At 63.9% G+C, this 46666-nt stretch carries 38 protein-coding genes; 18 read left to right on the forward strand and 20 right to left on the reverse strand.

The genetic code is table 11. The annotated features are described in order from the left end of the window. Positions 1–105 precede the first annotated feature (105 nt). On the forward strand, positions 106–2571 hold the full coding sequence (locus tag V6766_RS21845; RefSeq protein ID WP_448470155.1) for a heavy metal translocating P-type ATPase: 2466 nt from the start codon (positions 106–108) through the stop codon (positions 2569–2571). A gap of 256 nt (positions 2572–2827) precedes the next feature. Here the strand turns inward: V6766_RS21845 and V6766_RS21850 are convergent, their stop codons facing one another. Together V6766_RS21850 and V6766_RS21855 are read right to left on the reverse strand one after the other, a co-directional pair. Beyond that, positions 2828–3685, reverse strand: a complete 858-nt coding sequence (locus V6766_RS21850; RefSeq protein WP_448470157.1) for a C40 family peptidase — start codon at positions 3683–3685, stop codon at positions 2828–2830. A gap of 3 nt (positions 3686–3688) precedes the next feature. Continuing rightward, positions 3689–5062 carry a leucyl aminopeptidase family protein gene (locus tag V6766_RS21855; RefSeq protein WP_448470159.1) on the reverse strand — a complete coding sequence of 458 codons (1374 nt, stop codon included), beginning with the start codon at positions 5060–5062 and terminating at the stop codon, positions 3689–3691. Between the two features lie 125 nt (positions 5063–5187). Here V6766_RS21855 and V6766_RS21860 point away from each other — a divergent pair, with 125 nt between their 5' ends. After that, positions 5188–5982, forward strand: a complete 795-nt coding sequence (locus tag V6766_RS21860) for a tetratricopeptide repeat protein (protein ID WP_448470161.1) — start codon at positions 5188–5190, stop codon at positions 5980–5982. Positions 5983–6231: 249 nt separating this feature from the next. Here the strand turns inward: V6766_RS21860 and V6766_RS21865 are convergent, their stop codons facing one another. The 4 genes from V6766_RS21865 to V6766_RS21880 all read right to left on the reverse strand — a co-directional run bounded on the left by V6766_RS21865 (position 6232) and on the right by V6766_RS21880 (position 9940). After that, the gene (locus V6766_RS21865) at positions 6232–7098 is read right to left on the reverse strand and encodes an SDR family oxidoreductase (protein ID WP_448470163.1); all 867 of its coding nucleotides are present in this window, start codon (positions 7096–7098) and stop codon (positions 6232–6234) included. After that, complete coding sequence (queG, locus tag V6766_RS21870) at positions 7089–8228, reverse strand: tRNA epoxyqueuosine(34) reductase QueG (RefSeq protein ID WP_448470165.1); 1140 nt, start codon at positions 8226–8228, stop codon at positions 7089–7091. Before queG ends, V6766_RS21865 begins: the two co-directional genes overlap by 10 nt. A gap of 63 nt (positions 8229–8291) precedes the next feature. Continuing rightward, positions 8292–8984: a glutathione S-transferase family protein gene (locus V6766_RS21875; RefSeq protein ID WP_448427080.1), complete on the reverse strand. Its 693-nt coding sequence runs from the start codon at positions 8982–8984 to the stop codon at positions 8292–8294. 116 nt (positions 8985–9100) lie between these two features. Then, positions 9101–9940, reverse strand: coding sequence for an undecaprenyl-diphosphate phosphatase (locus tag V6766_RS21880; protein ID WP_448470167.1), 840 nt, complete (start codon positions 9938–9940; stop codon positions 9101–9103). A gap of 192 nt (positions 9941–10132) precedes the next feature. On the opposite strand from V6766_RS21880, the gene V6766_RS21885 reads away from it, so the two are divergent. After that, a complete protein-coding gene (locus V6766_RS21885) occupies positions 10133–10540 on the forward strand; it encodes a DUF805 domain-containing protein (RefSeq protein WP_448470169.1) in 408 nt (135 codons plus the stop codon). Positions 10541–10638: 98 nt separating this feature from the next. Beyond that, entirely contained in the window at positions 10639–11925 is a 1287-nt protein-coding gene (locus V6766_RS21890; protein WP_448470171.1) for a lytic murein transglycosylase, read from the forward strand. Between the two features lie 278 nt (positions 11926–12203). Here the strand turns inward: V6766_RS21890 and V6766_RS21895 are convergent, their stop codons facing one another. Further along, complete coding sequence (locus tag V6766_RS21895) at positions 12204–13844, reverse strand: MFS transporter (protein ID WP_448470173.1); 1641 nt, start codon at positions 13842–13844, stop codon at positions 12204–12206. A 302-nt stretch (positions 13845–14146) separates the two neighbouring features. Here V6766_RS21895 and rimP point away from each other — a divergent pair, with 302 nt between their 5' ends. The 6 genes from rimP (at position 14147) to leuA (ending at position 23482) form a co-directional block, all read left to right on the forward strand. Continuing rightward, on the forward strand, positions 14147–14755 hold the full coding sequence (gene rimP / locus V6766_RS21900) for a ribosome maturation factor RimP (protein ID WP_448470175.1): 609 nt from the start codon (positions 14147–14149) through the stop codon (positions 14753–14755). 86 nt (positions 14756–14841) lie between these two features. Then, positions 14842–16488, forward strand: a complete 1647-nt coding sequence (gene nusA, locus V6766_RS21905; RefSeq protein WP_448470177.1) for a transcription termination factor NusA — start codon at positions 14842–14844, stop codon at positions 16486–16488. After that, positions 16485–17147 carry an RNA-binding protein gene (locus V6766_RS21910; protein WP_448470179.1) on the forward strand — a complete coding sequence of 221 codons (663 nt, stop codon included), beginning with the start codon at positions 16485–16487 and terminating at the stop codon, positions 17145–17147. The genes nusA and V6766_RS21910 overlap by 4 nt, the downstream gene beginning before the upstream one ends. Before the next feature lie 100 nt (positions 17148–17247). Then, on the forward strand, positions 17248–19974 hold the full coding sequence (infB, locus tag V6766_RS21915) for a translation initiation factor IF-2 (protein WP_448470181.1): 2727 nt from the start codon (positions 17248–17250) through the stop codon (positions 19972–19974). A gap of 322 nt (positions 19975–20296) precedes the next feature. After that, entirely contained in the window at positions 20297–21490 is a 1194-nt protein-coding gene (locus V6766_RS21920; RefSeq protein ID WP_448470183.1) for a benzoate/H(+) symporter BenE family transporter, read from the forward strand. A 291-nt stretch (positions 21491–21781) separates the two neighbouring features. Next, entirely contained in the window at positions 21782–23482 is a 1701-nt protein-coding gene (leuA, locus tag V6766_RS21925; RefSeq protein ID WP_448470185.1) for a 2-isopropylmalate synthase, read from the forward strand. Between the two features lie 60 nt (positions 23483–23542). On the opposite strand, the gene V6766_RS21930 is transcribed toward leuA, so the two are convergent. Further along, positions 23543–24139, reverse strand: coding sequence for a hypothetical protein (locus V6766_RS21930; protein ID WP_448470187.1), 597 nt, complete (start codon positions 24137–24139; stop codon positions 23543–23545). A gap of 326 nt (positions 24140–24465) precedes the next feature. Between V6766_RS21930 and V6766_RS21935 the strand changes: the two genes are divergently transcribed. Next, entirely contained in the window at positions 24466–25155 is a 690-nt protein-coding gene (locus V6766_RS21935; protein ID WP_448470189.1) for a CerR family C-terminal domain-containing protein, read from the forward strand. 12 nt (positions 25156–25167) lie between these two features. Here V6766_RS21935 and V6766_RS21940 read toward each other — a convergent pair whose 3' ends face one another. Together V6766_RS21940 and V6766_RS21945 are read right to left on the reverse strand one after the other, a co-directional pair. After that, positions 25168–26085, reverse strand: coding sequence for a metallophosphoesterase family protein (locus tag V6766_RS21940; protein WP_448470191.1), 918 nt, complete (start codon positions 26083–26085; stop codon positions 25168–25170). A 46-nt stretch (positions 26086–26131) separates the two neighbouring features. Then, positions 26132–27103, reverse strand: a complete 972-nt coding sequence (locus V6766_RS21945; RefSeq protein ID WP_448470193.1) for a glutathione S-transferase family protein — start codon at positions 27101–27103, stop codon at positions 26132–26134. Between the two features lie 269 nt (positions 27104–27372). Here V6766_RS21945 and V6766_RS21950 point away from each other — a divergent pair, with 269 nt between their 5' ends. Then, complete coding sequence (locus tag V6766_RS21950; RefSeq protein WP_448470195.1) at positions 27373–27870, forward strand: GNAT family N-acetyltransferase; 498 nt, start codon at positions 27373–27375, stop codon at positions 27868–27870. A 360-nt stretch (positions 27871–28230) separates the two neighbouring features. Here V6766_RS21950 and V6766_RS21955 read toward each other — a convergent pair whose 3' ends face one another. From V6766_RS21955 to V6766_RS21970, 4 genes are read right to left on the reverse strand one after another with little or no spacing between them, the layout of a single operon-like run. Then, entirely contained in the window at positions 28231–30297 is a 2067-nt protein-coding gene (locus V6766_RS21955) for a hypothetical protein (protein WP_448470197.1), read from the reverse strand. Further along, positions 30297–33083, reverse strand: a complete 2787-nt coding sequence (locus V6766_RS21960) for a DUF4159 domain-containing protein (RefSeq protein WP_448470199.1) — start codon at positions 33081–33083, stop codon at positions 30297–30299. Before V6766_RS21960 ends, V6766_RS21955 begins: the two co-directional genes overlap by 1 nt. Then, positions 33083–33991 (reverse strand): DUF58 domain-containing protein, encoded by a 909-nt coding sequence (locus tag V6766_RS21965; protein WP_448470201.1) that lies wholly within the window; start codon positions 33989–33991, stop codon positions 33083–33085. Before V6766_RS21965 ends, V6766_RS21960 begins: the two co-directional genes overlap by 1 nt. Positions 33992–34002: 11 nt before the next feature. Beyond that, a complete protein-coding gene (locus V6766_RS21970) occupies positions 34003–35001 on the reverse strand; it encodes an AAA family ATPase (RefSeq protein ID WP_448470203.1) in 999 nt (332 codons plus the stop codon). A 161-nt stretch (positions 35002–35162) separates the two neighbouring features. On the opposite strand from V6766_RS21970, the gene V6766_RS21975 reads away from it, so the two are divergent. From V6766_RS21975 to V6766_RS21985, 3 genes are read left to right on the forward strand one after another with little or no spacing between them, the layout of a single operon-like run. Next, positions 35163–35771, forward strand: coding sequence for a DUF1285 domain-containing protein (locus tag V6766_RS21975; RefSeq protein WP_448470205.1), 609 nt, complete (start codon positions 35163–35165; stop codon positions 35769–35771). Continuing rightward, positions 35768–36412, forward strand: coding sequence for an NUDIX hydrolase (locus V6766_RS21980; protein WP_448427323.1), 645 nt, complete (start codon positions 35768–35770; stop codon positions 36410–36412). The genes V6766_RS21975 and V6766_RS21980 overlap by 4 nt, the downstream gene beginning before the upstream one ends. Beyond that, positions 36409–37674, forward strand: a complete 1266-nt coding sequence (locus V6766_RS21985) for a CCA tRNA nucleotidyltransferase (protein WP_448470207.1) — start codon at positions 36409–36411, stop codon at positions 37672–37674. The genes V6766_RS21980 and V6766_RS21985 overlap by 4 nt, the downstream gene beginning before the upstream one ends. Here V6766_RS21985 and V6766_RS21990 read toward each other — a convergent pair. From V6766_RS21990 to hemF, 3 genes are all read right to left on the reverse strand, one after another. Next, positions 37671–37853 carry a DUF1059 domain-containing protein gene (locus V6766_RS21990; protein ID WP_230722002.1) on the reverse strand — a complete coding sequence of 61 codons (183 nt, stop codon included), beginning with the start codon at positions 37851–37853 and terminating at the stop codon, positions 37671–37673. The genes V6766_RS21985 and V6766_RS21990 overlap by 4 nt on opposite strands. Positions 37854–37963: 110 nt before the next feature. Continuing rightward, the gene (locus V6766_RS21995) at positions 37964–38134 is read right to left on the reverse strand and encodes a hypothetical protein (protein ID WP_448470210.1); all 171 of its coding nucleotides are present in this window, start codon (positions 38132–38134) and stop codon (positions 37964–37966) included. A gap of 121 nt (positions 38135–38255) precedes the next feature. After that, the gene (gene hemF / locus V6766_RS22000) at positions 38256–39167 is read right to left on the reverse strand and encodes an oxygen-dependent coproporphyrinogen oxidase (protein ID WP_448470212.1); all 912 of its coding nucleotides are present in this window, start codon (positions 39165–39167) and stop codon (positions 38256–38258) included. 107 nt (positions 39168–39274) lie between these two features. Between hemF and V6766_RS22005 the strand changes: the two genes are divergently transcribed. Continuing rightward, positions 39275–39526: a hypothetical protein gene (locus tag V6766_RS22005; protein ID WP_230722005.1), complete on the forward strand. Its 252-nt coding sequence runs from the start codon at positions 39275–39277 to the stop codon at positions 39524–39526. A gap of 6 nt (positions 39527–39532) precedes the next feature. Here V6766_RS22005 and V6766_RS22010 read toward each other — a convergent pair whose 3' ends face one another. Continuing rightward, the gene (locus V6766_RS22010; protein WP_448470214.1) at positions 39533–40003 is read right to left on the reverse strand and encodes a tRNA (cytidine(34)-2'-O)-methyltransferase; all 471 of its coding nucleotides are present in this window, start codon (positions 40001–40003) and stop codon (positions 39533–39535) included. Positions 40004–40041: 38 nt separating this feature from the next. Then, positions 40042–41421, reverse strand: coding sequence for an SLC13 family permease (locus V6766_RS22015; protein WP_448470216.1), 1380 nt, complete (start codon positions 41419–41421; stop codon positions 40042–40044). Positions 41422–41486: 65 nt separating this feature from the next. On the opposite strand from V6766_RS22015, the gene V6766_RS22020 reads away from it, so the two are divergent. Further along, entirely contained in the window at positions 41487–42308 is an 822-nt protein-coding gene (locus tag V6766_RS22020) for an AraC family transcriptional regulator (RefSeq protein ID WP_448470218.1), read from the forward strand. Positions 42309–42320: 12 nt separating this feature from the next. On the opposite strand, the gene V6766_RS22025 is transcribed toward V6766_RS22020, so the two are convergent. Continuing rightward, positions 42321–44210, reverse strand: a complete 1890-nt coding sequence (locus V6766_RS22025; RefSeq protein WP_448470220.1) for an FUSC family protein — start codon at positions 44208–44210, stop codon at positions 42321–42323. Positions 44211–44644: 434 nt separating this feature from the next. On the opposite strand from V6766_RS22025, the gene V6766_RS22030 reads away from it, so the two are divergent. After that, on the forward strand, positions 44645–46504 hold the full coding sequence (locus tag V6766_RS22030) for an ABC transporter ATP-binding protein (protein ID WP_448470222.1): 1860 nt from the start codon (positions 44645–44647) through the stop codon (positions 46502–46504). Positions 46505–46666 lie beyond the last annotated feature (162 nt).

Here is a 46666-nt window from a genome sequence, read left to right on the forward strand (position 1 = left end):
CGTCAAATATTCAATAGCTTAAAAGCCATACGCGATTCCCCTGCCCTCAAGGGGGAGATTATAGGGAGCAAGCGGCGCGTCACGCGCCAAGAAGGAAAACCGACTATGGAACAGACGCTTGCGAAAAAGCCCACCCACATCACCCTGCCGGTGACGGGCATGACCTGCGCGTCTTGTGTGCGCAGCGTCGAGCGGGTCGTGGGCCGGGTGGAGGGCGTTTCGGCGGTCTCCGTCAATCTCGCCACCGAGACGGCCGATGTCACGCTTACCGATCCCAAGGCGGCCGGCGACGTGGTTGCGGCGATCGAAAAGGGCGGCTATGGCGTGGCGCTCGAGACCGTCGAACTCGGCATCGAAGGCATGCACTGCGCCTCCTGCGTCGGCAATGTCGAACGCGCGCTGATGGCCGTGCCCGGCGTCGTCTCGGCGCATGTCAATCTCGCCAGCGAGCGGGCGACCATTGAGGCCGCGGCGGACACCTCCGCCCTGATGGCCGCCGTCGAGGCGGCTGGCTATACGCCGCGTCGCATCACGGATTCCACGGCGGAAACCGAGACCCATGCGGATATCAGGGCGAAGGAACAGGCCGCGCTGAAGCGCGATGTCCTGACAGCAGCGATCTTCACCCTGCCGCTGTTCGTGCTGGAAATGGGGTCGCACCTGTTTCCGCCGCTCGGCCATGCCTTGATGAACGCGGTCGGCGTCTTTCCCCTCCATATCCTCTACTTCGTGCTGGCGACCATCGTGGTGTTCGGCCCCGGCCGTCGCTTTATCCGTCATGGTGCGGCGTCGTTCCGGCGGCTGTCGCCGGATATGAACGCGCTGGTCATGCTCGGCTCGCTGGCCGCCTGGGGCTATTCGACGCTGGCGACCTTCGTGCCGCAGCTTTTCCCGCAAGGGGCGGCGCAGGTCTATTTCGAAAGCGCGGCCGTCATCGTCACGCTGATCCTGCTCGGTCGCTATCTGGAGGCCAAGGCCAAGGGCCGCACCTCGGCCGCGATCACCCATCTGATGGGCCTGCAGCCGAAGACGGCGCGGGTGGAGCGCGATGGCGAAACCGTCGATATCCCGATCGCCGATGTGAAGCAGGGCGATATCGTTGTCGTCCGTCCGGGCGAGCGGATCGCGGTCGACGGCGCGGTTGTCTCCGGCGCGTCGCATGTCGATGAATCGATGATCTCCGGCGAACCCGTGCCGGTGAAGAAGGCCGAGGGCGATGCCGTCACCGGCGGCACGATCAACAAGACCGGCTCCTTCACCTTCCGCGCCACCGCCATCGGGGCCGATACCGTGCTGGCGCGCATCGTGAAAATGGTCGAAACCGCGCAGGGCGCGAAGCTCCCGGTTCAGGCCATGGTCGACAGGGTCACCGCCTGGTTCGTGCCGGCGGTGCTGGCGGCTGCCGCGCTGACCTTTGTGATATGGCTGGTTTTCGGGCCGTCGCCGGCGCTCTCCTTCGCGCTGGTCAACGCGGTGGCGGTGCTGATCATCGCCTGCCCCTGCGCCATGGGGCTCGCCACGCCGACCTCAATCATGGTTGGCACCGGCAGGGCGGCCGAAACCGGCGTGCTGTTCCGCAATGGCGAGGCGCTGCAGACCCTGCGCGACACAAAAATCGTCGCCTTCGACAAGACCGGAACCCTGACCGAGGGCCGTCCGCAGGTGACCGATATCTATACCGTCGGCGGCTTCGAGGACGATGCGCTGCTGGCGCTCGCCGCCGCGGTCGAGGCAGGTTCGGAACACCCGCTTGCCGAAGCCGTCGCCGCCGGCGCGCGGGAGCGGAAACTGGCTGTGGAGAAGGCGGAGAATTTCGAGGCCGTGCCGGGCTATGGCGTAAAAGCATTGGTCGGCGGCAGGTCCGTCGCCGTGGGCGCGCGCCGGTTCATGGAAAAGCTTGTCGTCGATACCGCAGGCCTTGATGACGAGGCCGAACGGCTGGCGGCAAAGGCTCGATCTCTGCTTTTCATCGCGGTCGACGGTCGCCCCGCCGGCGTCATCGGCGTTGCCGACCCGGTCAAACCCTCGGCCAAGGCCGCAATCGCGGCGCTGCACGAGGCCGGCGTGAAAACGGCGATGATTACCGGCGACAACGAAAAGACCGGCCGGGCGATCGCCGCCGAGGTCGGGATCGACACCGTGGTTGCCGATGTCCTGCCGGACGGCAAGGTCTCGGCGCTCGAGAAGCTGCGGACCGCCCACGGCGCGATCGCCTTTGCCGGCGACGGCATCAATGACGCGCCGGCGCTCGCCGCCGCCGATACCGGCATTGCCATCGGCACGGGCACCGATATCGCCATTGAAACGGCGGATGTCGTGCTGATGTCGGGCGATCTCGCCGGCGTGGTCAACGCCATCGCGCTGTCGCGGGCGGTGATGCGCAATATCGCAGAAAACCTGTTCTGGGCCTTCGCCTACAATGTTGTCCTGATCCCGGTTGCGGCCGGCGCCCTCTATCCCGCAACCGGCATTCTGCTGTCGCCGATGCTGGCAGCGGCGGCGATGGGGCTGTCAAGCGTGTTTGTGTTGAGCAATGCGCTGCGGCTGAAGCGGTTTCGGAAGGTGGCCTAGCTGCGCGTTTCAGCGCGTGGCGATCATCGTCACAGGGATAGGCGCTTGCAGCTTGCTCCCTATATTCTCTCCCGCTGGCGGGAGAGATGCCCCGAAAGGGGCAGTGAGGGTGGCGCGGCATTTCCAATTGCGAGAGCGTTCGCGTGGATGGTCTCCCCCCCTCACTGTCGCTGTCGCGACATCTCTTCCCTCCGGGGCGAGAAGATTGGGGGGCTATGCGGAGAGATCATAAGCGAAACCTCGCTTATGATCCGTCCTACTTCGCCGGCCTCAAATACGAAGTCGGGTTGCCGTAAAAGGGCGCGATGCGGGTGATGGCGTGGTCGAGGTTTTCGCGGGTCACGCGCATGGTGGCGCCATTGGCGTGGATCAGGGTCTTGGGATCTTCCATCAGCCCGACATGGCCTTTCCAGAATACCAGATCGCCGCGTTTCAGGCCGCGCCGGGTCACCGGGTCGCCATCCATCAGTTCCTGCATGTCGGAATCGCGCGGCACTGTGCGCCCGGCCATCATCATCGCGATCTGCACCAGCGCCGAGCAATCAAGCCCGAAACCGGAGCGCCCGCCCCACAGATAGGGCGTCTCCAGGAAGCGCAGCGCCGTCTTCACCGGGTCGCGCTCGAACGGGCGGCCGATCGGAAAGCAATGGTCGGCGAACACGGCGGTGCCGTCCGCTGACAGGAGATAACGGCTGCCGCGCAGCTCCGCCTCGTCCACGAAACTTATCCGGCTGCCCATGGAAAGCGCGGAGACCGGGCCGGTCTTCAGGTCCGGCTCGGGATAGAGAAAGGTCCGGGGCACGGAGATCACATGGGTCGCCGCCGGATGGGCGCCCTCGGCCACCATATCTTCCGGCAGATAGCCGACATAGCAGTCGAAGCGGGACTGCACCCACAGCCAGCCCTTGGCGCGCTCGAATATGTCGACCGTCTCGCCGAACAGAAGCTGGGTGTCGACCCCGGCCGCATGGTTCGGCTCGCGCCGCACCGAGGCGACCGGGACGATGATCTGAGCCGGGGTCGGATCGGAAAACCGCGCCGCGCGGACGATGCCGGAAAGCCGGACATCGGCGAGATCATCCCTGAAAGCGTGAAGCCGGCGGTCAAGTTGCATGCGTCAGCCCTTGCGGATGGTTTCGAAAATGGCGCGGATCGCCTGGGCCTCGCCACCGGCGGGACAGATATCGCGGTCGGCCTGGGCAAAGGCGTAGATGTCGAAATGCGCCCATGATTTCGCGCGGCCGACGAATTGCTTGAGAAACAGCGCCGCGGTGATCGCGCCTGCCAGCCCGCCAGAGGGCGCGTTGGTGAGGTCGGCGATACCGGTTTTCAGCTTGGCCTCGTAGCCGGCAAAAAGCGGCATCCGCCACACCGGGTCGCGCAGCCGCTCGCCTTCGGATGCAAGCGTTTCGGCGAAGGCGTCGGATGTGGCGAAGAACGGCGCGATATCGGGGCCGAGCGCGACGCGCGCAGCCCCCGTCAGCGTCGCCATATCGATCAGCAGGTCGGGCAGTTCCTCGTCGGCATAGGTCAGCGCGTCGGCGAGGATCAGGCGGCCCTCGGCGTCGGTATTGTCGATCTGCACCGTCAGACCCTTGCGCGAACGATAGATGTCGCCCGGGCGGAAAGCGTTGCCGGCCACGGCGTTTTCGACGCTCGGGATGATCACGCGAAGATCGACGTCGAGCCCGGCATCCATGATCATCAGCGCCAGCGCCATCACATTGGCCGCCCCGCCCATATCCTTCTTCATCAGCAGCATGCCGGCTGCGGTCTTGAGATCGAGCCCGCCCGTGTCGAAGCAGACGCCCTTGCCGACGAGGGTGATGGCCCGCGCGCCCTTGCGGCCCCAGCGCATTTCCATCAGCCGCGGCGCCTTCTCGCCGGCGCGGCCGACGGCGTGGACCAGCGGAAAGCCGGCGGTGAGCAGATCGTCGCCGCGGATCGCGTTGAAGCTGGCGTCATAATGATGAGCAAGCCCGGAGAACACCTCTTCCAGATGGTCGGGCTGCATGTCGTTGGCGGGCGTGTTGACGAGGTCGCGGGCAAGACAGATCGCCGCCCATGCGCGCTCGATTTCCACTGCGTCGACGCCGTCGGGGATCGCCAGCCGCACGACCTTGGCTGCGGGCTTCACATAGCGCTCGAAGCGGTAGGAACCGGCCGCGAAGCCCGTCAGCGCGAGCGTCGCATCGCCGGAATATTGCGCCAGACGCCAGTCTCCCGCCGGCAGCAGTTTCGTCAGTCGGCCGAAGACGAAGGGGTTTGCGCCATTGCCGAGGCCGAACAGCGCCGCGCCGAGGCCGCCATCGCCGCCGGGAACCAGCAGGAACTCTCCCTCGTTTCCCGCAAAGCCGGCGGCGCTCGCAAAGGCGCGGACGCTTTCCGGCAATTTGTCCGTTTCGCCCTGGGCGAGCGCGTAGAGCGGCCGGGCGGGCGCATCGGCGGGACAGAAGGGGAGCGGGCGGGTGATATACTGGAAATGCGACATGTGGCTTTGCTCGGAACTGGTTTTCCCGCGTACTTTCGCGCGAAAAAACTTTCTGTAAAGTAACCAAAGGCGGTGGACGGTGATTCCATACGCCGATCGAGGCGCTGAGAACAGACGGAGATTGCATGAAAACGAACAATCCCACCGGCCATGCATCGCGTGCGGCGATATTGCTCGCCGCCGGCCTTGTTGCCCTGTCGGGTTGTGCCAGCGTGCGCGGCGGCGGCATCAGCACTTCCGGCTACCGCATGGCGGAAGACTTCGCCGGGCTTTCGCTGTCGCAGCAGGCGCAGGTCAGCTATCGGCTTGAAAGCGCCTATCTTGCCCGTCCCGGCCGGCTGAACAGCGGCATCGAATATTCGGAATATCTCAAGGCGACCGGCGACTATAAAAAGGCCAATGAGGTGATGCGCCAGGTGGCCGCTCTCAACCCGGGTTCCGGCGAGGCGCAGCTTTTTTACGCCAGGTCCCAGGCGGCGCTCGGCTATTATCCGGATGCGCTCAGAACCGTGCGGCAGGCCGCAAGCCTCAGCCCCAACGACTGGCGCGTTTACAATGAAGAGGGCACGATCCTCGATCAGATGGGCCAGCCGATGGAAGCGCGGATGCGCTATCGCAAGGCGCTCAGCCTGTCGCCGAACAATCCCGACGTGCTGTCGGCAATGGCGACCTCCTATGTGCTGACGCATGACCTGCCGACGGCGGAGAACTACCTGCGCGACGCGGTGGATCAGCGCGATGCCGGCTCCGATGCCCGGGTCAATCTCGGCCTGGTTCTGGCGCTGCAGGGCAAGCAGGAAGAGGCTCAGCGTGTGGTCACCGCCGGCGTTTCGGCCGACGAGGCGCAGCAGAACCTTGCCGCGCTCGCGGCGGCAACCGCGCCGGGTGGGGCGTGGGAGCAGTATGCTGTCGGGATGTAGGAACCCTCGTCATCTTTGGCGCAAGGCTATTGTTGCCCGGTTGGGCGACGTTGCGTAGCGCGCTCCCGTCCACCTGTGTCATGCTCGTGCTTGACACGAGCATCCAGGCCACACGGAGAGCGCCGCCTGGACCCTCGGATCAAGTCCGAGGGTGACGCAGAATAGGGGGAGAGGGCTTCCCTCAAACTGAGTCGTGGGAGCGGAAAGTTATGCCCTGTATCTGCGGAAAGACATAGGAGCCAGCCATCCTCAATACGCCCGCATATCCCACAATTGCTTCAGCGACTGCCGGTAGTTCGGAAACTCGAACTCGTAGCCGAGCTTGCGCAGCTTGGCGTTGCTCACCCGCTTGTTCTCGCCCCAGAACGACCTTGCCATCGGCGTCATCTCGGCGTCCTCGAAGGGGATTTCCGGCGGCGGCTCGATGCCCATCAGCCGGGCCGCTTCGGTGATCACATCCTGCGGCGGGGCCGGCTCGTCGTCGGTGACGTTGAAGATGCCGCCGATCTCGCGCTCGGCCAGAAAGGCCACCGCATAGGCGATATCCTCCACCCGGATGCGGTTGAAGACCTGCCCCTTCTTGATCACCCGTTGCGCCGTGCCATCCATCAGCTTGCGGAACGGGTTGCGGCCGGGGCCGTAAATGCCGGAAAGCCGGAGAATGGCGACCGGAAGCCCGTGTTTCGCGCCGGTCTCCAGCCATTGCTGCTCGGCGGCCAGACGCTGTTTCGAGCGTTCCGAGGTTGGCCGGCATTCGGAGGTCTCGTCCACCCATGCGCCGTCATGATCGCCGTAGACGCCGACGGTCGAGAGATAGCAGAGCCATTGCAGGTCCGGCAGTTCGTTGTGGGCCGTGCTGCTGGCGATGTTCAGCAGGCTATCGCCCTCGGGGCCCGGCGGGATCGACTGCACCAGATGGGTGACGCAGGAAAGCTTGTGGCCGAGTGCGGGATCGATGGTCTCGCCGTCAAAGACAAAAGCCTCCATGCCGCAATGGCCGAGGTTGGCTGCCTTCTCCGCGCTGCGCGTGGTGCCGGCGACCTGGCTTGCGGAGGGAGCAAGCGCTGTGGCGATCGCCTTGCCGGAATAGCCGGCGCCGAAAATCATCAGATGCATAGCGTTTCCTCCTCGCGTTGCCATTCGTGGCGGACGGATTCATCACTCTCATGTAAGCGCGTTCTTGCCAATGCGGCAAATTCGTTTCCGGGCAGAAGCCGCGCCAGCGCCCAGACAGCCATGGCGCGCACTGCGGCGCTGTCGTCGTCGATCAGGCGGCGGCAGAGCGGAGTAAGCGTGGCGTCGCCGCTATTGCCGGCGGCGATCAGACAGTTTCGGACGAAGCGGTCGCGGCCGATCCGCTTGATCGGCGAGCCCGAGAAAAAGGCGCGGAAGGCGGCATCATCGAAACCGAGAAACTGGGACAGGCGTGGGGCCTTCAGGTCGTCGCGCGCGATCAGCTTCATCTCCGATGATTGTTCGGCAAATTTGTTCCACGGGCAGGCGGCGAGACAGTCGTCGCAGCCATAGATGCGGTTGCCCATCGCCTCGCGGAATTCCAGCGGAATGACGCCGTGATGCTCGATGGTGAGGTAGGAAATGCAGCGCCGCGCATCGAGCCGGTAGGGTGCGGGAAAGGCATTTGTCGGGCAGATATCGAGACAGGCGCGGCAGGAGCCGCAATGGTCGCGCTCGGAGGAATCGGGGGCGAGGTCCTCGGTGGTGAAGATCGAGCCCAGGAACAGCCATGAGCCGAATTGCCGGCTTACCAGATTGGTGTGTTTGCCCTGCCAGCCGATGCCCGCCTTTTCGGCAAGCGGCTTTTCCATCACCGGCGCGGTATCGACGAACACCTTGACATCGGCCCCCGAGCGGGCGGCGAACCGGCCGGCAATCTGCTTCAGCTTTCCCTTGATGACGTCGTGGTAGTCGCGGTTTCTGGCATAGACCGAGATATTGGCACGGTCTTTCTGCTTCAGAAGCGGTCGCGGATCGTCTTCCGGCCCGTAATTCATCGCCAGCATGATGACGGAGCGGGCTTCGGGCCAGAGCTTCAGCGGCGAGGACCGGCGCTCGAAGGTTTCCGCCATCCACGCCATCTCGCCGTAATGGCCCTTGGCGATCCCCTCGGCGAGCGCCTTCGCTGCTTCAGGCATGTCTTCGGCGCGCGCGATCCGGCAGGCGGAAAAGCCTTGCGAGAGGGCCTCCGCGCGCAGGAAGTGTTTCAGCTTTTCGGTACGCTCATCCATGCCACCGCCATTCACGTTGATCGCCCCTTGGACGATGCTTCCCCAAAGGTGGCGTGTTGCGGCCTAAAAATCCAGATCGGCGTAGTGAGAAACCGGCACCACGCCGCGCACCCGGTCGGCGAGCAGCGCCCGGAAGGCGGGGCGGGATTTCAGTCGCTGGTACCATTCCTTGGCGGCCGGCGTCTCGTCCCAGTTGATCTCGCCGAGATAGTCGAGCGCGGAGATCGCGCCGCCGGCGGCAAGATCGGCATAGCTCATCCGCTTGCCCGCCAGCCAGCCGCGGCTGCCGGCCAGCCAGGCGACATATTTCATATGCTGGCGGATATTGGCGCGGGCCGCACGCAGCACGCGCGAATCAGGCGCGCCGCCGCCATATTCGCTGCTCATCTGCAGCTTGTAGACCCGCTCGCGGCACAGCGGATGGGTGACGTCCTGTTCGAGCTTGAGCAAAAACCATTCTGTCAGCCGGCGGATCTCGGCGCGCTGGAACGGCTCTTCCGCCAGAAGCCGGCGCTCGCGCTGGAGCACGCCATGGGTCTCGTCCATGAATTCGGCGATCACGAACGGGCCACAAAGCGCGCGCATATTGTCATCGACATAGACGGGCAGCGTGCCGGCCGGGTTGGCCGTCAGGAAGGCCTTGCGTTTTTCCCACGGCCGTTCCTCGATCATGTCGACCTCGAAGGCATATTCGCCGATCACCAGGCGAATGAAGCGTGAGGCGGCGGACATCGGGTGGTGATAGAGCGTAGACATCTGGCTTCCGTCGCGTAGGTCACGGATCGACGCCCGGCAAGAAGCCGTGAGACGACCCGATCATGTGATTGTTTTGCCGCCCATCTAACCACCGAAGGATTAATGATGGGTGACCGTCAACCGACGGGGCTGATCACGCCGAGCGCAAGCAGGACCAGCAGGACGCCGCCGAGCACGACCCGATAATAGACGAACGGCATGTAGCTGCGGGTCGAGACCAGCCGCAGGAAGAAGACGATCACGGCATAACCGACGAAGAAGGCGATCGCGGTGGCAAGCGCCGTTGCCCCCCAGCCGACGGGGTTGTCCTCGCCGATGCTCTTGAAGAGCTGGTAGAAGCCTGAGCCGAAGACAGCCGGCACGGCGAGCAGAAACGAATAACGCGCGGCCGCCTCGCGGGTGTAGCCGAGCAGCAGTCCGGCGCTGATCGTGCCGCCGGAGCGCGACACGCCCGGTATCAGCGCCATCGCCTGGGCAAAGCCAAAGAGGATGCCGTCGCGCCATGTCAGGTTTTCCAGCCGGATGCGCTTGGCGCCGATCCGGTCGGCAATGCCCATGATGATGCCGAAAATGATCAGCATCGCGGCGGTGATGTAGAGGTTGCGCAGCGAGGTCTCGATCTCGTCCTTGAACAGAAGGCCGAGGATGACGATCGGCAGCGAGCCGATGATGATCAGCCATCCCATCCGCACGTCGGCCCTGTCGTAGCCGCCGCCGAACCGCAGATTGTGGCCGAGCCAGGCCTTTGCGATCCGCATGATATCGGACCAGAAATAGACCAGCACGGCGAGTTCTGTGCCGATCTGGGTGATGGCGGTGAACGCCGCCCCCGGGTCCGCGCCGGAGGGCAGGAACGCGCCGGCGATGCGCAGATGCGCGCTGGAGGAGATCGGAAGAAACTCCGTCAACCCTTGCAACAGGCCCAGAAAGGCGGCCTCGATCCAACCGATAGTCATGAATTTCAGCCGATCTCGAATGAATGAAGGAAACGGGCGGCGATGAAAGAAAGCCCCGGCGTCAGACCGTGGCCAGTCGTCTACTACCGGAAGACAGCGGGCTTGGAAAGAACGTAGGCTGGGAGGACGGTGGGCTTATTGCGCTCGCCGCGCACCGGGCGTAGTCTGACACCGGGACAACAGGGGACAATCATGTCGGAATCATCAAACTCAATTGTCGGCCGCGAACACCGCGAAGTCGGTTTCGTCGAGGCCTTGCAGCTCGCCTTCAAGAATTATGCGCTTTTCAGCGGACGCTCGTCGCGCGGGGCTTTCTGGTTCTGGATCCTGTGGACAATCATCATCAGCGCGGTGCTCGGCGGCGTCGATTCACTCCTGTTCGGAAAGATGGGGTATCTGCAGGGTCTCTGGAACCTGGCGACCCTTATTCCGGGCATCGCCATCGGCGCGCGTCGCCTCCATGACGTCAATCGCAGCGGCTGGTGGCAGCTTATCGGGATTACCGTGATCGGGGTTCTGGTGCTGATCTACTGGTTCATCAAGCCGGGCCAGGAACAGACAAACGATTTCGGCGCCGATGTCGAGGCAGGCCGGGCCTGACGGTACAAACGCCATCGTAATGCCGTGATACGGCCATAATTGATTTATCATTCGGTAACCCTGATGCCCGAGAATCCGCGCGAAAAGGAGAAGCCGGAATGACCAGATCACGCCCGTTTATGGCCGTACGCATCCTCTGCGCCCTGTTTGCGATCGCGCTCGCCTTCCTTGCCGGGGCGGGCTTCTCCACCGTCGCCAACGCCTATGACAGGGGAACCGTCGATCGTCAGTTCAGCCAGTGGCTGGCGACCGACATGCGCCAGGCGGCGCTGCGGTCCGGGGTGTCGGCTTCGGTCTATGACCGGGTGACGCAGGGGCTTTCGATCAACTGGTCGCTGCCGGATTTGGTGCCGCCCGGCACCAAGCCGCCGGCACAGCGGAAACAGACGCAGCCGGAATTCTCTGAGCCCGGCCCCTATTTCAGCGAGAACAATCTCAACTACCTCGCCGTCAAGGGACGCCAGCTCTACAACCAGTACAAGCCGGTGCTGGACCGGATCGAGGCGCGCTACGGCGTGCCGGGGCGGATCGTGCTTGCGATCTGGGGCCGCGAAATGGGCTATGGCGCAGCGGAGGAAAAATACGACATTCTCCAAGTGCTCGGCACCAAGGCGTTCATGACCGGCTCGCGCCAGCAGATGTTCCAGCGCGAATTCATCGCCGCGCTGCAGATCATCCAGAGCGGCGCTGCCCCGCTCGACAAGCGCAAGGCCTCCTGGGCCGGCGCCTTCGGCCAACCGCAGCTTATGCCGTCCAATTTCATGAACTACGCCGTTGATTTCGACGGTGACGGCGTCATCGACGTCTGGGACTCAGTGCCCGATTCGCTCGCCACCATCGCCAAGCATCTGGCAAGCGACGGCTGGGAGCGCGGGCGCGACTGGGGCTATGAGGCGGTGATCCCGGACAATGTCTCCTGCGCCCAGGAAGGGCCCGACAATGCACGGGCGATTTCCCAGTGGACCAAGCAGGGAATCACGCGGGTCAACGGCAAGGCCTTTCCCGCCGACGAGATGCGCAAGCCCGGCATGATGCTGGTGCCGCAGGGCCGCTACGGGCCGGAATTCATCGTCACGCCGAATTTCTACGTGCTCAAGGAATACAACAACTCCGACCTTTACGCCCTGTTCGTCGGCAATCTTGCCGATCGGATCCAGTACGGCATGGGCGCCTTCGTCCAGCCCTGGCAGCGCACCGGCACGCTTCTGCGCTCCGACGTCGCCGCCATGCAGCGCAAGCTCGAGGGCATGGGCTACGACGTCGGCGGCGCGGACGGCCTCGTCGGCTTCAAGACCCGCCGCTCGATCGGCGACTGGCAGATGCGCAACCGTGTAAACCAGACCTGCTGGCCGACGCCTGCGCTGAAGAACGAGTTGCTGCGGTAGGCGTGGGGACCATTGGGCTTCGTCCTGTGCTGCAGACGTTGCCTGACCCTTGCCGCATAGCCCCCAATCAATCTCCCCCCTTGAGGGGGAGATGTCGCGAAAGCGACAGAGAGGGGTACAGGGCATAAGCCGCAAATGCCGAGCTCTCCGACAGGGTTCACCCCTCTCTGCCCCTGTCGGGGCATCTCTCCCTCAAGGGGAGAGATTCTGGGCTGCGAGGTCTTCGGATCAAACCAAAGCTGAACGGCACTGATGGAGAAGGCCGCCCGCAACGCCCTTCAATGATGGTGGTGGGGCACGTCGTGGGGGCGGTTGAAGATCGTGTCGCGCGGCGGGATGGCCTGGCGTTCGATCATCCGCCTCACGCGCGGCATGCCGTCTTCCTGATGCAGTTCGCGCAACCGGTCGAAATTGTCGGCATCGGCCTGGGTGCGGCGCTGGTTGTGGCGCACGTAATCGACCCAGGTTGGTGCGTGATAGGTCTCGAACCAGACATCGGGCTCCTCGATATCGCGCATCAGCGCCCATTTGCGCGCGCCATCGCGCAGCCGGATGCGGCGGCGCTCGACCATCAGCCGCAGGAATTCCTGGGTATCTTCAGCCGCGATCACGAAACGAGTCTCGACCACGATCGGGCCGGAACGCGCGACGAGGCCGAGGGCGGGCTCCGGCGTGCGGAAACGGTTGAGGGGGTCGAGATTCAGGCTTTCGAAGGCCGGCATCTTGAACACGAAGCCGGCTGCCGCGCCGAAGGCCGCAACGCCCGCCGCGGCCAGAAAGGCGTGGGTAATGGTGAGGTTTTCGGCGACAAAGCCCCACAGCCAGCTGCCGCTTGCCATGCCCCCGAAGGCAGCCGTCTGGTAAAGCGACAGCGTCCGGCCGACCACCCAGCGCGGCGTCGTGAGCTGCACCACCGTGTTGAACAGCGAAAGCGCCATCACCCAGCAAGCGCCGGCTGCGAAAAGCGCCAGACAGTCGATGATCAGCGAGGTCGAAAGCGACATGACCACCGCGCTTGCGCCAAACAGCAGGAAGGCGGCGCGGATGATCGCCTCGTTGGACAATGCGGCTCTGATCCTGGCATTGGCGAAGGCCCCGCCGATCGCGCCGATGCCAAACGCGCCGAGCATGATGCCGAAGGTCTGCGGCCCGCCGGCGATCACGTCGCGCGCCACCAGCGGCAGCAGTGCCAGGGCGGCAACCGTGGCCAGGCCGAACAGGAAGGCGCGCAGCAACACCTTGAGGATGTTGGGCGACATCAGGACATAGCGTAGTCCGGCGCCGATTGCGGTGGTCATCTTCTCGCGCGGCAGCGCGGTTTCCGGCGGTGTGAACTTCCAGCGGAAGATCACCGTCAGCAGGCCGAGATAGCTCAGCGCGTTGACGATGAATGCCGCCGCCGCCCCGCCGATGGCGACGATGGTGCCGCCGACGGCCGGACCGACGCTGCGGGTGATGTTGAAACCCACGGAATTGAGCGTGACCGCCCCGGGGACGTCGGCACGCGGCACCATATCGCCAACGGCGGCCTGCCAGGACGGATTGTTGAGCGCATTGCCGCTGCCGATGAGAAAGGTGAAGGCGAGCAGCATCCACGGTGTAATCACGCCGGCAATCGCCGCAAGCGCCAGCGCCAGGGAGACGACGAACATGAAGCCCTGTGCGGCGAGTATAACCCGCCGGCGATTGTAACTGTCGGCAACCGCGCCGGCGACGAGCGCAAACAGCATCACCGGCAGCGTGGTCGAGGCCTGAACCAGCGCCACCATGCTTTCGGAATTCGAAATCGAGGTCATCATCCAGGCGGCGCCGACGCTCTGGATATTGGTGCCGAGATTGGAGGCGATCGAGGCAAACCAGATATTGCGGAAGGTGGTATGCGCAAACGGGGCGAAAAGCGAGGGTGTCGCCTTGTTCATTTGGTATCGTTCCTCCGGCATTTTGTTGTTTGCGCAAGGGCAGGGCGGGGCGGATGCGATATTGGGATCGATCCGGCTTCTCCCGAACCACAAGTATAGGACCGAAATCAGGCGGTTGCCTATATCCCCCGCGCTCGGTTCCATGGCCGCAACGCTATTAAACTTGCAATTTTTCCTTCAAGGGATTATCTAGGGCTCAAATTCTTGATCGTCAGATGAAGAGTGGGGCCGCACGGACCCGCTCTTTTTTGTTTGGCGCGGCCGCCAGGCGCCGGGAGCCTGATGGGGCAGATTTGAGGAACATGGCTGACAAGGTGAGAGAAGAACGGCTAATTATCGAAACCGGCGTCGAGAAGCGGATTGCTGACATGCTCGAACCGGTTCTGGAGGATATCGGTTTCAAGCTGGTGCGGGTCAGTCTCTCCGGCCAGAACGGGCTGACGCTACAGATCATGGCCGAGCGATTCGACGGCACGATGACGGTCGAGGACTGCGAGGAAGTGTCCAAGGCGGTCTCGCCGGTGCTCGACGTCGAAGACCCGATCGACCGCGCCTATCACCTGGAAATCTCCTCGCCGGGCATCGACCGGCCGATGGTGCGCAAATCCGATTTCTACCGCTGGAAGGGCCACCTGCTGAAATGCGAGACCTCGGTGCTCATCGGCGAGCGCAAACGGTTTCGCGGCCGCATCGTCGAGGCCGATAATGACGGCTTCACGCTTTTGCGCGACGGCGTCGCCTATGGCGAGCCGAGCGAGGTGACGATCCCGTTTTCGGCGCTTTCCGATGCCAAGCTGATCCTGACGGACGAATTGATCCGGGAGGCGCTGCGCGCCGACAAGCTGGCCAAGGAAAAGGCCGCCAACGAAAACGACGAGGATGACGGCGTCGACGACACCGAAGAGAATTGAACCGCTTGACCGCTGCTTCTAACGCGCGGGCGTGACGATAATTTCGCGAAGCCTTGAGGCTCGCAGACAAGAATGGAGACAGGAACATGGCAGTAAGTGCGAACCGGCTGGAGCTGTTGCAGATCGCCGACGCGGTGGCGCGGGAAAAATCGATCGATCGCGAGATCGTCCTGACCGCCATGGCCGACGCGATCCAGAAGGCGGCCAAGTCGCGTTACGGATCGGAAACCAATATCCGCGCCGACATCAATCCCAAGACCGGCGAAATTCACCTGCAGCGTTTGCTCGAAGTGGTCGAGGAAGCCGAAGACTACAGCACCCAGATCCCGCTGGCACTGGCGCTGGACCGCAACCCGGAAGCCAAGCTCGGCGATTTCATCGCCGATCCGCTGCCGCCGATGGATTTCGGCCGCATCGCCGCCCAGTCGGCCAAGCAGGTCATCGTCCAGAAGGTGCGCGAGGCCGAGCGCGACCGCCAGTATGACGAATACAAGGATCGCATCGGCGAGATCGTCAACGGCACGGTCAAGCGCGTCGAATACGGCAACGTCATTGTCGATCTCGGCCGCGGCGAAGCGATTATCCGTCGCGACGAGATGATCCCGCGCGAGGTTCCGCGCTATGGCGACCGCATCCGCGCCTATGTCTACGATGTGCGCCGCGAACAGCGCGGTCCGCAGATTTTCCTGTCGCGCACCCATCCGCAGTTCATGGTCAAGCTCTTCGCCATGGAAGTGCCGGAAATCTACGACGGCATCATCACCATCAAGTCGGTCGCCCGCGACCCCGGTTCGCGCGCCAAGATCGCCGTGATCTCGTCCGATTCGTCGATCGATCCGGTCGGCGCCTGCGTCGGCATGCGCGGTAGCCGCGTCCAGGCCGTCGTCGGCGAGCTTCAGGGCGAGAAGATCGACATCATTCCGTGGTCGGAAGACCCGGCCTCCTTCATCGTCAACGCGCTGCAGCCGGCCGAAGTCGCCAAGGTGGTGCTGGACGAGGATGCCGAGCGCATCGACGTCGTGGTGCCGGACGACCAGCTTTCGCTGGCGATCGGCCGTCGCGGCCAGAATGTCCGTCTCGCCTCGCAGCTCACCGGCTGGGACATCGACATCATGACGGAGAACGAGGAATCGGAGCGCCGCCAGAAGGAATTCAACGAACGTTCGCAGCTGTTCATGGATGCGCTCGACGTCGACGAGATGGTCGGCCAGGTGCTGGCCTCGGAAGGCTTCGCGGCCATCGAGGAACTCGCCTATGTCGATCTCGACGAAATTTCCTCGATCGAGGGCTTCGACGAGGAAACCGCCCAGGAAATCCAGATGCGCGCTCGCGAGCATCTTGAGCGGCTCGAGGCCGAGCTTGACGAGAAGCGTCGCGAACTGGGCGTTTCCGACGATCTGCGGCAGATCGACGGTATGACGCTGGCGATGATGGTGGCACTCGGCGAGGACGACATCAAGACGATGGAAGACTTCGCCGGCTGCGCCGCCGACGACCTGATCGGCTGGACCGAGCGTCAGAACGGCCAGACCAAGCGTTTCGACGGCACGCTGTCGTCCTTCGCGCTGTCGCGCGTCGAGGCGGAAAACATGATCATGCAGGCGCGTCTCGCCGCAGGCTGGATCACCGAGGAAGACCTCGCCGCCGACCTTCCGGAAGAAGAGGAAGTCGAGGGCGAGGGTGCCGAGGCGCCTGCGGATGACGATCTGAGCGGCGTATTCTCGAAGTCGTGACCTCGCCCCGCAAAGCGGTCGAGGCTGAGGCGATGAGCGAGCGCACCTGCATCGTGACCCGCAAGGCCGGCGATCCGGATGAGCTCATCCGGTTTGTCGCCGGTCCCGACGGTCAGGTCGTGCCGGACCTCAAGCGCGAACTCCCCGGCCGCGGCTGCTGGGTGGTCGCGGAACGCTGGGCCGTCGACAAGGCGGCTGCCAAGGGCCTGTTTTCCCGGGCGCTGAAACAGAAGGTCCAGGCCGCCGACGATCTCGGCGCGATGGTTGACATGTTGATGGCGCGCCAGTTGGCGGGTATGATCAATATGGCGATCAAGGCGGGGGAATTCGTGACGGGCTCCGCCAAGGTCGATCTTGCGATCAGAAGCGGCGCGGCGATTGCGGTGTTTCATTCCGCCGATGCAGCGCCGGATGGCGTCCGCAAGCTCGATCAGGCCCGCACAGCCTTCATGCATCAAAGCGAGGCGGATGCGCCGCTACCGGCGCTCAGACCCTTCAATGCGGCGGAAATCGGCCCTCTTTTGCATGAGAATGCGTTTAAACACGCCGCAGTGCTTGCGGGAAAGGCCGGTGAGGGTGTAGTGAAGCGCGCAATGATACTTCAAAGGTACCGCGCAGATGCCGGAACCGAAGGAAAAGCCGCGATGACGAACACATGACGACGTCACGGAAGTTGGCCGGACGCCAGAATATGAATTTTTAGGGCGGGCATACTGTCTCCGATCGGAGGCGGTTCCCGCGCCAAGGAACGGGAACCGAATGACGGACAGTAAAGACGACAAGACACTCGACAATGAAGGCAAGAAGACGCTTAAGCTGAAGCCGTCGGGTGTGAGCCAGGGCACCGTGCGCCAGGATATGGGCCGCGGTCGCAGCAAGGCGGTCGTGGTGGAAACACGCAAACGCCGGATCCACAAGCCCGGCGAAGACACTTCAGCATCAGCCTCGCGCGCGCCGGCTTCTCAGAGCGCCCAGCCGCGCGCAGGCGAGACCCGCCGCAATGATGACCGGCCGACGCACCAGCCCAAGGGCCAGCCCTCGCGGCCGGGCGCGCAGAACCGCCAGCGCGGCGGCCAGCCGGATCGCGGTAATGCCGACCGTGGCGGCCAGAACCGCCAGCGCGGCAATGTGCTGCACGATCTCTCCCAGGGCGAGATGGATGCCCGCCGTCGCGCGCTGATCATGGCGCAGCAACGCGAGGCCGAGGATGCCGAACGCCGCAAGCGCGAAGCCGAAGAGGCCCGCATTGCCGAGGAAAAGGCAAAGCGCGAGGCCGAGGAAAAGGCCAAGCGCGAGGCGGAAGAGGCCAAGGCGCGCGCCGCGGAGCCGGCGCCCGCCGTCGAAGAGACGCCGGCCGAGGCCGAAGCGCCGGTTGTGCCCGATCTGCCGCCGGGCGAAGACGCCAAGCCGAGCCGGACCGCGCAGCGTCCGCGCCCCGCCGCGCGCACGACCGAAGATGATGATGACGCCGCCCGCGGCCGCAAGCCCCGTCGCGAAGGCGAGAGCGAAGGCGGACCGGCGCGCGGCAAGGCGCTGCGCCCCGATACCGCGCCGAAGCCCGCATCGCGCCCGAAGGGCACCGGCGAGCGCCGTCGCGGCAAGCTGACCGTAACCGCGGTGACCGGCGACGACGAGGGCGGCAGCCAGCGCGGCCGTTCGCTTTCGGCCATGCGCCGCCGCCAGGAAAAGATGCGTCGCGCCCATTCGCAGGAGCCGCGTGAAAAGGTTCTGCGCGAGGTCGTGCTGCCGGAAACCATCACCATCCAGGAACTGTCGCAGCGCATGTCCGAACGCTCGGTCGATGTGATCAAGTACCTGATGAAGGAAGGGCAGATGATGAAGCCCGGCGACGTGATCGATGCCGATCTCGCCGAGCTGATCGCCACCGAATTCGGCCACACCGTCAAGCGCGTTGCCGAATCGGACGTGGAAGAGGGCATTTTCGACGTCAAGGATGACGAGGGCGATCTGGAGCCGCGCGCGCCGGTCGTCACCATCATGGGCCATGTCGACCACGGCAAGACCTCGCTGCTCGACGCAATCCGCCACGCCAATGTGGTCTCCGGCGAAGCCGGCGGCATCACCCAGCATATCGGCGCCTATCAGGTCGAGCAGGACGGTCAGAAAATCACCTTCATCGACACGCCTGGCCACGCCGCCTTTACGGCGATGCGCGCCCGCGGCGCGGAAGTGACCGACATCGCCATTCTGGTGGTGGCGGCGGACGACAGCGTCATGCCGCAGACGATCGAATCGATCAATCACGCCAAGGCTGCCGGCGTGCCGATCATTGTTGCCATCAACAAGATCGACAAGCCCGCCGCCGACGCCCAGAAGGTGCGCACCGAACTGCTTCAGCACGAAGTGTTCGTCGAAACCATGGGCGGCGAGACGCTGGAAGTCGAAGTCTCCGCCAAGACCGGCAAGAACCTCGACAAGCTGCTGGAAGCCATCCTGCTGCAGGCCGAGCTTCTCGACCTCAAGGCCAATCCCGATCGCACCGCCGAAGGCGTCGTGATCGAGGCCCAGCTTGACCGCGGCCGCGGCTCGGTTGCCACCGTTCTGGTGCAGAAGGGCACGCTGAAGCCCGGCCAGATTGTGGTTGCCGGCGATCAGTGGGGCCGCGTGCGCGCGCTCGTCAACGATCGCGGCGAACATGTAAAGGAAGCAGGACCGTCCATGCCGGTCGAGATCCTCGGCCTCAGCGGCACGCCCGCTGCCGGCGATCGTTTTGCTGTCGTCGAAAACGAAGGCAAGGCCCGCGAGGTCTCCGAATACCGCCAGCGGCTCGCCCGCGACAAGGCGGCGGCCCGCCAGTCTGGTTCGCGCGGCTCGCTCGAGCAGATGATGAGCCAGTTGCAGGATACCGGGCTGAAGGAGTTCCCGCTCCTGATCAAGGGCGACGTGCAGGGTTCGGTCGAAGCGATCTCGGCAGCGCTCGAAAAGCTCGGGACCGACGAAGTGCGCGCCCGGATCGTCCATGCCGCGGTCGGCGGCATCACCGAGTCGGATATCTCGCTTGCGGAAGCCTCCAATGCGGCGATCATCGGCTTCAATGTCCGCGCCAATGCCCAGGCCCGCAAGGTGTCCGAGCAGGAAGGCATCGAGATCCGCTACTACAACATCATCTACGATCTGGTGGATGACGTGAAGTCGGCGATGTCGGGCCTTCTGTCGCCGGAACGGCGCGAGACCTTCCTCGGCAACGCGGAGATCCTCGAGGTCTTCAACATTTCCAAGGTCGGCAAGGTCGCGGGTTGCCGCGTTACCGAAGGCCGCATGGAACGCGGCGCCGGCGTACGCCTTGTCCGCGACAATGTGGTCATCCACGAGGGCAAGCTGAAAACGCTGAAGCGGTTCAAGGACGAAGTCTCCGAAGTACCGGTCGGCCAGGAATGCGGCATGGCCTTCGAGAACTACGAAGACATCCGCGCCGGCGACGTCATCGAAGCCTTCCGCGTCGAGCACATCACCCGCACGCTCTGATCGTCAGGGCAACACGGAAATCGGAAAGGGCCGGCAGCAATGTCGGCCCTTTGTCGTTTGCGATGACGATTTTTGCTGTGGCGGTTGCACCGCCCAGGGGCGATTTACGGAGAGAGCCGCAGCCCACGCTTCTTTCTCCCTTCGTTGCGCTCTCTTCTTCAAGCGGGAGGTTGGTGTCAGGCCGGGGCGCCGGACAGGATCGGCGTTTGGCATACCGTACCCACCCTGTCGGCGTCGGGCTTGACTGCAATCCGCATATAGGCTGCAAACGCTTGGTGCCGCCGGGGCAAGGCGCGGGCCGGCGTTTGTGAAAGGATGCGCAATGCTGCGGGATTTTTCACTGCAGAGCCTGTTCATGGGGCTTCTGGTCGCCTTTGTCGGCTTCGCGAGCTCGTTTTCGGTCGTGCTTCAGGGTTTGGAAGGCACGGGCGCCAGCCATGCGCAATCGGCATCGGGGTTGATGGCGCTGTCGATCGGCATGGGAGTGTGCGGCATCGTCCTCTCGGTGGTCACGCGCATGCCGGTGAGCGTGGCATGGTCGACGCCGGGCGCGGCGCTGATGGCCACCAGCGGGGCACTGCCCGGAGGCTTCAATGCGGCGGTCGGCGCTTTTGTTATTGCGGCGGTGCTGATCATCCTCGCCGGCATGGTGAAGCCGGTCGGTAGGGCGATTTCAGCCATTCCCGCGCCGCTTGCCAATGCGATGCTGGCCGGCGTGTTGCTCGCGCTCTGTTTCGCGCCGGTGGAGGCGGTGAAGTTCTCGCCGCTGCTGGCGCTGCCGATCGTGGCGACCTGGGTGATCGTCGGCGCCTTCAACCGGCTGATGGCGGTGCCCGCCGCCTTTCTCGCTTTCGTGGCCGTGCTGATCTTCGGCGTTGATATAGAATCGGGTGCGTGGTCCGGCGTATTTCGCAATGCGTTTGCCGCGCCGGTCTGGGTGACGCCGCATTTCTCGGCTCAGGGCGCGATCTCGCTGGCGCTGCCGCTGTTCATCGTCACCATGGCCTCGCAGAACATTCCGGGCGTCGCGATCCTGAACATCAACAATTACCGCCCTTCGGCCGGCCGGATGTTCTCTGCAACCGGCCTGGCCACGCTTTTTACCGCGCCGTTCGGCGGGCACGGCGTCAATCTGGCGGCGATCACCGCGGCGATGTGCGCGGGCCCGGATGCCCACCCCGATCCGAAACGGCGCTACTGGTCGGCGATCATCGCCGGGATCGGCTATATCGTGCTCGGCCTGTTCAGCGGCCTTGTGGTGGCAACCGTTTCGCTGGCGCCGCCGGTGCTGATCGAGGCCGTTGCCGGCCTTGCGCTGATCGGCGCTTTCGGCGGCGCGGTGCTCGGCGCGTTCAAGGAGCCGGATGCGCGCGAGGCGGCGGCGATCACCTTTCTGGTCGCTGCCTCCGGCGTCGGCTTTTTCGGCGTTTCCGGGGCCTTCTGGGGACTTCTCGCGGGGCTTGTGGTGCACGGCATCAAATCATGGGCGGCGGGCCGTTCGCGCAAGCCGGCATAGGAGGCGCTGTTTGCGATTGCAATTTGCCGCCGATGCCGCTAAGGAACGCTCATGATCAGGTTTGCGAACAATTTCCAGGCGAAGTCCACGCGCAGTGCCACTGCCGCGGCGTCCGTCCTGCGCGACCTAAACTCGCTTCTTCTTCTCAGCCTTAACGGCGGTTGCCGGGTCCTTTGAGGAGCGCCCGGCGGCCGGAAAGCCGTCTGGCACAAGCGCTCCTGAAAAATCCCTGAAATTGAAGATCAAGGCGGCCATCGCGTGGAACACGGATGCGCGCCGGAGTGAGGAAAAATGGACGTGAAAACCACAGCCAACAAGGGCATGCCGTTCGCGGCTCAGAAATACCAGGCCTATCAGCAGATCAATCTGACAGACCGGCAATGGCCCTCGAAACGCATCGAGAAGGCGCCGATCTGGTGCTCGGTCGATCTGCGCGACGGCAACCAGGCGCTGGTCGACCCGATGGGGCACGACCGCAAGGCGCGCATGTTCCAGCTGTTGCTCGACATGGGTTTCAAGGAAATCGAGATCGGCTTTCCCTCCGCTTCCCAGACGGATTTCGACTTCGCCCGCTGGTGCGTCGAAAACGGCAATGTCGGCGACGACGTTTCGCTGCAGGTGCTGGTCCAGTGCCGTCCGGAACTGATCAACCGCACCTTCGAGGCGCTGGAGGGCGCGCACCGCCCGATCGTGCATTTCTATAATTCCACCAGCGAGTTGCAGCGCCGGGTCGTGTTCGGCAAGGATGTGGCGGGCATCCGTCAGATCGCCGTCGATGCCGCCAAGATGATCACTGATATGGCGGCGAAGGCCGGCGGCGGCTACCGCTTCGAATATTCGCCGGAAAGCTTCACCGGGACCGAACTGGACGTCGCGCTGGAGATCTGCAACGCGGTGATCGAGGTGGTCAAACCGACCCCCGACAACAAGTTGATCATCAACCTGCCTTCGACCGTGGAAATGTCGACGCCCAACATCTATGCCGACCAGATCGAGTGGATGTGCCGCAATCTCGACAATCGCGAGAACCTGATCGTCTCCGTGCATCCGCACAATGACCGGGGCACCGGCATTGCCGCAGCCGAAATGGGCGTGCTGGCCGGCGCGGACCGGATCGAGGGCACTCTGTTCGGCAATGGCGAGCGCACCGGCAATGTCGATATCGTCACGCTGGCGCTGAACATGTTCACGCAAGGCGTCGATCCGGAACTGGACTGCTCGGATATCGAGCGGATCAAGGCGGTCTACGAATATTCCAACCAGATGGTCATCCCGGAGCGCCACCCCTATGTCGGCGAACTGGTCTACACCGCTTTCTCGGGCTCGCATCAGGATGCGATCAACAAGGGTATGAAGGCGATCAAGGTCGCCAACAAGCCGCAGTGGGAAGTGCCCTATCTGCCGATCGACCCGCAGGATGTCGGCCGCACATACGAGGCGATCATCCGCATCAACTCGCAGTCCGGCAAGGGCGGCATCGCCTATATCATGCAGTCCGACTACGGCATCAACATGCCGCGCGCCCTGCAGGTCGCCTTCCGCGAGCACGTGCAGAAGATCACCGATGAAGAGGGGCGCGAGCTCCCTTCGAAGCGGATCTACGACGTGTTCATGGAGAAATATGTCGAGCAGCCCAACGGCCGCATCAAATTCGTCGATCACCAAACCTATCCGCAGGGTCAGGCCAAGGGCCAGCGCGTGGTGACGGCGGAGATCGAGGATAATGGCGTTTCCAAGCGCATCGAGGCCAAGGGCAACGGCCCCGTCGACGGGTTCATCAATGCGCTGTCCGATTATCTCGGCATTGCGCTGTCGGTCGAGGATTATTCCGAGCACTCGCTGAACCACGGGTCGGATGCCAAAGCGATCGCCTATGTCGAGGTCGCCTATGACGGCGGCAAGATTTATGGCGTCGGCATCAACACCAATATCGTTGCCGCATCGCTGGAAGCGATCGTGTCGGCAGCGAACCAGATCCTGGCGGCGCGGTGACGCCCGCCTTACGACTCTGAAGAAGGCCGGTCGCACTCAACGCGGCCGGCTTTCGTTTTGTCAAAGCTTGAGATAGGCGGCCTGGGCAAGGTCGGGCATGTTGGCATCGGAAGACGGGCCGACGACGGCGACCAGCGTGCGTTCGCCCTGCCACCACGAGACGATGAGATCGTCGCGGATGGTCTCCTGCACATCCGTCACCTGATTGTCGGGCGAAGCGGGGCGGGCCAGCACGAACACCGACAGCAGGTCGCCGGCCGCATTGCGGTAAAACAGTTCGATGCCCGGAGCGCGGTCGATCGCGACGACCCTGGCGCCCTCGAAGATCGAAGCGCCTTCCTCGAAAGTGGGGACCGTCATGTCGATGCCGATCGTGCGCTGGACGAGTTCGGCGAAGGCCGCGTCTTCGCCCGGGCCGATATCGACCAGGGGCTGATATTTTCGGCCGAAAACCCGGAAACTGGCACAGACATCATCGATCCAGTCGTTTGTCTGTTCGAGCGAGAGATCGACCACCTGGGAGGCGCCGGAATCCCGCGACAGGCTGGCGCCCACGGCCACGCCGATGCCGAGAAATACAGCGCAGGCTGCTCCCGCCATCCAGCGGCGACGGCCGGCTGCCCTTTTCGGTCTGCTCTTGATGACTGCGGAATCCATAACGACCTTGAAACTCTCGATCGCATACGCGATATAATAATGGCCGGTCAACCCCTTTGCCGGCCCGTATGCTGGGGCGATATTGCCTTGTGTAAATGGCGGAAACAAGGGGCGTGCAGTCTTTCCCCAAACGGAAAGCAAATTTACTTGGATCGCAACCGTCTGTTGCATAAGGTCCAGCCGTACAGCTCGGAAAATATGGCTGAAATATGGCTGGCGCTTGCGCGCGCGTTGCTTTATCTTGTCTGCCAACCAGAAAATAGAATGAAGGGGAGGATTTATTCTATGATCAACGTTTGGCCAAAAACAGAGTAATAAACAAAGCCATGATCGAAAATCAAAGCGGTGCAGCAGCAACGAGGCAGGCGATTATCTCCGCGGCCCTCCGGCTTTTTGGAGAATATGGCTATAACGCTGTTTCCACACGTAAAATCGCGGAGCTGTCAGGCGCGAATATCGGCAGTATCGCCTACCATTTCGGCGGCAAGCCTGGGTTGATGCGCGCCTGCGCACTTTACGTGATCAATATTGCCAAGAACAATATCGGCAGTGCGATGCTGGAGCCGATATCGGCCAAGATGACGCCGGCCGAGGCACGGGAAGAGCTGGTCGAATTGATGGTTCTTATGGTGCAGCCCCTGACGCCCAACTACGACGAGGACGAGATTTCGGCCTTCATCATGCGCTACATCTCGCTTCCAAGCGAGGCCTTCGACCTTCTCTTCAACGAGTTTGTCGAGCCGCTTAACAAGCACTTGCGGCAATTGCTGGCGCGGGCCACCGGACGGGACGAGACTGCCGAGGATCTGGCGATCCTGACGTTCACTCTTCTCGGCCAGGCGCAATATTTCAAGATTTGTCGCCATGTCGTGCAGCGCAGCCTTGATTGGGACGGCATAGGCCAGAATGAGTGCCTGAAACTGCGCAATGCCGTCAGGTTCAACGTTAACGCTATCGTCGATGCCAGCGCTATCCCTTCTGTCCGTCGGCCCCTCGTGCACGAGGACGCGGTGTAGCGCCAGGGGCAATCACCGGTCGTTGGAATAAGAGAAGCTGAATTCGCTTTCAGGTTCGATGATGCCGCTCGCCGCGCTGAGAGCGTGGCGGCGGCAGTGCATTTCATATGAGCCGGATCTGCCGCTGATGGTAATAAGGTTGAAGCCGGACGGCGGCTTCTTGCCATTGGCGCCCTGGCCCGCGGCGGCGATGCCGATCACCGGCGTCTTGCCCTTTCGGGTCTCGATGAAATTCACGGTGTTGAGGTGGGTATGGCCGTGAAGCACCAGTTCGCAGCCGCTGGTGGCAATCGTCGCCCGGAATCGGCGAATGCCGATTAGCCGCTTGTGGCGGGGGGCCGCGTTGCGAACAGGGGGGTGATGGATCATCAGGATGCGGAACAGACCTTCCTCGCCGGCCTGGCGCAGGAGTTCGGCGGTTTTTCGCGCCTGCTTCGCCTCGAACGAGCCGATCGCCAGGAATGGCGGCGATGGTATGGCCGATGAACAGCCGATAATGGCAATCGGACCGCGTCGGCGGATATAGGGGAAGGTCATTCTGCCCAGGTGCGCCCCCTCATGATCATCGCCCTGCATGTAGTCGCCCCAGGCCCTGGCGATTTTGGCGTAGGCGCCGCCGACATAGGCGTCGTGATTGCCCGGAACCAGCGAAACCTCGTGGGCCGGGCCGACGCTTTTCAGCCAGTCGGCGGCGATATCGATTTCCTTGGTGGTGGCCAGATTGACTAGGTCACCGGTGATCGCGAGATGGTCCGGGTTCTCATCCGCGATCGCCAGAAGCAGGTTTTCCAGCGTGTCCTTGCCGAGGTGTTTGCGGCGGTTGCGATGCCAGTTGAAGAAGCCGGTGATCCGCTTGGAAAACAGCTCCTTCGGCGACAGCCGCGGCAGCGGCCCGAGATGGACATCGGAAATATGGGCGATTGTATACATGCAGTCTTCTTAGCTTTCCAACGCCCGCCGAACAAGCGCCGCCTTTTCAGCCGCGCCCGTGCGGCGCGTCGAGGTCGATGAGCGGACCCTCCGGCACGATGCCGGTCGGGTTGATCGTCTTGTGCGAGCCGTAATAGTGGCGCTTGATGTGGTCGATATTGACTGTCTCCTTAACGCCCGGGACCTGATAAAGTTCGCGCAGATAGCCCGAGAGATCGGGATAGTCGGCAATCCGCCTGAGATTGCATTTGAAGTGGCCGACATAGACCGGATCGAAGCGCACCAGCGTGGTGAACAGCCGCCAGTCGGCCTCCGTCAGCCGATCGCCCATCAGATAGCGGTTTTCGCCAAGGCGCTTCTCCAGCATGTCGAGCGTTGCAAACAGCTTCAGCACGTTTTCGGAATAGGCCTCCTGCGTGGTCGCGAAACCGGCCTTGTAGACGCCGTTGTTGACGGTGTCGTAGACCACCGCGTTGATCTCCTCGATCCCCAAGCGCAGGTCCTCGGGGTAGAAATCGACATCATTGCCGGTCAGATGATCGAAGGCGCTGCTGAACATGCGGATGATTTCCGCCGATTCGTTGGAGACAATGGTCTCGCGCTTCTTGTCCCAGACGACCGGCACGGTCACGCGGCCTGAATATTTCGGGTCCGCCTTGGTATAGACCTGCCAGAGATAGTCGGCGCCGTTGACCTTGTCGGCCGTGCCGCCGTCGCGGTTCCTGAATTCCCAGCCGTTTTCCAGCATCAGCGGATCGACGATCGAGACGTCGATATAGTCTTCGAGGCCCTTCAGCTTGCGGAAGATCAGCGTGCGGTGGGCCCAGGGACAGGCAAGGGCCACATAGAGGTGGTAGCGGCCCTTTTCGGCCTCAAAACCGCCATCGCCCTCGGGACCGGCGCTGCCGTCGGCGGTGATCCAGTTCCTGAATTTCGAGCTTTCGCGCTTGAACTTGCCGCCCGTCTTGTCGGTGTCGTACCAGACGTCCTTCCAGACGCCGTCTACCAGCATACCCATGGCCTGTTCCTTTCATTCGTCTTGCCCATTTACATACGGCGCGCCTCCCGCTTTGCCACCCCCGAAACCATTGACAGTGTGTTGCATGCCATCGGCCCCGCCGTTTTCGCTCCCCACAGGCTGGACGGCCGCTGCGTTTCCTGCTAGTGGCCGACGAAACGCAAATTTGGAAAATGTCATGCGGAACCTGCGACGACGCTGATTGGAAGTTCAGACCGGATTTTCTCCGGCCCCGACATCATGCGTTCTCCAGACAGGTTCAGACATCAATGACGAGTGAATTGCGTTACCTCCCCGAAGAGGCCTCCCACGACGCTGCCATCGAAGACATCAACGCCGAAGCCTTCGGCCCCGCCCGTTTCGTGCGCGCGGCGGCCCGCATCCGCGAACAGGGGCCGCATGATCCTGCGCTGTCCTTCGTCTGTCTCGATGGCGTCGAGGTTATTGCCTCGGTGCGGATTACGCCGGTTTTCGCCGGCATGGCCGAGGGGCATATGCTGGGACCGCTGGCGGTCAAGCCGTCGCACAAGAACCGCGGCATCGGCCGCCATCTGGTCAAGGTCGCCGTTCAGGCGGCGCGCGATGCCGGGTCAGAAGTGGTGATCCTGGTCGGCGATCCGCCCTATTACAGCCCGCTCGGTTTCCTCCCGATCGTTCCGCCCACGCTGCAATTGCCGGGACCGGTCGATTACCGCCGCGTCCTGGCCGCGCCGCTGGTCGAGGGCGTGGAAGCAAAGCTCGTCGGCATGATGCGGTTTCGCGGGTAGGGCTTTTCGGTTTTCTCGGCTATCTGCCGGTTTGCGAGAACCTCCCAGCCTCAATCTCACATTTGAGGGCAGGGCTGCCGCATATGGCGTAGCAGCTTGCTCCCAATACTCTCTCCCGCTGGCGGGAGAGATGCCCCGAAAGGGGCAGTGAGGGTGGCGCGGCATTTCAAATTGTGAGGGCGTTCGCGGTGATAGTCTCCCCCCTCACTGTCGCTTTCGCGACATCTCTCCCCTCCGGGGCGAGAAGACTTGGGGGCTATGCGGAAAACCATATGCTACCTTCGTGCTCTCAAGGGGAGAGATTACGGGCTGCGGGGCCGCTTATCGAAGCTTGTGCTTCACTTGCGGCAAAGCCCAACCTCAGCTCCGCCCCTCGCGCCACCATGTCGCGGAGATCAGGGCGAGGAGGGCTGCGAGGCCGAGGAGGCCGTTGAAGAGCGGCAGGGAGCGGATGCTTTCGAGCCTTGTGTCGGCGGTTTCCACGATCGGCATGTAGCTGTCATTGCCGGGCCGGACCGGGCCGCTCACAAGGCGGATCGGCGGCATGCCGTCGGCGATGCGCTGGGTCAGTCCCCCGGTTTCCGCTGAAAGCGGGGCGAGCGTGTCGGTCGTCGAGATCATGCCCTTGAACTCCGGCGCATCCGGATCGCCGACATTGACGAGGCGCTGGAGATCGCCGTTTTCGACGGTGAAGAGCCCCATCTCATCCACCAGGGTCTCGCCCCGATAGAGGCCCGGTTCCGCTTCGGTAAGCGGGACCGTGATAGTCTGGCCCGACGGCGTGGTCACGGTTGCGTCCGGCGCGCCGTCCTCCATGGTCTGGCGGGTGATCTCAAGCGTCTCGCCGTCGACGGCTGCCGAAAGCGTTTCCTCCTCCAGCGCCGGCTCCTTCATCAGCCAGTGGGCGATGCGGCGGTAGAGCGGAACATAGGGGCCGCCGCCCTCGAAGCCGCGCGCCCAAAGCCAGCCCTGGTCGGAGAGGAATTCGGCGACCCGGCCTTCACCTTCGCGCGAAAGCACCAGCAGCGGCGCGCCATCGGCAGTGGTCATCACGGTTTCGCCGCGCGCCGGGCCGACCGGGATCGAGCGGAACCACCGCCCCCATGCCGGCGGCTCGGAGCCGCTGCCGGGCAGGTCGCGGGTGACCGGGTGGCGTTCGCCGGTCCCGGAGATTTCGGGATAGTAGCCGCCTTCGGCAAGATCGCCGGTCGGGATCGCCGGCAGCACCGCGGAAAGCGGCGTGTCGGCGATCGATTCCGGCCCCGCGATCTCCGGTCCAGCGGCCACCAGCAGCGCGCCGCCATTCAGCACATACTGGGCGATATTGTCATAGTAGAGCAGGGGCAGCACACCCCGGTTCTGGTAGCGGTCGAAGATGATCAGGTCGAAATCATCGATCTTGTCGACGAACAGTTCGCGCGTCGGAAAGGCGATCAGCGACAGCTCGTTGATCGGCGTGCCGTCCTGCTTCTCCGGCGGGCGCAAAATGGTGAAATGCACCAGATCGACGGATGCATCGGATTTCAGGAGGTTGCGCCAGGTGCGCTCGCCCGAATGCGGCGACCCCGACACCAGCAGCACGCGCAGGTTCTCGCGGATGCCTTCGACGATCTGGACGGCGCGGTTGTTGATCGTGGTCAGTTCGCCATCGACCGGCGCGACCGAGAGCTCGAGAATGTTCTCGCCGCCATTCTCGATGTCGAAGACATAGCGCGTCGGCAGATTGGTGCCGACCAGCATCTCGGCCGCGATCTGGCCATTGATGCGGGCCGTCACTTTGGCCGGGCCGCTGGTATGTTCGTCCACCGGCCCGTCATCGACCACGGTGAACTCGACGGGAAGGCTGTCGCCGACGAGCCCGAAGCGCGGGGCCTCGTTGATCTCGATCCGGCGGTCATATTCGCTGTCGGTGCCGGTCACCAGCGCGTTGAGCGGCATTGCGCCCGGCACGCCCTCGGCATTGTCCGGAAGGTCGTGGATCTGCCCGTCGGTGATCAGGAAGGCCGCGCCCAGCCGGCTCGGCGGTACGTCGCGCACGGCCTCGGAAAGGGCGGCGAAGGCCAGCGTTTCCGCCCGGCCGTTCTCGTCGGCGGTTGCGACATCGACCACCCGCGGCTCGATCATCGGATCGTCGGCAAGCCTTGCCTGCAGTGCTGCAAGCGCCTCGTCGGTCTGGCCTTCGCGCTCGCCGGTCAACTGGCTCTGGCTGCGGTCGACCACGATCGGCACGATGGTGGTCAGCGCCGAGCGCTCCTCGTTGCTGATCGTCGGATTGGCAAGTGCGGTTACCAGAGCCAGGCCGGCCGCGGCGCGCAGCGCGGTTGCCCGCATGCGGGTGAGGTAGCCGGCGGCCATCAGCGCGAGCACGAGGGCGAGCGCGATGAAGATTGCCCAGAGCGGCAGCAGCGGTGAAAAGGTCAGCGCCATTATTGCCCCAGCCTTTCCAGGAGGGCAGGCACGTGCACCTGATCGGCCTTGTAGTTGCCGGTCAGCATGTACATCACAATGTTGACGCCGGTGCGGTAGGCATATTGGCGCTGCATCGGGCTCTCGGGCACGGTCGGCAGCATCGGCGTCGAATCGGGATTGGTGGCCCAGGCGCCGGCGAAATCATTGCCGGTGATCAGGATCGGAGACACGCCGTCGCCGCCGCTCGTGACGATATTGCCCACCGCATCCTCGCCCGCGCGCGCCTCGACCCAGAGCGGCGAGCCGTCATAGCGGCCGGGGAAATCGGAGAGCAGGTAGAACGAGCGCGTCAGCACATGATCTTCCGGCACGGGTTCCAGCGGCGGCACGTCGATATTGTCGAGGATCTGGCGCAGCCGCGCCGTATTCGGGCTGACGGCGCTCTGGCCGAGCGGCGAATACTGGTCGCGGGTGTCGAACAGCACGGTGCCGCCATTGCGCATATAGGCCTCGATCCCGGCAATCGCCTCTTCCGAAGGCATTGGCGCGGTGGCGGAGATCGGCCAGTAGATCAGGGGATAGAAGGCCAGTTCCTCGCTCGCCGGATCGACGCCCACAGGATCGCCGGGCTCCAGCGCCGTGCGGTAGGAGATATAGTCGGAGAGACCCTTCAGCCCGCGCTCGGAGATGCGGTCGACCTCGTCCTCGCCGGTGACGACATAGGCGAGGTGGGTTTCGTAGAGCAGATCGGCGATCGCCGCATCGTCCATCTGCGCGCGAGCCGGCGGCGCCGCGCCGAGATAAAGCGGGATCGCCAGGGCGCAGGCCGCGAGGATCGCAGCCGACATTGCGGTGCGGCGCGGTCGCAAGCCCCGGAACGCGCCGTTCATGGCCAGCATGATGATGCCGTCGATAATCAGCAGAGCCATGGCAGCGGCCAGCAGCCAGGGTTTCAGGCTGAAGGCGCGGGCATCGCCGATCTGCACAATCCTGACCCCATCGCCAAAGCCCGAAATGTCGACCGGCGCAAGCTGATCGCCCGCCTCAAAAAGGTTCAGTGCCGTGAAGCCGTCCGGCGAGCCATAGAGGCCGGGCGGGTGTTCCGCCGTCGCCGCGGTCGGTCCGCCGGGAACGGCAAGCGGCTTGGCGTCGGCCACGTCGCTGGTCAGCGTGCCGTTGGCGGCGAGCAGCCGATAGGGGGAGAGTAGAACCTCGGCGCTCCCTTCGCCCTCTTCGGCCTGTCCCGCCCGCGACAGGTTGACGATCCGGCGCAGCATTTCGACGAAATAGCCGGAGATCGGCAGGTTCGACCAGTTGGGATCGGCGGAGGTATGAAACAGCACGATACGGCCCTCGCCGAGCGTCCCTTCCGTCACCAGCGGCGTACCGTCGGCAAGGCTTGCCCAGGTGTGCTCGGAAAGCGTCGGCGCGGGTTCGGCCAGCACCTGACGGGTGACGGTGATGTCGTCGGGCACCGGCAGGCCGTAGAACGGGCTTTCGGGCGGAAACGGCGCCAGTGGCTGCGGCTCGCTCCAGCTCATCGCGCCGCCAAAGGCGCGCGCGCCGGAGCGCAGCCGCACCGGCAGAAGGCTGTCATCGCCCGAGGCCGCGGCAAGCCGCGGGCCGGCAAAGCGGATCAGCGTGCCGCCGGCCTCGACCCATTGCTGAAGCGCGGCATGGGCCTCCTCAGGCAGCGTGCCGACATCGCTCAGGATCAGGACGGAGGGGTTGCGATCGGTAAGTGCCGCGATTTCCTCGGGCAGCGTCGCCGCATCGCTCGTGATCAGGTCGGCATAGGGCGAGAGCGCCTGCTGCAGGTAATATCCGGAGGAGAGAAGCGGCTGGGCGTCGTTCGCCGGGCTGCCCGATATTAGCCCCACCCGCCGCCGCTTGAAGCCGTCATCGAGCAGATGGACCGCGCCTGCATTGGCCGTGCCATCGATGGCGACCCGGGCGAAATCATTGCGGACCTCGAACGGCGCGCGGATTTCGGCGGAAGCGGCCCCGGCGCCGGCCTCGAAGACCAGCGGGGCGGAGGCTATCACCCGGCCCTGAAGGTCGTAGGCGTTGACCGTCATCTCAGCCGGAGACGCGGTTTCCGCGCGGCTCGCGGTGATGCGGCTTGCGGTCGCGTCATTCTCGACATCGGTGACGGCTGCGGGCAGGGCGCGCGGGGCGCTCAGCACGATATTGTCCTCGGCGGGGGCGAGCATGGAAAAAGCTGCCGCGTCATCGGGGCCTGCGAGACCATCGCTGATGAAGGCGACGGTTGCCGGCGGGGTCTCGCCGAAGGCTTCGGAAAGCGCGGTCGCGGCGGCCAGCCGGTCGGGGCGCGCGGCGCGCGGTTCGGCGGCGGCGAGGCGCTGGCGCGCCTCGGTTGCGGAAACCGGGGTCGGATCATTCACGGGCTCTGCGGTGAACGCCATCATGATCGGCTGGTCGGCATCGGCGGCGGCATCGATGAGGTTTTCGGCCGCGCGGGTGCGCGCCCGCCAGTCCTCGGCGCTGGCCCAGCCATTGTCGATCAGAAGCGCCAGCGGGCCGCCGGTCGCGATCGTCGTGCGTTCGGGGTCGATCACCGGATTGGCGATCGCGAGGATCACCAGAGCGGCGAGCGCCATGCGCAGCAAAGTCAGCCACCACGGGCTTTTGGCCGGCGTCTCGTCGCGTTTGGCAAGACGCAGCAGGATCGCGAGCGGTGGGAACACCTCGCGGCGCGGGCGCGGCGGCGTCAGCTTCAAAAGCCACCAGATTGCCGGCAGAACCACCAGCGCGGCCAGGATGAGCGGGCTTGCGAATTCCATCACCGCACCCCTCTGCCGAGGCCGGCAAGACGCGTATGGATCGCGGTCAGCGCCTCGGAGGCGGGATGGTCGGTGTGATGGGTCACGAACGACCAGCCGGCATGGCGCGCGGTATCGGCGAGTACCGCCCGGCGGGCATGATATTCGGCGAGATAGGCGTCCCTCAGGCTTTCGGCCCGGCCGAGCGTCAGTTCGCGCCCGGTTTCGGGATCGGCGAATGCGGTGCGGCCGCTATAGGGGAAGCTTTCCTCCGCCGGGTCCGCCACCTCGATGAGATGCGCCCTGAGCCCGCGCTCGGAAAGCGGCATGATCTGCGAAAACAGGGCGTCCGGGGCGTCCAGAAAATCGCCGATCATCACCAGTTCCGACGGGCCGCGCATCATCCGGGTCTGCGGCAATTCCATCGGCAGCTCGGCCGCAGATGCCAGCGCATGGGCGAGCTTTTCAGCGCCGTTGCGGTTGGAGACCGGCTCCATAAGGCCGGGATAGCCGACCCGTTCGCCGGAGCGCAGCAGGGACTCGGCAAGCGCAAGCAGGATCACCAGCGCGCGGTGTTCCTTGGAAACCGGCGCAAGCTCGGAGCGGAAATGCATCGACGGGCTGAGATCGGCGAACAGCCAGACGGTGTGCGCCGCCTCCCATTCCATGTCGCGGACATAGGTGTGGTCGTCGCGCGCCGAGCGCCGCCAGTCGATGCGCGCCATCGATTCGCCCTGCGAATAGGGCCTGAACTGCCAGAAATTCTCGCCCGGTCCCCGCCGCCTGCGCCCGTGCCAGCCGGTGATCACCGTGTTGGCGACCCGGCGCGCCTCGATCAGGCAATCCGGCAAAAGGGCCGCGCGCCGCCGGCCCTCGGCAAGGGCCGAGTTGCGGGCAGTCGGCGGTGTCGTTTGTCCAATTGCAGCCAATGGCAAGCCTGTCAGTTGAAATCGCGCTGGGCGATTGCGGCGATGACGTCGGTCACGGTCTTTCCTTCCGCGCGCGCTGCGAAGGTCAGCGCCATGCGGTGCTGCAGCACGGGGCCTGCAAGCGCGCGCACATCATCGACGGAGGGCGCGAGCCGGCCCTGGTAAAGCGCGCGGGCGCGGGCCGTCAGCATCAGCGACTGGCCGGCGCGCGGACCGGGGCCCCAGGCGACGTCGCGGTCGGTATCGGCATGGCCTTCGCCGGGGCGTGCGGCGCGCACCAGCGCAAGGATCGCCTCCAGCACGCTTTCGCTGACCGGCATCTTGCGGATCAGCCTCTGGATTTCCATCAGCCGCGTGGCGCTCAGCACGGGGTTTGCGGTTCCCTCTTCCGCGCCCGTGGTTTCGAGCAGGATTCGGCGTTCCGATTCAATGTCGGGATAATCGACATTGACCTGCAGCAGGAACCGGTCGAGCTGGGCTTCCGGCAGCGGATAGGTGCCTTCCTGCTCCAGCGGGTTCTGGGTGGCGAGCACGTGGAACGGGCGCGGCAGATCGTAATGCTGGCCGGCAATGGTGACGGCATATTCCTGCATCGACTGCAGCAGCGCCGATTGCGTGCGCGGCGAGGCGCGGTTGATTTCGTCGGCCATCAGCAATTGCGCGAACACCGGTCCCTTGATGAAGCGGAAGGCGCGGCGACCGGCCTCGCTTTCCTCCAGCACTTCCGAGCCGAGAATGTCGGAGGGCATCAGGTCGGGCGTGAACTGGATGCGGTTGCCGTCAAGACCGAGCACGGTGCCGAGTGTTGCGACAAGCTTGGTCTTGGCAAGCCCCGGCACGCCGACCAGCAACGCATGGCCGCCGGACAGGATCGAAAGCAGCACGTTCTCGACTACGCTTTCCTGCCCGTAGATGACTTTCGACACTTCCTCGCGCACGATCTTGATGTCGGCGAGCGCCTTTTCGGCCTCCGCCACGATCTGCGTTTCCTCGGTGTCAATCGCGCCCATTTACATGTCTCCAAGGCCCATGGCCGGTTCGGGTCTCAGGCGGCGAAAAGGTGGAACGCTGCCTGTCGGGAAAGGATAATCACCTGCGGGCGGCTGACAAGCCGGTTTGAAATGACTATTTCGAGAGGAAGGCATTCTGGCCCTGAAAGTGAGACGGAAAAATGACGCAAGGCAATATGGCGGGCGATGTCGGCGGGCTGGCTTCGGCCATTACGCGCCAGCTTGATGGCGGCAAATTGCGCAAGCCCGCGCCTGTGGACCGTTGGGAGCCGGAGTTTTGCGGCGAGATCGACATGGAAATCAAGGCGGACGGGACCTGGTTCTATCAGGGCAGCCCCATCGGCCGCGCGGCCATGGCCCAGCTTTTTTCGACGGTCTTGCGCAAGGACGAGGACGGCGCGACCTATCTGGTAACGCCGGTGGAAAAGCTCAGGATCAGGGTGGAGGATGCGCCGTTCATCGCCGTCGGCATGGAAACCGAGGGGGAGGGCGACAGCCGGACGCTGATGATTCGCACCAATATGGGTGATGTGGTGAAGGTTGGTCCGAATCATCCCCTGCGATTTGCCGTCGGCGACGGTGATGACGGGCTGAGACCCTATGTGCTGGTGCGCGGGCGGCTCGAGGCGCTGTTTTCGCGGGCGCTGACCTATGATCTGATGGCGCTTGGCGAGGAGATCGAGATCGACGGCCGCACCATGTTTGCGATCCGCTCCGGCGGCATGGCATTTCCGGTGATGGCGATGGCGGAACTGGAGAAACGCCTGTGAGGGAAACCGTCAAGGAAACGCCCTTTGCCGCAGGCGCTTTCCGCGAGCGCGCGCTCAGCCAGCGCGGGCGGCCACCGGAGCATGCCATCCGCGATCACGGCGATCACAAGCTCAATCCCGACCTGTTCGCCTATTACGAGGACCTCGACATGCGCGCCGCCGCCGTGCTGGTGCCGGTGGTCGATTATGGCGACGAGGCGCGGGTGATCTTCACCCGGCGCACCACCAAGCTGCGCAAGCATTCCGGCCAGATCGCCTTTCCGGGAGGCTCGATCGATCCGGACGATCGCTCGCCGGAGGATGCGGCCTTGCGCGAAAGCGAAGAGGAAATCGGCCTCGCCCGCCATTTCGTCCAGCCGGTCGCGCGGCTGCCGGACTATCTTGCCGGCAGCGGGTTTCGGATCACGCCGGTGCTTTCGGTGGTACGGCCCGGCTTTTCGCTGAAGATCAATCCGGACGAGGTCGACGCGGTGTTTGAAGTTCCGCTGGGCTTTATCATGGACCCGGCCAACCACGCCCGCGGCTCCGCCATGCTGGGGGGCAAGGTGCGGCAGTATTACGAAATCAAGTTCGGCGATCACCGGATCTGGGGTATAACCGCCGGCATCGTCAGGACAATCTACGAAAGGCTTTACGCTTGACCAAGCTCTGCGATCAGGACTGGTTCAAAGACGACCGGCTGAAGATGGTTCTTGAAATCCTGAACGGCGAGGGCGGCGAAACCCGGATCGTCGGCGGCGCGGTGCGCAATGCGCTGATGGGCCAGCCGGTCGGCGATATCGACCTTGCGACGACGCTCGTGCCCGATGCCGTGATGGCCCGGGCGAAGAACGCCGGCATGAAGGCAATCCCGACGGGTATCGATCACGGCACTGTCACCGTGGTCTGCGATGGCAAGCCTTTCGAGACGACCACGCTGCGCGCCGATGTCGAGACCTTTGGTCGCCATGCGACCGTGCGCTTCGGCACCGACTGGGCCGAGGACGCCGCGCGGCGCGACTTCACCATCAACGCGCTTTATGCCGATGCCGATGGCGCGATCTTCGATCCCGTCGGCGGGCTTGCCGATATCGAGACGAAGACGGTGCGGTTCATCGGCGAGGCGGAAACGCGGATACGCGAGGATTATCTCCGGATATTGCGGTTCTTCCGCTTCTTCGCCTGGTATGGCGGCGGCAGGCCGGATGCGGACGGGCTGCGCGCCTCGGTCCGCGCGCGCGACGGTCTCGCCTCGCTTTCGGCCGAGCGGGTCTGGGCGGAAACCAAGAAACTGCTTGCCGCCCGCGATCCCTCGCGCGCGCTTCTATGGATGCGCCAGACCGGCATTTTGACCGCCATCGTGCCGGAGAGCGAGAAATGGGGGATTGACGCCGTTCCCGCGCTGATCGATTGCGAAGCCGCGCTCGGCTGGCAGCCGGACCCTTATCTGCGCCTCGCCGCGATCATTCCGCCCTATGACGTCCGCGTCACGGAGCTTGCCGACCGGCTGAAATTCTCCAATGCCGAGCGCGCGCTCTTCCTCGCCTTCGCGACGGCGCCCGCCATCAGCGGCGCGACCACCGCGCCGGCATTGCGCAAGCTGCTTTACCGCAATGGCAGGGGCGGCATTTTCATCAGGCTGAAACTGGCGCTGGCGGTCGCGCGCGGCAAGGCCGGCGCGGGCGATCTCGACGCAGCGGGCGAGGCCGGCAAGCTCGGGCAACTGGTTGATCTGGCGGAGAGATGGGAAAAGCCGCAAATGCCGTTTTCGGGCGGCGATATCGTGGCGGCCGGGGTGCCGGCTGGGCCGGCGGTCGGCGATTACATGAAAAAGCTGGAAGACTGGTGGATCGAGGATGACTTCAAAGCTAACCGGGCAGCGCTGGCCGCCCGGCTCGATGCGCTTCGGAAAGGCAAGGCCTAAACCTTTTCCTCGTCCTTGATGCGCGCCTTGATGTTTTCGACCATGTTCTCGCGAATAATGGTCTCGCCGTGGGTTGTCCTCATATGCTCGACGGCGCGACGGACGACTTCCGCCTCCTCGTCCGCACTGGCATGAAAGGTGCAACCGGGTACGAGCGAACCGCAATCAAAGCGTTTCATGGTTTCCTCCTTGTGGTTGGCCTCCCAGCCGGCAAGGACCGGGAGGTCTTTGCTGCGTGCCGCACGATCGCGGCTGGCCCGATCGGAGCCGTCATTGACGGCTCCTCATGTTAATGCTGGGCCCAGGTTTCGAACACGGCCGAACCCTCGCAGGGCCGGCGATGCCCGTGAGCCACATGGCCCGGACGTGCATTCTCCTCAGTCGCCGCAACCTTGCGCGGTTTCGGCTTCTGGTCGTGCTGTTTATGCCTGTATTCCTTGATGTCGACTTTCTTCGTCATTGTTCAGCTCCTCCCGAACAAGCTTACAATCAAGTCTTATAGAAACGTGGTGCAACAGCCCTATGAATGCAAGGTGAACAAGGCGATTGTTTGATGAAAAATTAACTATATCGATTTAGAACTAGGGCCATCGCGTGACGGGCGGCAGCGAGGACAGGATTGCCTCGATATTCCCGCCGGTTTTCAGCCCGAAAACGGTCCCGCGATCGTAGAGCAGGTTGAACTCCACATAGCGTCCGCGGCGGATCAACTGCTCGTCACGATCCTCCGACGTCCATTCGTGATTGAAGTTGGAGCGCACGATCCGCGGATAGACCAGATTGAACGCCCGGCCAATATCCTGAACGAAGGCAAAATCGGCATCGAGCCCGCCCTTGTCATCCGCCGAATGCTGCCAGTCGAAGAACACTCCGCCAATGCCGCGCGCTTCCTTGCGGTGGGGTAGGTAGAAATACTCGTCGCACCATGACTTCAGCTTCTTGTAGTCGATGACGGCCTGATGGCGGTTGCAGGCGATCTCCATGGCGCGATGAAACAGCATGCTGTCGGGGTCTTCCTGCTTGCGCCTGCGGGAAAGCACGGGCGTCAGGTCCGCGCCGCCGCCGAACCACCAGCTTTTGGTGACGATCATGCGGGTGTTCATGTGCACGGCCGGCACATGCGGGTTGACGGGATGGGCGATCAGCGAAATGCCGCTCGCCCAGTAGCGCGTCTCCTCGTCGACGCCCGGCATATTGGCGGCCATCTCCGGCGAAAACGTGCCCTCGACGGTGGAGGTGTGGATCGCCGCCTTCTCGAACACGCGGCCATGCATGGTCGACATCCGCCCGCCGCCTTCGCCGTTTTCACGCGTCCAGTCCTTGACCTCGAAACGGCCGGGCTCGAGATCGCTCATCGGGCCGGTCAGTTCCCGCTCCAGCGCCTCAAAGCCGGCGCAGATCGTGTCCCGGAGGCTTTCGAACCAGGCCCTTGAGGCGGCTTTTTTCTCTTCGATGTCGTCCGGCAGACCCACGGGCAATTGCGGCCGTTCCATAGATGCACTCCACTCAAAACTGAAACGCCCGTTGACCCGGGCTTTTGATTTGACTCGCAAACTTCAGATGAAAACCTTATCTTCTTTGAAGAATGAAGGATAGCGTGATGGCCAATGTTCCAAAGCCGCCTTCAATGGCGGGGCTGAAAAAGCGCATCCGGGAGCACCGGGCGCAGGAAAAGAGCGACGGGTTCGTGCGCGAGCGCTATTGCCTTGCCCGCGAGGATGCCCGCGCCAAGGCGCGCGAGTGGTTTCAGAGCTATCCCAAGGCCGCCTACTGGACCGAGGTGGAAAGCTGGCGCGTGACCGGCGACGACCGGATCGAGTTCACCATGCGGCGGCTCTCCTCCGCCGACTGATCTCGGTCAGGAAAGCCCCTCGAAGCCGCCGGTCTGGCGCATCGCCTCGGCCGTTACGATCCCTGCCGATACCGCGAGATTGATCGACCGTTGCCCGTCCGCCATCAGGATCCGCACCCGATGATCGGCGGCCTCATGGACATGGTCCGGCACGCCGGCGCTCTCGCGACCGAACAGCAGGATATCGTCCGGCCGATAGGCGAAGTCGGTATGGCCGACGCTCGCCTTGGTCGAGGCCAGGACAAGGCGCCGGCCGCTGTCGCGTCGACAAGCCTCAAAGGCCTCCCAGTCCACATGCCGGGTCAGCACGGCGGCGGCGATGTAATCAAGGCCCGCCCGCTTCAGGTTCCTGTCCGACAGCGCGAAGCCCGCCGGCTCGATGATATCGACGGCAAGGCCGAGGCAGGCGGCAAGTCTGAGGATCGTGCCGGTATTGCCGGCGATATCCGGCTGGTAAAGGGCAATGCGCAGGGTCATGGGCGTTGTCTATGCCGGAACGGACGCCCGCTCAAGCCTCAGATGACGCCGAGCAGCTTCCACCACAGGAAGTCGAGCGGGATCAGCACCAGCGCGGTGATCGCGGTCAGCGGCGCCAATATCTTCATCAGCTTGGCAACCGGCTGCTCCGTGACCTGCATGCCGACCATCAGCGGGCCGGACTGATAGGGAAACAGCATCGTCGAAAAGCCGATCACCTGCGTCATCAAAACCGCCATCACGCTGAAGCCGGTCAGTTCCGCGAGTTCCCCCGCCATCGGGGTCAGAACGGCCGGCACGCCGGGCAGGATCGAGATCACCCCGACCACGAAGGCGATCAGCGACAGCGACATGAAGTTCAGGAAATCGCGCCCCGGCTCAAGCGGCAGGATATGTTCCATGCCGTGGGCGATCACGATGCCGAGCCCGGTATAGTTGACGACCGCGCCAAGCGCCAGAAACCCGCCCATGAAAAGCAGCACGCTGAAATTCACATGCTTGTCGAATTCGGCCGGGCCCACAGGCCCGACGCCCGGCCACAGCAGCGCGACCGAGGCGACAATGCCGACCCAGGCGGGATTGATGCCGTGGAACGTGTCGGTCATCCAGAAGGCGAGCGTCGTGACGAGAATGCCGACCACATACCATTGCCGCCAGCCGAGCGGCGACGAGGCGACCTCGGCCTTGCCTGCGCTCTGCGGGCGCGGCGTATCGGGAAAGATGCGCACGATCAGCGCGATCATGATGATACTTTTGACCACGCCCAGAAGCGGGAAATGCAGCACCATGTAATAGGCATAGGTGAGGTCGATATCGTAGATCGTCTGGGCCGCGCCGGCGAGAATGAGGTTGGGTACGTTGGACGGCAGCAGGGCGAAGCCCGGAATATGGCAGGCGAAGGTCACGGCGATGGCAATTGCGGTGCGGCCCGTCGTTCCCTTTTCGAAGCCGAGGCTGTCGGCGAGCGCGACGGCGATCGGCCACAGCAGGAAGAACCGTCCGAGAGACGACGGCATGACGAAGGTCAGCACGATGGAGATCGCGAATATGCCGGATATCAGGACAACATAGCTTCCCGAAAGGCGTCCGAGCAGCGCGCCGCCGATCCGCTGGCTGAGACCGGAACTCTTGATGGCCGCGGCGATCAGAAGCCCCGAAAACACCAGCCACATGGCGGCCGAATGGAAACCGGAAAAGACCACGTCGGGCGGGGCGAGTTTCAGCACCAGGGCGATGACGAAGAACAGCAGGCTTGCCAGATAGGGCGGCACGAGGCCGGTTGCCCAGAGGCTGAGCGTCACCAGCACCAGGCCAAGCGTGCGGGCCTGATCCGGGGTCATGAAGGAGACGGGGAAAAATGCGAATATGATCGCCAGTATGGCGATGCCCGCGACGATAAGTTTCTTGTAGGTCGGCATCGATAAGCCTTTGGATTGTTCTTTCGGTCAGTGTATGAGATCGGAAAGAACTGCGGAACTGCTACATGATGCCAAACGATATCGCGTTTCCGACAATTTTCTTCGAGGACGAGGCGCCGGGCTCGGTCCTCGACCCCGAGCGCCCCGTCACGGCGCGGGCGCGGCGCTGGAAGGCGGGCGAGGTCGGCCGCGAATCGCATTCTCATCCGCGAGGCCAGCTTTTGTGGGCGGAGGAGGGGATATTGCGGGTGCGCTCCGGGGGCACGCACTGGCTCGCGCCCTCCAGCCACTGCGTCTGGATACCAGGCGGGGTTGTGCATGCGGTGGCGATGGAAACCGATGTCGCGGCCTGTTTCATCTATATCGACCCCTCCGTGACCCGCGTCGACAAGAGCGCCTGCGAGGTTCTGCACATGACCGCGCTGATGCGGCATCTGATCCTCAAGTTTCGCGCGCTTGCGCTGGAGGAAGCGGCCGACAGGAGCGAACGGCTTTCGCGGCTGTCGGAAGTCATCATCGATGAACTGGCGACACTGCCGTCCGCGCCCCTCAGCCTGCCCGCCGGCAGCGATCCGCGCCTCAAGCGCGTCACCGGCCGCCTGCTTGAAAGCCCGGACGATCATGCCAACCTGGAGGAACTGGCGCGCTCCTCGGGCGCGGGCGTGCGTACGCTCGAGCGTCTGTTCCGCCGCGAGACCGGGTTCAGCTTTTCCGAATGGCGCAGCCGGCTCAGGCTGATGGAGGCGGTCAACGATCTCGGCCACGGAAGAAGCAGCACGGAGATTGCCGGGCGGCTCGGCTATCAAAGTGTGAGCGCCTTCGTTGCCGCCTTCCGCCGCCATTTCGGCGTGCCGCCGCAATCCTACATGAAGGACGGCTCGCTCTGAGAGGCGGCGCGATCAGGCTGAGGGCAGGTTGCGCAGATAGTCGGCAAGCCAGTCGATTTCGGCTTCCACCGCGGTGAACCTGTCGGTTTTCTCGATGCGTTTTGTTTGCGGCACGTGGGCATTCAGGTCGGCCATCGCCTGTGCGACGCGCGTGATCCGTTCCGGGTCCGGCGTCGGATCGCCGAGCCTTTGCCCTTCGGCATAGACGGCAATGGCATCGCACAGGCGTTCCGCGCCAACGACGGCGGGAAACCACGAAGCGGCCTCGCGGCCCGCCGGCGGCGGTTCGGCGCTGAATTTCTGAAGCTGTGTGCGCAGATCGGACAGTTTGCGATAGGCGGCAAATTCCGTTTCTCCGAGAGTCTTGCCGGCGCCTTCCGCGCCGCCGTCGGAGGCTGCGGCGAGAAAATCCGCAACGGCCCGGCTCGATGCGGCAAAGGCGCTTGCGAGCGTGACATTCTGCGAGCGGGGCCAGATGAGATAGCCGAAAACGAGCACGATCGCCGCGCCGACCAGAGTGTCGTCAAGCCGCTGCAGGCCATAATGAAACGGCGTCGCGGGAACCGCGATCTCAATCATGAGCAGGACCACCGGGGTCAGCAGCACGACCTTTGTGGCATAGCTGCGCAATGCCGCCAGTGGCTGGAGCGCGGCGAGCACGGCGATGGCGGCGACCAGCCCGATCCGGTCGGGGATCAGCTCGATCAGCGCCATCCCGATCAGCACGCCGATGACGGTGCCAATGCTGCGGTGGACGGCGCGCACGAACACCGATCCGAAATCGGGTTTCATGATGATGGCGACGGTGATCGGCACCCAATAGGCATGATCGCCGGAGACGAAGCGTCCGGCGATTTCCGCAATGCCGATGCAAAGCGCCAGCCGCAGCGCGGCGTCGATGACCTCGCGACCGACCACCAGCTTGCGAAGACTGGTCTGTAGGGCGGCGCGCGAGAAACGCGGAAGGTGGCGTTCGGTCGCATCGAGAGATCCGCCTTCGACGGTGTTCGTTCGCCACAGCGTATCGGAAAGCTGGCGGCAGAGTCGTGTGAGTTCTCCATCGCCTTCCAGGGTGGGTTGCCTGCCATTGGCCTCGTGCGCGTCTGCCACGGCGTCCAGCATGTCGGCCGCCGTCTGCCGTTCCTTGCGGTCGCGGTGCGCGCCGATGATCGCCATGGTCAGTTGATGGGCGAGCGACAGCATGTCGGCGGTCCGCGCCATGTCCCGGGTGCGTCCGGCATCATGACTGCGCATTTCGATCAGCATGTCATAGGCGGCCTTGGTCTGGTCGGTCACGGCGCGGCGGGCAGTCTCGGCGGCGGCGCGGTCCTGGGCGCGCGCCAGCCCGGCAAGCGCGCGGATGAGGTTTGCGCGCAGCACGCGTTCGGGTCTGTCGCGGTCGGCAAGGGCTTCGACGGCGAGCATGGCCGTGACGAGGGCGGCGCCCGCGGCGAAACAGGCGCCGACCGCCCATGCCGGCATGCTGCTCGCGGTGCTGGCGTGAACGATGGCGAGCACCAGCATGTAGAGCGCGCCTGTGGAAAATGCAGCGCCATAGCTGCTGATGATGCCGGAGGCGAAGCCGACAAGCACAAGGACAATCAAGGTCATCAAGCCGTGACCGGCTATTGCCGGTCCGATCAGGCACCCGGTCGCGCCGATTGCCGTGGAGATCGCGATCATCCTGAACCGCTCGCGATACCGGCCGAGCCGGGTCGTGACCTCGGTCAGGAACGCGCCGAGCGCGATGTAGAGGAACGGTGCGATATCGTTGGACAGGACGCCGGCAAGGAGCGGCAGCCCGGTGCCGACAGAAATGCGCAGGCAATGGTGCCACGGCTTGTAGGGCGCGGGCGTCAAAAGCGCGAGCTTGCGATACCAACCGGCTTTGAAACCTTGCATGTGCGGTCTTCCTGTCCAACTCCAGTGTCGCGGTTTCGGACATTTGACCGCAACTTTCAAGCGGCGCGCGCCATTCACAACCAGCGTTGATGGCACCCATCACGCCCGTTGCCCACCGGCAACACTGGCGTGTAAACGATCTCTCGAACGCCGTTTGAGGCTGGTCAAATTCCTGCAGCGGGCGTATAAGCGGCTCCGTTTTCAACGCCGGCAGAGGAGCAACCGCATGATGAATATCTGCAGCACTGTGTTGCTCCGCGTTCCACCACGCCGGCTCGCGTGACCTTTCACACGCCTCTTATACTTCCTAGATAATCAATCCCAACTGTTGCGGCCGTTTCGTTTTGGCCGCTGTTCCAGTCTCCGTCTCGTCCCGTGTCTGTGCGCCCCTGTGCCGCCGTTTTGGGTTTGAGGAGACATATTGGAGTCCGATCATGTTTCGCTGGTTTGAAACCCGCCTGAATCCGTATCCCGCTGAATTGCCCGATACGCCGCCCAAGGGTCTGTTCCCGTTTCTGTGGCATTATTCCAAGCCGGCAGCGCCCTGGCTTATTCTGATGTCGGTGGTTGCGGCCACGATTGCCTTTGCGGAAGTCTATCTGTTCCAGTTCCTCGGCGACATCGTCAACTGGCTGTCGACGGCCGACCGCTCGACCTTTCTGGCGGACGAGGGGTGGCACCTGTTCTTCATGGGCGCGCTGGTGCTCGTGGGGTTGCCCCTGCTCACGGCATTCGGGTCGCTGCTGATCCATCAGGCGTTGATGCCCAACCTGCCGATGATCGGCCGCTGGCAGATGCACCGTTACGTTCTGCGCCATTCGATGAACTTCTACGCCAACGAGTTCGCCGGGCGGGTATCGCAGAAGGTAATGCAGACCTCGCTTGCCGTTCGCGAAACGGTGATGAAGACGCTCGACATGTTCGTCTATGTGGTGAGCTATTTCGGGTCGATGATCTTTGTCGTCGCGGCGGCTGACGGGCGTCTGGTGATTCCGCTTCTGGTCTGGCTGGTGATCTATGGCATATTGCTGTGGTACTTCATCCCCCGGCTCAGAAGGATCTCGGCGGAGCAGGCCGATGCCCGTTCGCTGATGACCGGCCGCGTGGTCGACAGCTACACCAATATCGCCACGGTGAAGTTGTTTTCCCATGCGGGCCGCGAGGAGCAGTTCTCGAAGGAAGGCATGGACGGGTTTCTGGATACCGTCTACCGGCAGATGCGCCGGGTGACCCAGTTCCAGATCCTCGTCTATATCAACAACGCGATCGCTCTGTTCTCCGTCGGCGCGCTTGCGATCCACTTCTGGATGCAGGACACGATCACCGTCGGCGCCATTGCCCTGACGCTCGGCCTGGTCATGCGCATCGGCGGCATGTCGCAGTGGATCATGTGGGAAGTGACCGGGCTTTTTGAAAACATCGGCACCGTCTATGACGGCATGCAGATGATGACCAAGAAGCACGAGCTGACCGATGTCGAGAACGCGCCGGCCCTGACCGTTACCAAAGGCGAGATCGTCTATGACGATATCTCCTTCCATTACGGCAAGAAGGGCGGCGTGATCGAGGGTCTGTCGCTGACCATCAAGCCGGGCGAAAAGGTCGGTCTCGTCGGCCGCTCCGGCGCGGGCAAGACCACGATGATGAACCTGCTGTTGCGCTTCTTCGATCTGGAGAGCGGGCGGATCACCATCGATGGCCAGGATGTGTCGAAGGTGGCGCAGGACAGCCTCAGGGAGAATATCGGCGTCGTGACGCAGGATACCTCGCTGTTGCACCGCTCGATCCGCGACAACATCGCCTATAGCCGCCCCGGCGCGAGCGACGAGGCGGTGATTGCGGCGGCCAAGCGCGCCAATGCCTGGGACTTCATCCAGAGCTTGAGCGACATGCACGGCCGGATCGGTCTCGACGCCCATGTCGGCGAACGCGGCGTCAAGCTCTCCGGCGGCCAGCGTCAGCGCATCGCGATCGCGCGCGTGTTCCTGAAGGACGCGCCGATCCTGGTGCTCGACGAGGCGACCTCGGCGCTCGATTCGGAAGTCGAGGCCGCCATCCAGGAAAGCCTGTTCGGGCTGATGGAAGGCAAAACGGTGATCGCGATCGCCCATCGCCTGTCGACGCTGACCGAGATGGACCGTCTGGTCGTGCTCGACAAGGGCGAGATCGTCGAGATGGGCACCCATGAGGAGCTCGCCAATGGCCACGGCATCTACGCCGATCTGTGGCGCCGCCAGTCCGGCGGCTTCCTCGGCGGTGACGAAGACCTCATTGCCGATACCGCCGCTGAGTAAGATGCGCCGGGCCCGCTGAAAGGCGGGCCCGGTTTTTTGATGAGCCCGTGCCTCTCGTGTGTCGCCCTCGGGCTTGACCCGAGGGTCCAGGCAGCGCTTTCCGTGTCGCCTGGATGCTCGGGTCAAGCCCGAGCATTGTTTGTTGGATCTGCGCTATTGTTG

It is taken from the genome of Martelella sp. AMO21009 (assembly GCF_053484295.1).

Excerpts from the sequence above, each read along its gene's own strand:
- V6766_RS21845 (WP_448470155.1), top strand. The coding sequence starts at position 106 with ATGGAACAGACGCTTGCGAAAAAGCCCACCCACATCACCCTGCCGGTG.
- V6766_RS21850 (WP_448470157.1), bottom strand. The coding sequence starts at position 3,685 with ATGCAACTTGACCGCCGGCTTCACGCTTTCAGGGATGATCTCGCCGAT.
- V6766_RS21855 (WP_448470159.1), bottom strand. The coding sequence starts at position 5,062 with ATGTCGCATTTCCAGTATATCACCCGCCCGCTCCCCTTCTGTCCCGCC.
- V6766_RS21860 (WP_448470161.1), top strand. The coding sequence starts at position 5,188 with ATGAAAACGAACAATCCCACCGGCCATGCATCGCGTGCGGCGATATTG.
- V6766_RS21865 (WP_448470163.1), bottom strand. The coding sequence starts at position 7,098 with ATGCATCTGATGATTTTCGGCGCCGGCTATTCCGGCAAGGCGATCGCC.
- queG (WP_448470165.1), bottom strand. The coding sequence starts at position 8,228 with ATGGATGAGCGTACCGAAAAGCTGAAACACTTCCTGCGCGCGGAGGCC.
- V6766_RS21875 (WP_448427080.1), bottom strand. The coding sequence starts at position 8,984 with ATGTCTACGCTCTATCACCACCCGATGTCCGCCGCCTCACGCTTCATT.
- V6766_RS21880 (WP_448470167.1), bottom strand. The coding sequence starts at position 9,940 with ATGACTATCGGTTGGATCGAGGCCGCCTTTCTGGGCCTGTTGCAAGGG.
- V6766_RS21885 (WP_448470169.1), top strand. The coding sequence starts at position 10,133 with ATGTCGGAATCATCAAACTCAATTGTCGGCCGCGAACACCGCGAAGTC.
- V6766_RS21890 (WP_448470171.1), top strand. The coding sequence starts at position 10,639 with ATGACCAGATCACGCCCGTTTATGGCCGTACGCATCCTCTGCGCCCTG.
- V6766_RS21895 (WP_448470173.1), bottom strand. The coding sequence starts at position 13,844 with ATGAACAAGGCGACACCCTCGCTTTTCGCCCCGTTTGCGCATACCACC.
- rimP (WP_448470175.1), top strand. The coding sequence starts at position 14,147 with ATGGCTGACAAGGTGAGAGAAGAACGGCTAATTATCGAAACCGGCGTC.
- nusA (WP_448470177.1), top strand. The coding sequence starts at position 14,842 with ATGGCAGTAAGTGCGAACCGGCTGGAGCTGTTGCAGATCGCCGACGCG.
- infB (WP_448470181.1), top strand. The coding sequence starts at position 17,248 with ATGACGGACAGTAAAGACGACAAGACACTCGACAATGAAGGCAAGAAG.
- V6766_RS21920 (WP_448470183.1), top strand. The coding sequence starts at position 20,297 with ATGCTGCGGGATTTTTCACTGCAGAGCCTGTTCATGGGGCTTCTGGTC.
- leuA (WP_448470185.1), top strand. The coding sequence starts at position 21,782 with ATGGACGTGAAAACCACAGCCAACAAGGGCATGCCGTTCGCGGCTCAG.
- V6766_RS21930 (WP_448470187.1), bottom strand. The coding sequence starts at position 24,139 with ATGGATTCCGCAGTCATCAAGAGCAGACCGAAAAGGGCAGCCGGCCGT.
- V6766_RS21935 (WP_448470189.1), top strand. The coding sequence starts at position 24,466 with ATGATCGAAAATCAAAGCGGTGCAGCAGCAACGAGGCAGGCGATTATC.
- V6766_RS21940 (WP_448470191.1), bottom strand. The coding sequence starts at position 26,085 with ATGTATACAATCGCCCATATTTCCGATGTCCATCTCGGGCCGCTGCCG.
- V6766_RS21945 (WP_448470193.1), bottom strand. The coding sequence starts at position 27,103 with ATGGGTATGCTGGTAGACGGCGTCTGGAAGGACGTCTGGTACGACACC.
- V6766_RS21950 (WP_448470195.1), top strand. The coding sequence starts at position 27,373 with ATGACGAGTGAATTGCGTTACCTCCCCGAAGAGGCCTCCCACGACGCT.
- V6766_RS21955 (WP_448470197.1), bottom strand. The coding sequence starts at position 30,297 with ATGGCGCTGACCTTTTCACCGCTGCTGCCGCTCTGGGCAATCTTCATC.
- V6766_RS21960 (WP_448470199.1), bottom strand. The coding sequence starts at position 33,083 with ATGGAATTCGCAAGCCCGCTCATCCTGGCCGCGCTGGTGGTTCTGCCG.
- V6766_RS21970 (WP_448470203.1), bottom strand. The coding sequence starts at position 35,001 with ATGGGCGCGATTGACACCGAGGAAACGCAGATCGTGGCGGAGGCCGAA.
- V6766_RS21975 (WP_448470205.1), top strand. The coding sequence starts at position 35,163 with ATGACGCAAGGCAATATGGCGGGCGATGTCGGCGGGCTGGCTTCGGCC.
- V6766_RS21990 (WP_230722002.1), bottom strand. The coding sequence starts at position 37,853 with ATGAAACGCTTTGATTGCGGTTCGCTCGTACCCGGTTGCACCTTTCAT.
- V6766_RS21995 (WP_448470210.1), bottom strand. The coding sequence starts at position 38,134 with ATGACGAAGAAAGTCGACATCAAGGAATACAGGCATAAACAGCACGAC.
- hemF (WP_448470212.1), bottom strand. The coding sequence starts at position 39,167 with ATGGAACGGCCGCAATTGCCCGTGGGTCTGCCGGACGACATCGAAGAG.
- V6766_RS22005 (WP_230722005.1), top strand. The coding sequence starts at position 39,275 with ATGGCCAATGTTCCAAAGCCGCCTTCAATGGCGGGGCTGAAAAAGCGC.
- V6766_RS22010 (WP_448470214.1), bottom strand. The coding sequence starts at position 40,003 with ATGACCCTGCGCATTGCCCTTTACCAGCCGGATATCGCCGGCAATACC.
- V6766_RS22015 (WP_448470216.1), bottom strand. The coding sequence starts at position 41,421 with ATGCCGACCTACAAGAAACTTATCGTCGCGGGCATCGCCATACTGGCG.
- V6766_RS22020 (WP_448470218.1), top strand. The coding sequence starts at position 41,487 with ATGATGCCAAACGATATCGCGTTTCCGACAATTTTCTTCGAGGACGAG.
- V6766_RS22025 (WP_448470220.1), bottom strand. The coding sequence starts at position 44,210 with ATGCAAGGTTTCAAAGCCGGTTGGTATCGCAAGCTCGCGCTTTTGACG.
- V6766_RS22030 (WP_448470222.1), top strand. The coding sequence starts at position 44,645 with ATGTTTCGCTGGTTTGAAACCCGCCTGAATCCGTATCCCGCTGAATTG.